Below are 51,471 nucleotides of genomic sequence, written 5' to 3'. Positions count from 1 at the left end.
CCTTATCGGCACGGCCCGCCGCCGGCGGGTGTGGCGCCCGGTGTGGTCCCCGCCCGGGGCGGCGCCGCCCCCCCCCCCCCCCCGGCCCGGGGGGGGGGGGCCCCCCCCCCCCCCCGCGGCACTGCGGCCCGGATGCCGGCGATCCGGCTTCGGGGGCCGCCACAGCTCCAGCACCGCGTTGGTCACCGGGGCAAAGATGTCGAAGGACCAGGTGGCCGAGTTGTCCAGCCCCGAAGCGTCGCGGAAACGATTCCGCGCGCCCCGCGCGGTCCTCCCGCGCCCGGACGTGCTGTCACCCCTTTGGCCCCGTTGACACGGTAGTGTCCGCTGGCGCACGGCAACCGGCCGACCCGTCGGCCGCCTGCCCGCCCCACCGCCCCGATCTGGAGGAACCCGTGCCGGCTCCCGTCCGCGCCGCCCTGGCCATAGCCGCGGCCGTCCTGCTCGCCGCAGCCGCAGGCTGCTCGTCCGGCGGCGGCCACACCGCCCGGCAGACCGGGCACGGCTCCGCCGCACCCACCCCCGGAGCCGCACCCACCCAGGGAACCGCACCCACCCCCGGAGCCGCGCCCACCCCGGCGACGATCGTCACCGGCCCCGGCCCGAAGAGCTCGTACGACGTCCAGCCGCAGCCCGCGCCCGGCAGCTGCACGTACCGCTACACCGCGGACAAGCAGCCACTGCCCGACCCGAACTGCACCCCCGGCGCGATCAGCCCGGCGGTCGACCAGGGCACCATCAACGACACCATCTGCAAGCCGGGCGGCTACACCTCGACGATCCGTCCGCCGGCGAACATCACCGGCAAGGAGAAGGCCGAGAACGCCAAGTCCTACGGCTACACCGGACCGATGGGCGACGCCGAGTACGACCACCTGATCAGCCTGCAGCTCGGCGGCGACCCCAACGACCCGCGCAACCTCTGGGTCGAGCCGCCCTCCCCCGGCCACGTCCCGGGCAAGGGCCCCAACAACCCCAAGGACTCGGTGGAGACGCACCTGCACACCGCGATCTGCAAGGGCCAGGTCACCCTCGCCGCCGCCCAGCAGGCCATCGCCACCGACTGGACCACCGCCGAGGCCAGGCTCGGCATCAAGTCCGGCGGCGCACCCACCGCGGCGGCCGACGCCGACGGGGACTGACCGCTCGCGCCCCGACCAGGGCCCTCGGCATGGCGTCAGCGCCCCAGCACCGCACCGCCGTTGAGGCCGATGACCTGTCCGGTCAGGTAGCCGGCGGCGGGTGAGGCGAGGTAGGCGACCGCCTCCGCCACGTCGGCGGGGGTGCCGGCGCGGCCGACCAGGGTGTCCGCGACCTTCCCGGCGTGGAACTCCGCGCTCCAGCCGGCACCGAAGATCTCGGTGTCCTCGATGTACCCGGGCGCGAGCACGTTCACCGTGACCCCGTCCGGACCGAGCTGCCGGGCCAGGCCGAAGGCCCAGCCGTGCAGGGCGGCCTTCGCGGCGGCGTACGAGCCGGCCGAGTGCGAGCCCGCGCCGCCGCGCTGGGCGGCCGCCGAGCTGATCACCACGAGCCGCCCGCCGGGCCGGCGCAGCCGCCCCTGCAGCGCGGTGGTGAGCAGGACGGCGGTGAGCAGGTTGGCGTCCAGGTCCCGCCGCCAGACCCGGGCCAGGGCGGCCAGGCCGTCGCCGTCGGGCGGGGTCACGATGGCGCCCGCGTTGTTCACCAGCACGTCCACCGGCCCGAGGGCGGCGATCCGCCCGGCGGCCGCCTCGACCGCCTCCGGGTCGGTCAGGTCGGCCGCCAGCGGCACGATCCGGCCCGGACCGGCGGTCCGTTCGATCGCCTCCCGGGCCTGCTCCAGCACCTCCGGCCGACGGCCCAGGATCACCACCCGGTGCCCGTCGGCGGCCAGCCGGGCGGCGATCGCGCGCCCGATCCCGGTGCCGCCGCCCGACACCACCGCGAGCCGGTCCTGCGTCATCCCGTCCATGCCGCCCCCTTCGACCTCGATGTCGAACTCTGTTCCCCGTACCGTAACCACCCGCCCGCCCAGGCCGTCACCGGGGGCTGCCGACAGGTGCTATGCCGCCCGGGCTCGCGCAAGACGACCGCAGCGGAGAATCCCTCGCACGGCAAGGGCGTCATGGCCGGGTTCGTCACCCACGCCCCCGAGAACGGCACCGCCGGCACCGCCACCGTGTCCACGGCGCCCCCGGCGTCGCCAGCGGCCGCCGACCCGCGCCAAGCCTGATGGTGCGTCAACTTTTCGTGGCACCAAGCCTGGCCGTCGGTCGCTACGCGGGCGTGACGGGCGGGCGGCGCTTGTGCTCGGTGCGGCGGTAGTGCGCGAGGACGGTGCGGAAGACCTCCTCGCTCACCGGCCGCTCCTCCAGGAAGTCGTCCAGGGCCTCATAGGGCACGCCGAGGGCGTCCTCGTCGGGGCGGCCCGGGGCGAGGGTTTCGAGGTCGGCGGTGGGGGTCTTCCGGACGAGGTCCGCCGGCGCTCCCAACACCTCGGCGATGGATCGGACCTGACGCTTCGTCAGACCGTCGAGAGGCATCAGGTCGGCGGCGCCGTCGCCGTACTTGGTGAAGAAGCCGACGGCCGCCTCGGCGGCGTGGTCGGTGCCGACGACCAGGCCACCGGTGGCCCCCGCGACCGCGTACTGGACCACCATCCGCTGGCGGGCCTTGACGTTGCCGCGGACGAAGTCCTCGTGCGAGCGGTCGGCGAAGGCGAGGCCGGCGGCCGTCAGGGCGTCGAAGGCGGCGTCGGTCGCGGGCTTGATGTCGACGGTCAGGGTCCGGTCCGGCTGGATGAAGTCGAGCGCACGGCGGGCGTCCGCCTCGTCCGCCTGGGTGCCGTAGGGCAGCCGCATCGCGCAGAAGTCGGCCGCGTGCCCGGCGGCGCGCAGCCGGTCGACGGCGAGCCGGCAGAGCCGCCCGGCGGTGGTGGAGTCGATGCCGCCGCTGATGCCGAGCACCAGGGTGCGCGCGCCGGCGGCGCGGAGCCGGTCGGCGAGGAAGGCGGCCCGGCGCTCGGCCTCCCGCTCCGGGTCGGCCACGGGCGCCACCCGCAGACTGCGGGCGATCTCCCGCTGGAGGTCGGCGGGCAGGGGTTCGGGCATGACGACTCCTTGGTGGCCGGACGAGGCTCGCTTCACCGGACAGTGTCCACCCGAAAGCGACCTGGGACGCCTGTGATTCCAGCAACACAACGAGGGCCGAAACGCCTGGCGGCCCCCTGGCGAGCGCTAGGAGACCGGGGCCGGGTGGCTCAGGATGTCGAGGACGACGGCGCCGTCGACGGTCTCCTGGGCGACCAGCAGGGCGGCCAGCTCGTCGAGGTGGTGGCGGTGTTCGCGGAGCAGGCCGACGGCGCGGCTCTCGGCGTGGCGCAGCAGGCGGGCGACGGCCTCGTCGACGGTGCGCTGGGTCTGTTCGGAGTAGGGGCGGCGGAGCAGATCCTCGGGGTTGTCGCCGAGGTAGTGCGCGGAGCCGGTGGAGTAGCCGACCGGGCCGAGTTCCGGGGAGAGCCCGAATTCCCGGACCATCCGGGTGGCCACGCCGGTGGCGTTGGCGAGGTCGTTGGCGGCGCCGGTGGAGCCTTCGCCGAAGACCACCAACTCGGCAGCTCGCCCGCCGAGTTGGACGGTGAGCAGGTCGGTCAGGTAGCCCTCGCTGTACAGGTGCCGCTCCGCTTCGGGGAGTTGTTCGGTCGCACCGAGGGAGACGCCCGCCGGGAGGATGGTCACCTTGGCGACGGGGTCGGCGTGTTCGCAGAGCGCGGCCGCCAGGGCGTGCCCGGACTCGTGGACGGCGACGGCCTGGCGCTCCTCGGGCAGCAGCGCGTTGGAGGACTCCCGGCGGCCGAGCAGGACGCGGTCGCGGGCGGCGTCCAGGTCGTCGGCCGTGAGGGTGGCGCGTTCGGCGCGGACGGCGTTGATGGCGGCCTCGTTGACCAGGTTGGCGAGGTCGGCGCCGGAGAAGCCAGGGGTGCCGCGGGCGATGCGGTTCAGGTCGGCGTCGGGGGCGAGGGTCTTGCCGTGGACGTGGACGGCGAGGATGGCGGCCCGTTCCGCCTGGTTGGGCAGCGGGACGGTGACCTGGCGGTCGAATCGGCCGGGGCGCAGCAGGGCCGGGTCGAGGGCGTCCGGACGGTTGGTGGCGGCGATGACGACGATGCCGGTGGTCGGGTCGAAGCCGTCCATCTCGGAGAGCAGCTGGTTGAGGGTCTGCTCGCGCTCGTCGTTGCCGCCGAGCCGGGTGCCGCCGGCACGGCGGCCGCCGACGGCGTCGATCTCGTCGATGAAGATGATGGACGGTGCGCGTTTGCGGGCCTCGTCGAAGAGGTCGCGGACGCGGGAGGCGCCGACGCCGACGAACATCTCGACGAACCCGGAGCCGGTCACGGAGAGGAAGGGCACCTCGGCCTCCCCGGCGACGGCCCGGGCGATCAGGGTCTTCCCGGTACCGGGCGGGCCGACCATGATCACTCCACGTGGGCCCTTGGCGCCGGCGGCGGCGTAGCGGTCGGGGCTGCGCAGGAAGTCGACCACCTCGCTGACCTCCTGCTTGACCCCCTCGTACCCGGCGACGTCGGCGAAGCGGGTGGCGGGCCGCTCGGCCTCGATGATCTTGGCGCGGGAGCGGCCGATGGCGCTCAGGCCGCCGCCGAGCGAGCGGGCGGCCATCCGGCCGGACCAGAGGAACAGTCCACCGAAGACCAGCAGCGGCAGGAACAGCAGCAGGGTGGACCAGATCGAGCTGCCGCCGCTGCGGCTGCCGGTGACGTCCACGTGCTGGTTCGCGAGCTCTCCGCTGAGCTGGGAGGTGTCCAGGGCGGTCGGGATCTGGCTGGTGAAGTGCGTGCCGTCCTTGAGCGTGCCGGTGACGCCGCCGGTGTCGGTGATGTCCACGGTCTGCACCTGGCCGGCGCCGACCCGGTTGAGGAAGTCGGTGTAGCCGTAGCGGGTGCCGGTCGTGCCGGTGTTCGAGAACAGCACGAGCAGGAGCAGGGTCACCAGGGCGGCGACGGGCAGCAGCCAGCGCCGCATCGCGGGGGCGGGCGGCCGGGGCGGCGGCGGGCGGCCGGGGGTGCCCGGCCGCTCCGGGGGCGAGGGCGGCGGCGGGGGCGGGGTCGCCGGGTGGCGGGCGGCCCCCAGCCGACTTCGTACGATCATCCACGCTCACCACCTCTCCGGCGCCGCCGGGCCTTCCTCTCCATGGTCGGGCCTGAGGCGCCGGAACGGGAGGTTCTGGCGCCAGGGCCTGTCCGGCCGGACAGGCCCTGGGCGAATCCGCCCCTCAGGAGAAGTCGCCCCTCAGGAGAAGTCGAGCGAGCCCGTCCGGGTCCGCTTGAGCTCGAAGAACTTCGGGTACCCGGCCAGCAGCCGCACCCCCTCGAAGACCCGGACGGCGTCCTCGCCGCGCGGGATGGCGCTCAGCACCGGCCCGAAGAAGGCGACGCCGTCGACGTGGATGGTCGGCGTGCCGACCTCCTCGCCGACCGGGTCCATGCCCTCGTGGTGGCTCTTGCGCAGCGCGACGTCGTACGCCGTGCTGTCGGCCGCGTCGGCGAGTTCCTCCGGCAGTCCGGCCGCGACCAGGGCCTCCCGGAGGACGGTCTCGTCGGCGGGCCGGTCCTGGTCGTGCAGGCGGGTGCCGAGTTCGGTGTACAGGTCGCGCAGCACGTGCTCGCCGTGCTGCTCGGCGGCGGCGATGCAGACCCGGACGGGCCCCCAGCCGGTGGTCATCAGGCGCTGGTAGCGCTCGGGCAGGTCGGTGCGGCCCTCGTTGAGGACGGACAGGCTCATCACCCGGAAGGAGAGGTCGAGCTCGCGGTGGCGCTCGACCTCCAGGATCCACCGGGAGGTGATCCAGGCGAACGGGCAGATCGGATCGAAGTAGAAGTCGACTTTGGTGGTCACATCGACGAGCCTACGGGGCGAGTGGACCATGCCCCAGAGCCAATCGGCCGGCACCGGAGTGGTCCACTTCTCAGCTGCAGGTGGTCCCGTCGGCGGGCACCTTGCCGTTCAGCAGGTAGGCGTCCACGGTCTGCTTCAGGCACGGGTTGCCGGTGTTGTAGCCGCCGTGGCCCTCGCCCTGGAGCGTGACGGTGACACCGACGCCCGGGCCGAGCTGCTGCGCCATCGCGTGGGCGCCCTCGACCGGGGTGGCCGGGTCGCCGGTGGTGCCGACCACCAGGATCGGGGCCGCGCCGGCGGCGGCGACCTCCGGGTGGTCGGTCTTGCCCGGCACCGGCCAGCCGGTGCAGCCGGTCAGCCCCCAGGCGGAGAAGGGCCCGAACACCGGGGAGGCGGTCCGGAACTGCGGCAGCTGCTGCTGGACGTCCTGGTCGGAGTAGCGCTGCCGGGCGTCCACGCAGCTGATCGCCCGGTTGGCGGCGTTCAGGTTGGTGTACTGCCCCTGCTGGTTGCGCCCGAGGAGCCCGTCGGAGAGCTGGAGCAGCGTGTTGCCGGTGCCCTGCTGCATCGCCTCGGTGAGCCCGTCGGCCAGGACGGGCCAGGTGTCCTGGCTGTACAGGGCGCCGGCGATGCCGTTGAGGGCCAGACTCTCGGTGAGCTGCCGGCCGTCGCTGGTGGGCAGCGGCGACTGCTCCAGCTTCTGCAGCAGCGCGGTGATCGTCGCGGTGCCCTGGGCTCCGCCGCTGCCGGTCGGGCAGCCGGCGTCCTTGGTCGCGCAGGCCTTCATGAAGTCCTCCAGGGCGAGCTGGAAGCCCTGGGCCTGGCCGAGCGCGGACTGCTGCGGGTCCTTCGTCGGGTCGACGACGGAGTCCAGCACGACCCGGCCGACGTGCTGCGGGAAGAGGTGCGCGTAGACGCCGCCCAGCTGGGTGCCGTAGCTGATGCCGAAGTAGAAGAGCTTCTGGTCGCCGAGCGCCTGCCGCATCAGGTCCATGTCCCTGGCGGCGCTCTCGGTGTCCACGTAGGGCAGCACCGGGCCGGAGCGGTGCTCGCAGGCGGCGGTGAACTGCGCGTTGTTCTCGTCCAGCGTCTTCACCCCGGCAGGGGTCTGGGGGGTGCCGTCGGCGGCGGCGTTGGCGTCCATCGCCTTGTCGTCCAGGCAGTTCACCCCGTCACTGGCGCCGACTCCGCGCGGGTCGAAACTCACCAGGTCGTAGCGGGTGTTGAGGGAGGCGTAGGTGGCGGCGAGCGCGGGCAGCGTGGCGACGCCGGAGGCGCCGGGGCCGCCGAAGTTGAACAGCAGCGAGCCGATCCGGTGCTGCTCGTCCGTGGCCCGGCTCCGGATCAGGGCCAGGTCGATGGTCTTGCCGTCCGGCTGGGCGTGGTCGAGCGGTGCCTTCAGGGTGGCGCACTGCCAGTTCGCGGCGGGCGCGGTGGCGCCACCGCCCTGGGCGGGGCTGGGGGCCGGGCAGGCGTGCCAGTCGAGCTGCTGGGCGGCCGGTCCGCTCGCCGAGCCGGCCGCGGCCGGGGAGGTCGGCGCGGCCTCGGCGGTGGCCTGGCCGTCGCCCTGGCAGCTGGTGGCGGAGGCGAGCAGCAGCGCGGTCACGCCGAGCGCGCCGACGCCGCGAACGACGGTGTGCATGGTGCGGTCCACCTCTCGGGTTGCCGGCTCTCGGGTTGCCGGGCGCGCCCCGGCGGACGGCGGGGCCGCGTACGCCCCGGCGCTCGGCACGGTCAGCGCACCACCGACCCTAGGTGCGGCGGCGCGGGCACGCCCGCCGGAAGCCCCGGCCGGGGGGCGTGCGCCGCTCGGGCTGCCACCCGCCGTCCGGGTGATGGATCAACCGGCCGACGGCCGCGCGGCGCGGCGGCGAGGCCCGCGACGAGGCCGCGCGACGAGGCGCCGTCACGCGAGACGGCCGTCGGCCGGGGTGTGGGCGCCGCGCCCGGGGACTCGGCGCCGCCCACTACCTGGTGTCGCATGCTATCTTGCATTGCATGGTACCTGGCATGACACACCAAGACGGCGACGCCGGTGCGGCCGACGGGCCGGTGGCGACGCAGCTGCGCAAGGGTGTGCTGGAGTACTGCGTCCTGGCACTGCTGCGGGACGGCCCCCGCTACGGGGTGGAGCTGCTGCAGGAACTCGGCCGGTTTCCGATGCTGGCGACCAGCCAGGGCACCATCTACCCGCTGCTGTCCCGGCTGCGCCGGGCCGGCCTCGCCGACACCTTCCTGCGCGACTCGGCCAGCGGCCCGTCCCGCCGCTACTACACCCTCACCGACTCCGGCCGCAGCGCGCTGGAGGAGTTCACCGCGCTGTGGCCCGCCTTCCGCGAAACCGTCGACCACGTCCTGGCCCCGGGAGAGAACCCGTGAACGAGCCCATCGACCACCCCCTGGTCCGCGCCCACCTGGACGCGGTCGCCCGCTACACCGCCCCGCTGCCCGAGGAGCGCCGCCGCGAACTGCTGGCGGACCTGCGCGAGCACATCGAGGTCTCGCTGGCCTCGCGCGACCCCGCCGACGAGGCCACCGTCCGGCAGGTCCTGGAGCAGCTGGGCAGCCCCCGCCGGATCGCCGACGCCGCGCTCGACGAGGAGGGCGTCCAGGCCCGGCCCGAGCCGGAGAGCGGCGGCCGCACCACCCTCACCCTGGTCTTCGCGGTGCTCGCGATGCCACTCCTGCTCGCCCCCGCCGTCGGGCCCGCGCTCGCGCTGGCTGCCGCCGCCGTCGCCGCGACCAGGGTCGCGAGGTCCGCGCAGTGGACCCGTCGGGAGAAGAAGCGGGCGACCCTGCTCCTCCTCTCCCCCGTCCTGGTCACGCCGCTGGCCTGCCTCGTCCTCGCCATGTCCCCGACCGGCCTGACCTCGCTCGCCATCCTCGTCGCCTGCGCGGTCGGCTTCTGCCCCACCCTGCTCGCGGCGTTCCTGCTGGCCCGCTCCGCCGCCCGACTGCGCTCCGCCGCACTCACCGCTTGAATCAGAAGTCGTACGGCAATTGAGGTTCAATCACATATGGTCGGCGGCCGCGCCCCGAACACCGGGGAGCGGTCGCCGACCGTCAAAGCCCGGAGACCCGAGGCCCCACGCCCCACGGAAGCGTGTCGACGCCGATCCACAAGGTAGTACACGGATCATCCTGAGCCCGTGAGGCTGTCGCTTGCGCGCCTCCCCGGACGGCCGCTAAAGTCTTACCTGTTTCTCACCGTCAAATTCTTTTTCGGCCACGGCGGTTCATACGGTGAACGAGAACCTCCATACAGTGTGCGGACATTGAACGCCCCCACCGGCGACCCCCGCCACATGGGGGCTTTTCCATTACGCGGGATTCCGCGTGAATCCCTTTACCGTCGGGCCCGTTGACCCTCTTCTCCGGCGACTGCTTTGCTTTCGGCGGCCGAGGCGGGCCTGTTTCCCCCCGGTGATCCGTTGTGCGGCGGATCACCCAGGCGTCCCCACCGCCTCCGGCCTCTCCCTGTCCTTCACGACCGCCCGGCGCCCACCGGCTCCCGGGTGGTCGGCATGAGAGAGGCAACCCTCACATGGGCCGAACCCCCACGTTCCGTCATGCCAGACGAGCGGCGTTCACCGGCATCGCCGCGTTCGCCCTCGCGGCGGCCGGCTTCACCGCGGCACCCGCCCAGGCGCAGCCCGACGGCTCCGCGACCCCCGCGGCGTCGGCGAACCACCCGTACCGGCACGGCGCCGTCCCGCTGCGCGGCCACCAGGCCACGCCGGACCTCGCCGCCACCAACAACCTCAACTACGGTGGCGGGGCAGGCAGTCCGAGCATCGGCGTGACCACCGGACCGGAGCACGTCTACCTGGTGTTCTGGGGCTCCCAATGGGGCACCAGCGGCACCGACGCCAACGGCAACACCACGCTCAGCGGCGACGCCAAGGGCATGGCCCCGCGCCTGCAGCAGCTGTTCAAGGGCATCGGCGCGGGCAACGAGCTCTGGTCCGGTGTCATGACGCAGTACTGCGAGGGCATCGCGACGGGTTCGCAGACCTGCCCGGCCAACTCCGCGCACGTCGCCTACCCGACCGGCGGCGCGCTCGCCGGCGTCTGGGTGGACACCTCCGCCGCGGCGCCCGCCTCCGCGACCGGCAACCAGATCGGCGCCGAGGCGGTCAAGGCGTCCGGCCACTTCGGCAACACCACCGCGGCGGCCAACCGGAACAACCAGTACGTCGTCGTCTCGCCCACCGGCACCACCCCCGACGGCTTCAACACCGCGTCCGGCAACTTCTGCGCCTGGCACGACTACACCGGCGACACCACGCTCACCGGCGGCGCCGTCTCCTCGCCGTACGGCGAACTGCCGTTCACCAACCTGCCGTACGTGACCGACGCGGGCTCCGGCTGCGGCCAGAGCTTCGTCAACGCCGGCTCGGCCGGCACCCTCGACGGCGTCACCATCGTCGAGGGCCACGAGTACGCCGAGACCATCACCGACCAGAACCCGGCCGGTGGCTGGACGGACAGCAGCGGCGCCGAGAACGGCGACAAGTGCGCCTGGCTCAGCAGCGGCCAGGGCGCCTCGGCGAACGTCGGCTTCACCACCGGCAACTTCGCCATGCAGTCGACCTGGTCCAACGACTTCAACAGCGGCGCGGGCGGCTGCCAGATGTCGCACCCGATCGTCGGCGGCGGCACGACCGGCAACACCGTCACCGTCACCAACCCGGGCGCCCAGACCAGCACCACCGGTACGGCCGTCAGCCTGCAGGTCGCGGCGACCGACAGCGCCTCCGGCCAGACCCTCAGCTACACGGCGAGCGGCCTGCCGACCGGCCTGTCCATCTCCGCCTCCGGCCTGATCAGCGGCACCCCGACCACCGCCGGCACCTCCAGCGTCACCGTGACCGCCAAGGACACCACCGGCGCCACCGGCTCCGCCTCCTTCGGCTGGACCGTCAACGGCACGGGCGGCGGCGGCATCACCAACGGCGGCTTCGAGACCGGCACCCTGAGCGGCTGGACCGGCGCCGGCAGCACCGCCGCCACCAGCGCCGCCAAGCACACCGGCGGCTACGGCGCGATGGTCGGCTCCACCAACCCCACCACCACGTCCTCGGTCAGCCAGACCTTCACCGCACCGACCGGCAGCAGCAAGGTCTCCTTCTGGTACGACGTCACCTGCCCGGACACCGTCACCTACGACTGGGCGACCGCCACGCTCAAGGACAACACCGCCAACACCACGACCACGGTGCTCGCCAAGACCTGCACCAACGGCCTCGGCTGGAAGTCCGCCTCCGGCACCGTCACCCCGGGCCACAGCTACACGCTCACCCTCACCAACGTGGACGACAACTACCCGGGCGACCCGACCTACACCTACTACGACGACGTGACCGTCTCCTGACGGCCGTCCGTCCACGCCCCTGACGCCGCCGGGGCGGGCCACCACGGCCCGCCCCGGCGGCACCGCGCCCCGAGGACCTATCCGGGGAAGGAGAGCCGTGTCCACCCGAACCCGCGCGGCGGTCGCCCTGCTCGCCCTGCTCGCCCCGGCGGCGGGCTGCTCGTCCCCGCCACCGACCGCTCCTCCGGCCACCCCGTCGAGCGCCCCTCCGAGCTCCTCGCCGGTCCCGGCGGTGCTGCGGCTCGACGAGCACGCCGACGGCACGACCGTACGGGTGGCGCCCGGCACCGTCGTGCGGATCGAGCTGCCCGGCACCTACTGGTCCGCTCCCGCCGCCGACGCGCCGCAGACCCTGCGCCCCACCGGCGGCACCACCTCCCCCGACCCCTCCTGCCGCCCGGGGGCCGGCTGCGGCGAGGTCACCGCCGGGTTCCTGGCCGGGCCGCCCGGCACCGCCCACGTCTCCGCGCACCGCACCACCTGCGGCGAGGCGCTGGTCTGCCCGCCCGGGCAGCGGACCTTCACGGTGACGGTGACGGTCACCGCCGGAGCCTGACGGTCCGGGCTGGACGCCGGCGGACAGCGAGAGGTCCGCGAAGCAGGCGCGCTTCGGCCGGACAGGCCCCGGGTGCCCGCCGGGCTCCAGCCGGTGTCGTGGCCGCCGTAGAAGGTGGAGAAGAGCCACACATCGTGGCACCCCCCGAGGCCACCCCCGTGCCCCGGGTGGACCCGACGGGCGATGCTGCCGCTGCGAGAAGAGCGTGCGAACGTTCCGGCGGAGGATGTCAAGAAGACGGCGGCGGCTCCGACCAACCGGTCGAAGGGCCCAGCCGGGCTCGCGAACCACGAGGAGCACACGATGAAGTTCCTGATCAGTCTGCACATCAACCCGGCCGTGATCGACGCGCTGACCGACGAGGAGAAGGCGGCGATCGGCGCCGGCCACGGCACGTTCATCGAGGCGCTGACGGCGTCCGGCGAGCTGATCGGCACGCAGGCCCTGGTCGACCCGTCGCAGGCCGCCGTGGTGACCGTCCGCAACGGCCAGCCGGTGGTGACCGACGGCCCGTTCCTGGAGTCCAAGGAGTTCCTGGGCGGCTACTACCTGATCGACTGCGAGAACAAGGAGCGGGCGATCGAACTGGCGGCGCGGATCCCGGACGCCGCGATCGAGGGCCTGGGTGTCGAGGTGCGGCAGGTCATGTTCTCCGACGGACAATTGGAGGCATGACAGCACCGGACTTCGAGGACCTGCTGCGTGAGCTCACGCCGCAGGTCCTCGGCACGTTGGTAGCCCGGTACGGCCGCTTCGAGGGGTGCGAGGACGCCGTGCAGGAGGCCGTCCTCGCCGCCACCGTGCAGTGGCCCGCCGAGGGGGTGCCGGGCAACCCGCGCGGGTGGCTGGTGACCGTCGCGTCCCGGCGGCTCATCGACCAGCTGCGCAGCGACCACGCGCGCCGGGAGCGGGAGTCGGCGACGACGGCCGTCGAGGTGGTGCCCGAGGACGTGCCGGACACCGACGACACGCTCGTCCTGCTGTTCCTGTGCTGCCATCCGGCGCTCACCGCAGCCTCCCAGACGGCCCTGACCCTGCGGGCGGTCGGCGGCCTGACCACCGCCGAGATCGCCCGCGCGTTCCTGGTCCCGGAGGCCACCATGGCGGCCCGGATCAGCCGGGCCAAGCAGCGCATCAAGGCGGCCGGCAGCTCGTTCGCGCTGCCCGAGGGAGCGGAGCGCGAGGAGCGGCTGCGGGTCGTCCTGCACGTGCTCTACCTGATCTTCAACGAGGGCTACACCGCTTCCTCGGGCACCGAGCTGCACCGCGCCGACCTCGCCCACGAGGCGATCCGGCTGGCCCGGATGGCGCACGCGCAGCTGCCCGAGGACGGCGAGGCGACCGGGCTGCTCGCGCTGATGCTGCTGACCCACGCCCGCCGGGAGACCCGGACGACGGCAGCCGGCGACCTGGTGCCGCTGGACGAGCAGGACCGCAAGCAGTGGGACCGCGCACTGATCGACGAGGGCGTCGGGCTGGTCAAGGAGTCGCTGGCCGGCCGAACGCTGGGGCCCTACCAGTTGCAGGCCGCCATCGCCGCCACGCACGCCGACGCGGCCACCGCCGAGGAGACCGACTGGCGGCAGGTGCACGCCCTCTACCTGATCCTGGAACGGATCGCGCCCAACCCGATGGTCACCCTCAACCGGGCGATCGCACTCGCCGAGACCGAGGGCCCGGCGGCCGGGCTGGCCCTGCTGGCCACCCTGGACGGTGACGAGCGGATGGCCCGGCATCACCGGCTGCTGTCCGTCCGGGCGCACCTGCTGGAACGGACCGGCGACACGGCCGGGGCGTACGAGCACTACCGCCGCGCCGCGAAGGCCACCGCCAGCCTCGCCGAGCAGCGCTACCTGGAGGCCCGGGCGAGCCGAACGAGACAGGCCCCGGGGTCCTGACCTTCCGCCGCGCCCAAAACCCGTGGCGTCGGACCGGCCGGCGCGGGACCCTGATGACCATGCTCATCACCGAGTGCCGCTCCGCCGACGTCACCCTGCTGGACACCCACCTGCCGTCGCCCTTCCGGACGTCGTTCCACGCGCAGCGCTTCGCCCGCCAGACGGCCGGCCGCAGCACCTACCTGATCGCCTGGCGTGACGGCATCCCGGTCGGAAGCAGCGAGGTCCGCTGGAACGGGTGCGCCGCCGCCGAGGTCCGACTCGCCGTGCCGCACTGCCCGGAGATCAACGGCCTGTCCGTCGCCGAGCCGCTGCGGGGCACCGGCTTCGGCACCGCGCTCATCGGTCACGCCGAGCGGCTGGCCCACGCCGGAGGCGCCGGGCGGATCGGTCTTGGTGTCGACGAGCACGACAATCCCCGGGCCGCGGCGCTGTACGCCCGGCTCGGGTACCGTCCGGTGGTCCGCTACGTCGACCGCTGGTCCTACACGGACTGGCAGGGGGTGGACCACGACGTCGAGGATCCCTGCGTCTTCCTCGTCAAGCCGCTCGACCGGGCCGCCTGACCCGCCGCAGCTCGACGGCCCGGCAGTTCCGCCGCCGGCCTCAGCGGCCCCGTGGTTCCAGCGCCGGGGCTCAGCGGCCCTGCGGTTCCATCCCCGGCGTGCCGCGCACCGCGTAGGCGGGCAGCCGCAGCTCGCCGAGGACGGCCCGGGGCAGGCTCAGCCCGAACCGGCGCTCGACGGCGCCGAGGGTGCGCCGGCGGACGGCCGCGGGCGGCTCGCCCGCGGGGCGGCGGGTGATCCCGTCGGGCTCCAGGACGCCCGCGGCGACCAGCTCGGGCACCAGCAGGTCGGGCTCCCTGCCCCAGCGCCAGCGCTCCTCGGCGAGGCCGAACCCGCACAGCACGGCGCCGTCGCGGGCATAGTCGAGCAGCGCCGGCGGGTGGTCCGGCATCGGGCGGAAGTGGACCACCTCGACCCCGTCGCTGGCTATCTCGGTGAGCAGTTCACCGCCGGTGGAGTCGCCGTACTCGACCGCGAAGGACCAGCCGCCGGACTCGCCGACCCGGATCACGCCGTCGCCGTCGTCGCTCGGGCGGAACACCTCGATGTCGAGGTCCCACACCTCGGTGCCGCTGATCGGCCCGGCCGCCGCGGCCGGGTCGGCGCCCATCCGGCGGGCGAGCTCCTGCGGCGGGATCCCGCGGGCGAACAGCACGCCGCCGACGGACCGCCCGGCGTCCGCGAGCCACCGGATGCCGTCGCCGTCCCCCACCCCATCGGTACCGCCCGTCATGACGCCCCCTCACCTCGCGCCGGCCTGCCGTGGCCGGGCCGCCGGTCCGCACCCTAACCGACGGCACCGACGGTCGGCGGCCGCCCGGCGCACCGGCTCGACCCGGCAGGGCGTCCTCAGCTCCCTTCGGCGGCACGGCACTTCACCCGCCGCGCGCCCCGGCCGGCGCCTCCCGCTCAGGCCCTGCGGCGGGCCGCCGTCCCGCGCATCAGCACCGCGTACACCGCCGCCGCGACGACCAGGCCGACGGCCTGCAGGACTGCGGGCGATGACCGTCAACGCCGCACTCGCGGCCGGCGAGGAGCAGTCGGCGGGCCGGATCGCCGTCGGGCACCGCGCCGACCTCACCGTCCTCGCCGCCGACCCGATCACCACCCCCGCGGCCGAACTGCCGGACGTCCCTGTCCTGTTGACCCTCCTCGGCGGCCGCCCCACCCACCGCGCCGACGCTCTCTGAAGCGCCGGAGCAGCGGCCGCACCACATCCGGTGCGGCCGCTGCCGCCCTGCCCGCCGGGGGTGCCGCACCGGCACGAAGCGGGGGGCTATCCCCCCGACGAACCCGGCGGCCGGCCCCAGTGCGCCGCAGCCCCGCCTCGACCGAGGATCTCCTTACCGACCTTTCGAGATACCCATGGTGAGGAGTGTTCATGACGATGGCGAACAGCAAGGGGATCGGCCGACGCGGGCTGATCGCGGCGACGGCGGCGGCCGTCGCCACCGCCCTGCTGGCCCCGGCGGCCTCCGCCGCACCGGCGGCGGACAACCAGCAGAGCACGGTGGTCCGCGCGTTGGAGCGGGCCGCGCACCCGCTGCGGTCGACCGAGCCCGGCGGCCGTACCGACGACCTGCGGGCGCTCGGCGCGATGATCGGGGACGCCAAGGTGGTCGGCCTCGGCGAGGCCACGCACGGCTCGCACGAGTTCTTCGCCATGAAGGAACGGGTCTTCCGCTATCTCGTCCAGGAGAAGGGCTTCACCACCTTCGCCCTGGAGATGAGCTGGTCGGCGGGCCTGCGGATCGACGCGTACCTCCAGGGCGGCGCGGGCGACCCCCGGCGGATCGTCGAGGAGGCGCTGGCCCACTCGCCGTGGGAGCGCCAGGAGTTCGTGAGCCTGATCGGCTGGATGCGCGAGTACAACCGCCACCACCCCGAGCGCCCGGTGCACTTCATGGGCGACGACGTCGGCGCGCCCGGGCTCGGCGACGAGGTCTTCGCCCGGGTCGTCTCCCACGTGCGGAAGGCCGACCCGCAGGCCCTGCCGCGCCTCGACGCGCTGTACGAGGGCCTGCGCCCGCTCGACGACACCATCGCGTACCTGGGGAAGCCGGTCGCCGAGCGGCGGCAGAACGCCACCAGGGCGCAGCAGGCGCTGGACCTGGTCACCGCCGCCAGGGGCGACGGCGGCGAGGAGTACGAGTGGGCCGTGCAGCATGCCCGCGTCATCGCCCAGACCTTCGCCTTCGCCACCTTCGACCTCGGCGACGCGGCCTCGGTGAACGCCGCGGAACTCCTCCGCGACCAGGCCATGGCCGACAACACCGCGTGGTGGCAGCGTCGCACCGGCCACCGGATCCTGCTCTCCGCGCACAACGGCCACGTCGGCTACCTGGCCAGCGATCCCGAGATGTACGCCAGGACGCAGGGCGCCGTCCTGCGCGACGCGCTCGGCCCGGACTACCTCTCCATCGGGTTCACCTTCGACCGGGGGTCCTTCCTCACCATGGCCGCCTCCCTCGGCGACGCCTGGGACAAGGTCACCGTGCCCCCGGCCACGCCCGACATGAGCGAGTACACCCTCGACCGGGTCCGCTACCAGGACTACTACGCCGACCTGCGCACCGCCCCGCCCGCGGCCCGCGCCTGGCTGGACGGCGCCCGCCCGCTCTACGAGGCCGGCTCGGTGTTCACGAAGGACCCGCTGCCCACCCTCGCCCTCGGCAAGGCCTACGACGTGCTCGTCCACCTCCACCAGGTCCGCGAGGCCGGGAAGCTCTGAGCCCCGCCGGCCGTCGGCGGGCGTCAGGCCGGCGGGACGGCCGTGTCGGGGAAGGCCCGGTCCAGCAGCGCGCGCAGGGCCGTCCGGTCCTGGTCGGAGAGCTGCTCCAGGGCGGTCAGGCCGGACATCAGGTCGGCGCGGATCGATCGGACGGTCCGCTCGCCCTCGTCGGTCAGGGCGATGTTCTTGATCCGGCGGTCGGCGGGGTCGGGCTCGCGGCGGACCAGGTCACGGCCCTCCAGCCGGTCGACGATGCCGGTGACGTTGGAGGCGTCGCAGGAGAGCAGCCCGGCGAGGGCGCGCATGGAGCGGGGCCGGGTGAGCAGGCTGAGCGTCTTGCCCTGCATCAGGGTCAGTCCGCGCCCCGCCGCGGCGGCGGCGAAGTGGCGGTAGTAGGCCGCGGCCACCCGGGCGAGCTGATCCATCAGCTCGATCGGCGTGGCCGGCGGGTCCGGCGGCGGGTTCTGGTGCACGGTATCGAGCATAGGCGCATTGCTTGACATCCTCAACCATTGAGGTCTACCGTCCAAGAATGCTTGAGGTCATAAACCGTCGACGACCTCAAGCCACCCGGAAGGACCCCCGAGACCCTCATGACCCACACCCCCGCCACCCCGGACGCCGCCCCCGCCGCGGAAGCCGCCCAGGAACCCGCCGCCACCACCGTCGCCCGGCTGCGCGCCGCCTTCGACACCGGCCGGACCAGGCCGCTCGCCTGGCGCCGGGCCCAGCTGGCAGCCCTGCGCTCGCTGCTCACCGAGCAGTCGGACGCGTTCCTGGCGGCCCTGCACGCGGACCTCGGCAAGGGCACCGCCGAGGCCTACCGGACCGAGATCGGCTTCACCCTCAACGAACTCGACCACACCGTCGCCCACCTGGAGCAGTGGCTCCAGCCGAGGCCGGCCACCGTGCCCGAGGTCTTCCGGCCGGCCGAGGCCCGCGTGGTGCGCGACCCGCTCGGCGTGGTGCTGATCATCGCGCCGTGGAACTACCCGCTCCAGCTCGCCCTGGCCCCGCTGGTGGGCGCGCTGGCCGCCGGGAACACGGCCGTGCTCAAGCCCAGCGAACTCGCCCCCGCGACCTCCGCCGCGATCGCCCGGCTGCTCCCGCGCTACCTCGACCCGGAGGCCGTCGCGGTCGTCCAGGGCGCCGTCCCGGAGACCACCGCGCTGCTGGAGCAGCGCTTCGACCACATCTTCTACACCGGCAACGGCGCGGTCGGCCGGATCGTCATGGCGGCCGCCGCCCGGCACCTCACCCCGGTCACCCTGGAGCTCGGCGGCAAGAGCCCGGTCGTGGTCGAACCCGGCGTCGACCTGGCGGTCACCGCCCGGCGGATCGCCCAGGGCAAGTTCCTCAACGCCGGCCAGACCTGTGTCGCCCCCGACTACGTCCTCGCCATCGGTGCGAGCGCCAAGGCGCTGGAGGCCCAGCTGGCCGACGCCGTCCGGGAGTTGTACGGCGAGGACCCGGCGGCCGCCCCCGAGTACGGACGGATCGTCAACGAGCGCCACTTCGACCGGCTCACCGCACTGCTCGACGACGGCCGGACCGTCACCGGCGGCACCCACGACCGCGCGAGCCGCTACCTCGCCCCGACCGTCCTCGCCGACGTCTCCCCCGAGGCCCCCGTGATGCAGGCGGAGATCTTCGGCCCGGTCCTGCCCGTCGTCGCCGTGCCCGACCTCGACGCGGCGATCGCCTTCATCAACGAGCGCGACAAGCCGCTCGCCCTCTACGCCTTCACCGAGTCCCCGCAGACCAAGCGGCGGCTGACCGAGGAGACCTCCTCCGGCGCGCTCTCCTTCGGCCTGCCGGTCTCCCATCTGGCCATGCCCGAGCTGCCGTTCGGCGGCGTCGGCGAGAGCGGCATGGGCCGCTACCACGGCGAGTACTCCATCGAGACCTTCAGCCACACCAAGGCCGTCGTCGACAAGCCCCTCGCCTGATCCCGCCCGTCGCCTGCCCCCGCCCCCCTGCCGAACCTCCTACACCCGAGCGAGCACACCCATGACCACCATCGACCACGGCGCCGCCGTCGCCGCGGAGACCGCCCGCCTCGTCACCACGCTGCGGGACGCCGATCCGACCACTCCGGTGCCCAGCTGTCCCGGCTGGACCCTGGAGGACCTGGCCCGCCACACCGGCAGCGTCCAGCGCTGGTTCACCGTCCTGCTCCGGCAGCGGGTCCAGCAGCCGCCCCGCAGCCGCGAGGTCGACCTGCGGCTGCCCGCCCGGCCGGAGGGCTACCCCGCCTGGCTGGCGGAGGCCTCGGCCGAGGCCGGCGCCACGTTCGCGGAGACCGACCTCGACGCCCCGATGTGGGCCTGGGGCGCCGACCAGCACGCCCGCTTCTGGGTCCGGCGGATGCTGTTCGAGACCCTGGTGCACCGCGCCGACGCGGAGCTCGCGCTCGGGCGCACCCCGCGGTTCGACCCGGAACTCGCCGCCGACGGGGTCGACGAGTTCCTCACCAACCTGCCCTTCGCCGCGATCTTCGCCCCGAAGACCGCCGAGCTGCGCGGCCCGGACCGCACCATCCGCTTCACCCGCACCGACGCGAACGCCTCCGACGGCGGCAGCGGGGGCGGCGACTGGCTGATCCGCCTGCGGCCCGACGGCTTCGGGCTCGACCCGGACGCCGCCGCGGACCCGATCGCGGACGCCACCGTCCGCGGGAGCGCCGCCGATCTGCTGCTGCTCCTCTACGGCCGGCTCGACCGCACCTGCACCCGTCTCGACGTGCGCGGGGACGACGAACTGCTCGCGCACTGGTTCGCCAACTCGGCGTTCTGACCGCCCGGGCGGGGGGTGGCACACGGCCGCCGCCCCTCGTCCGCCACCCGGTCTCCTGGTGAGCGCCGACGCCTCCCGGTGAGCCCCGACGACCGGGTCGACCGATCGGATGACCCGGCCGGATCCGACCGGCGGCGACCACCGCACCGGCCCCGACGCCGCCGCGTCAGCCGAGCCGCAGGGCGGTGTCGATCAGCGGGACGTGGCTGAAGGCCTGCGGGAAGTTGCCGACCTGACGCTTGAGCCGCGGGTCCCACTCCTCCGCCAGCAGCCCGAGGTCGTTGCGGATGGACAGCAGCCTGTCGAACAGCTCGCGCGCCTCGTCGCCCCGGCCGATCATCGCCAGGGCGTCCGCCAGCCAGAACGAGCAGGCCAGGAACGCGCCCTCGTCACCCGGCAGGCCGTCCACCCCGCCGCTGGTGGGGTAGCGCAGCACGAAGCCGTCCTCGGTGGACAGTTCGCGCTGGATCGCCTCGACGGTGCCGATCACCCGCTTGTCGTCCGGCGGGAGGAAGCCGACCTGGGGGATGAGCAGCAGCGAGGCGTCCAGCTCGGATGAGCCGTAGGACTGGGTGAAGGTGTTGCGGTCCGGGTCGTAGCCGTGGGTGCAGACGCCCTCGTGGATCTCGTCGCGCAGGGCTCGCCAGCGCTCCAGCGAGCCCTCGCAGGCCGTCTGCTCCAGCAGCTTGATCGTCCGGTCGACGGCGACCCAGGCCATCACCTTGGAGTGGACGAAGTGCCGGCGCGGGCCGCGGACCTCCCAGATGCCCTCGTCCGGCTCGCGCCAGTGCTCCTCCAGCCAGGAGATGAGCCGCAGTTGGAGCAGGTGGGCGTGGTCGTTGCGGGCCAGGCCGGTGGTCTGGGCCAGGTGCAGGGCCTCGACGACCTCGCCGTAGACGTCCAGCTGGAGCTGCCCGGCCGCGCCGTTGCCGACCCGGACGGGCCGAGAGCCCTCGTAGCCGGGCAGCCAGTCCAGCTCGGTCTCCACCAACTCCCGCTCGCCGGCGATGCCGTACATGATCTGCAGGTTCTCCGGGTCGCCGGCGACGGCCCGCAGCAGCCACTCGCGCCAGGCGCGGGCCTCGTCACGGTAGCCGGTGCGCAGGAGGGAGGAGAGGGTGATGGTGGCGTCGCGCAGCCAGGTGTAGCGGTAGTCCCAGTTCCGGACGCCGCCGATGTCCTCGGGCAGCGAGGTGGTGGGGGCGGCGACGATGCCGCCGGTGGGCGCGTAGGTGAGGCCCTTGAGGGTGATCAGCGAGCGGACCACGGCCTCGCGGTAGGGGCCCCGGTAGGTGCACCGGGCGACCCAGTCCCGCCAGAACCCCTCGGTGGCGGCCAGCGCCTCCTCGGCGTCCGGCTGCTCGGGTGCGCCCAGGTGGGAGGCCTGCCAGGTCAGCGCGAACGCGATCCGCTCGCCGGCGGTGACGGTGAAGTCCGCGTAGGTGGTGAGGTCCTGCCCGTAGGTCTCGGCCTCACCGTCCAGCCAGACCGAGTCGGGCCCGGCCACGGCGACGGTACGGGTCCGCCCACCGTCCGCGACCTTGTGCACCCAGGGCACGATGCGGCCGTAGGAGAAGCGCATCCGCAACGCCGAGCGCATCCGGACGGTGCCCGTCACGCCCTCGACGACGCGGATCAGCTGCGGGGCCGCCGTACCGCGCGGCGGCATGAAGTCGACGACCCGCGCGGTGCCCTCGGCGGTGTCCCACTCCTGTTCCAGGATCAGCGAGTCGCCCCGGTAGCGCCGCCGGTGGGCGGGCGCGGCGTCAGCGGGGGCGATCCGCCAGAAGCCGTGCTCGTCCGTCCCCAGCAGGCCGGCGAACACGGCCGGCGAGTCGAAGCGGGGCAGGCACAGCCAGTCCACCGCCCCGTCCCTGCCGACCAGGGCGGCGGTCTGCATGTCGCCGATCAGCGCGTAGTCCTCGATACGGGCGGGCACGTGGTTCTCCAAGAAGGTCAGCAGGGGGGGTTGGGCGTGCGGACCGGGCTCACTCCTTGAGCGAGCCCGAGTTGGCGCCGCGGACGAAGTGGCGCTGGAAGCAGAAGAACAGGATCGCCACGGGGACGGTGGACAGCAGCGCCGCCGTCAGCTTGAGCGGGTACTGCGTCCCGGAGCCGAGTCCACCGGAGACGAAGTGCGCCAGACCGGTGGTCAGGGTGTCGTGCTCGCTGGACTGGGTGGACACCAGGAAGTGCGTGAACTCGTTCCAGGAGCCCTGGAAGGAGAGCACGGTGAGCGTGATCAGCGACGGGCGCGACATCGGCAGGACCACGGACCAGAAGATCCGCAGGACGCCGGCCCCGTCGATCCGGGCGGCCTCCTCGATCTCGCGCGGCACCGACTCGAAGAACTGCTTCATGATGAAGATCCCGGCGGCGTCGACGAGCAGCGGCAGGATCATCCCGCTGTAGGTGTCGAACATGCCGAAGCTCTTCAGCACCAGGAACTTCGGGATCAGCAGCACCACGCCGGGCACGGCCAGCACCGCCAGCACGAAGCCGAACAGCAGGCCCCGGCCGGGGAAGCGGAGCCGGGCGAGGGCGTAGCCGGCCATCGAGTCCAGCAGCACCCGGCCCGCGGTGACCAGGACGGTCACCACCACGCTGTTGCCCAGCCAGCGCAGGAACGGGACGTTCTCGACGCCCTCGGCGAAGCCGAAGAGCCGCCGGTACGAGGCGAGCGTGCCGCCGTCCGGGAGCAGCGCCATCGGGTGGGCGGCCGCGTCGGGGTCGGTCTTGAAGCTGGTCGCCAACTGCAGGACGAACGGCAGCAGGTAGAGCAGCGCGAACCCGGCCAGGGCCGTGTAGCCGAGGATCCGCACGGGTGCGGGGAAGCGGGCCAGGACCGGCTTCTCCTGGGTGGACCGGTCAGCCTTCCGCACGGCGGGCTCCCTTCGGGCTCCGGCCGGGCTTCGGGCCCCGGCCGGGTGTGCGGCTCCGCCCCGGCTTGCCGTCCCGCTCGCGCAGGACCCACCGTTGCACGGCTGTGAGCAGCAGGATCAGGCCGAGCAGGACGAACGCGATGGCGGCGCCCTGCCCGTAGTCGGAGTTGTCGAAGCCGGCCGAGTAGGACAGGTAGGCGGGCGTGAGCGTGGTGTTGCCGGGGGCGCCCTTGCCCATCACGTAGACCTGGTCGAAGACCTGCCAGGTGGAGATCAGTCCCAGCGTGAGGACGAGGAACAGGATCGGCCGGATCGCCGGCAGCGTGACGTTGCGCAGCAGTTGGCGGCGGTTGACGCCGTCCAGCGCGGCGGCCTCCTCCAGTTCGCGGGGGATGTCCTGCAGGGCGGATAGGAAGATCAGCATGAAGGTGCCGGAGGTCGTCCAGACGGCCATCAGGATGAGGGTGCACATCGCCACCGAGGGGCCGGCGAACCACTCCGACCAGGGCAGCCCCAGGAGACCGTGACCCGCCGCCGCGCCGGTCCGCGCGGGCTGGTCGATCCCGAACCAGCCCAGCACGATCCAGACGATGCCGCGCGGATCGGCGAACCAGTTCGGCCCCTTCACCCCGAACCAGCCCAGCAGCCGGTTGACGGCGCCGCTGCCCTGGAACAGGAAGAGGAAGATCGTCGAGATCGCGACCGAGCTGGTGACGGACGGGAAGTAGAAGACCGTGCGCAGGGCTCCCCGGCCGCGCAGCAACCGCTGGTTGACCATGATGGCGAGCAGGAGCGCCAGCCCCGTCTGCAGCGGTACGACCAGCACGACGTAGTACAGGGTGTTGCGCATCGAGGTGGCGAACAGCGTGCGGTCCAGCCCGTCCTCGGTGAACAGCTTGCGGTAGTTGTCCAGGCCGACGAAGTCCGCGCTGCCGCTGAACGGGTTGGACTGGCCGTCCCAGTGCAACAGGCTCACCCACAGCGCCATCAGGATCGGCAGCGCGAGGAACAGGCCGAGGACGAGGACCATGGGGCTGACGAACAGCCAGCCCCATGCCCCCTCACGAAGGCCCCGTCGGCGCGGTGCGCTGCCGGTGCTCTTACCGGGCATTCTTTATGGCCTGCTCACCGTTGCGCTGGAGGGTGCCCAGGATGGTCGCCGGGTCGCCGGTCTTCAGCGACTGCAGGTCGGTGTTGAACTGCGTGAGCACCTTGTTGAAGCCCGCGATGGTGACCGGCGCCTGGGCGTGGGCGACGCCGTCGACCCACCCCTTGGACTCCGGGTACTTCTCGGCGTACGAGGCCAGCGCGCTGGTGCGCGAGGGCATCACGCCGAAGGCCTTGGCAAAGGCCAGCTGCTGGTCGGCCGACGTCAGGTGCTTGACCAGGTCGACGCCGGCGGCCTGGTGCTGGCTCTTGGCGGCGACGCCCCAGCAGTTGCTGAACGCGAGGGTGCCCTGGCCGGCCGGGCCGGCGGGCAGCGGGAGCACCTTGTAGGAGACGCTCGGGTAGTCGGCGGCCATCGCGCCCTTGAGCCAGTTGCCCTCGATGGTCATCGCGGCCTTGCCCTTGCCGAGCGCCTCGCCGCCCCAGCCGGTGTCCACCTCGGAGACGTACTTGGCCGAGCCGGCCTTCATCATCGACTGCACGTACTCCAGGGCCTGCTTGTTGGCCGGGCTGTCGGCGGTCATCGCGGTCTGCTCGGGGTTGGTGATCCAGCCGCCGGACTCCTTCATCAGGGCGCCGAGCCGCTGGTAGTCGGGGGCGGTGACCAGGCCGGTCACGCCGTCCTTGGTGAGCTTGGCGGCGGCGTCGGAGAGCTGCTGCCAGGTGGTCGGGTAGTCGGCCTCGGTGAGCCCGGCCTGCTGCCAGAGCGCGGTGTTGATCGCCAGGCCGAGGGTGGAACTGTCCTTGGGCAGGCAGGTGAGCTTGCCGTCGTAGGTGAAGGCCTTGCGCAGCTGCTCGGAGAAGTCCGAGGCGTCGGGGATCTGGTCGCCGTACGCGTACAGCGAGCCGCCCTTGGCGTAGTTCGCGAACTGGTCGGAGTTGACGTAGAAGAGGTCCGGCGGGTTGCCGCCGGCCAGGGCCTGGCCGAGCTGCTGGTTGATGTCGCTGGCGATCTGCACGGTGACGGTGTTGCCGGTCTGCTTGGCCCAGTCGGCGGTGGCGGCCTTGACCGCGGCCGTCTCGGCGTCGCCGGAGGTGGCGATCAGCACCGTCAGACTCTGGTTTCCGCCGGAGGACTGCTTGGCCGATGAGTCGCCGAAACCGCCGGAGGAGGAGCAGCCGGTGACGGCGCCGAGGACGGCGGCCGCGCAGGCTGCCGCGGCGAGGGTACGAGTGGTGGCCATGCGGGATCTCCTTGCGAGGGTGGGTGGGGGTGCTTTCAGGAGAGGTGACGGGGGGCCGGCGGGGCGGGGCTGGTCACGCGCCTCGGCGCGGGACCGGCTCGGGGGGGGCGGCGGGTCACACGTCTTCGCGCGGGACCAGCTCCGCGGCCGGCGGGTCACACGCTTTCGCGTAGGACCAGCTCGGGGGCGAGCAGCACGTGCTCGGTGCGGCGCCGGGTGTCGCTCAGCCGGTTGAGGAGCAGGCGCATGCACTCGCGGCCGACCGCGTCGAGCGGCTGGGCGAGGCTGGACAGCGAGGGGAACAGCAGGGGGGCGATCGGCGAGTCGTCGAAGCCGATGACGGCCGCGTCCGCGCCGGGGGTGCGCCCGCCGTGCCGCAGCGCCTGGTACCAGCCGAGCGCCAGGGTGTCGCTCGCCGCGACGACGGCGGTCACGCCGCCCGCGAGCAGCCGCTCGGCGGCCTCGGCGGCGCTGGCCGGATCGTCCGGGCTCTCCACCCGGCGGCCCCGGGTGGGCAGGCCCAGCTCGCGCATGGTGCTCTGCCAGCCGCGGGCGCGGTCGTCACCGACGCCGGAGCCCTTGGGCCAGCCGAGGAAGCCGATCTTCCGGTGCCCCAGGGCGGCGAGGTGGCGTACGGCGGCGGAGGTCCCGGCGGCGCCGTCGACGTCGACCCAGTCGCCGACGTCCCGGCCGGACCAGGTCCGGCCGAAGGCGACGAACGGGACGCCGCGCTCGTGCAGCCAGCCCTGGCGGCGGTCGCCGCGGTCGGTACCGCTGAGGACGAAGCCGTCCGCGCCGTGCTCGTCCAGCAGCTGCTGGTAGCCGGTGAGCTCGTCGTCGCCCGGGGTCACGGCGAACAGCACCACCCGGTAGCCGGCCTGGTCGGCGGCCTCGGACAGCGAGTGCAGGAACTGGTCGAGCACCGGGGTCGGGACGCCCGCCTGGCTTGAGCGGATGCCGTACCCGATGAGCTTGCTGGCCCTGGTGCGCAGCGCCTGCGCGGCGCGGTGCGGCCGGTAGCCGAGCTCGTCGATCGCGCGCTGGACCCGCTCCAGCGTCTGCGGGCGGAGCAGCTCGGGGGAGTTGATCGCGTTGGAGACCGTCTGGCGGGCCACGCCGGCGCGGGCGGCGACCATTTCGAGGGTCGCCGAGGCGCCCGCCTTCGGCGTGGTCGATGGAGTTGCAGGCATGGCGGCGGTCCCAGGGTCGGTCTCGATCGGTGGTTCGCGTGGAGCGTTCCTCGCGGAGCGCTTCCGTGGAGCGTTCGTCGTGGAGCGCTTCCCGTGGAGTGCTCCAAAACTTGGAGCGTTCCAAATGGGTGTTCCATTGGCCCCACCAGGGGGGTTAATGTTTTTGGAACGCTCCAATGGCAGAAAGGTTGCGCCCGAGTGGAAGCAACTGTCAAGCCCCAAAACGAGGATGTCGAGCCCATGTCAGCGATCGACCTGCAGCCGTTCCTGCACGACGCCCAGCTCTCCGTGGCCGCCCCGAGCTTCTGCGCCTCGCGCCCGGACGGGCGGATCGGCGGCGGTGCGGACGGCTTCTACCACGGCGACCGCCGAATCCTCTCCCGCCTGGAGGCCTGCGTCGCCGGGCTCCCCAACGCCCCCGTCGCCGGCACGCACGGCGAGGACGGGCAGACCTCCTTCGTGACCGTGCTGCGCGGCCTGGCCGAGCTCACCGCCGACCCCGCCGTCACCCTGGAGCGCCGCCGCGAACTGCGGCCCGGGCGCCTCGTCGAGCGCTACACCGTCCGCAACGCCGGGGGCCTCACCGCCCGCCTGCGCCTGGAGCTGCGCGCGGAGAGCGACTTCGCCGCCATGGACACCGTCAAGGCCGGCCGTGCCGGTGAGCCCGTCCCGCCCATCGCCGACGGGAACGGCCTGCGCTGGCACGACGGCCCGCTCGCCGCCGCCCTCACCGTCCGGCCGGCGCCCGACCACCTGACCGCCGACAGCGGCACCGGCACCCTGGGCTTCGACCTCGAACTCGCCCCCGGCGAAAGCTGGCAGGCCGTCCTGGAGTGCACCGCCGAGCACCGCGACGGCGACCTCTTCCCCGCGCCGTCCGCCGACGCCGCCCCCTGGCGCACCCCCGAGGTCACCGGCCGCGACCACCACCTCGCGCACTGGATCACCCGCTCCCACCACGACCTGCGCGGGCTCCTGCTCACCGACCCGCTGCGGCCCGCCGACCACTTCCTCGGCGCCGGGGCCCCCTGGTTCCTCACCCTGTTCGGCCGCGACTCCCTCTGGGCGGCCCGGATGATGCTCCCGCTCGGCACCGAACTCGCCGCCGGGACGCTGCGCACCCTGGCCCGCCGCCAGGGCCGCGCCGTCGACCCGGCCACCGAGGAGCAGCCCGGCAAGATCCTCCACGAGGTCCGCCGCGACGCACAGCACCTCGACGCCGGCTCCCAACTGCCGCCCTGCTACTACGGGACGGCCGACGCCACCCCGCTCTGGCTCACCCTGCTGCACGACGCCTGGCGCTGGGGCATGCCCGAGGACCAGGTCGAGGAGCTGCTGCCGCACGCCGAGGCCGCCCTCGCCTGGCTCGCGGACCACGCCGACGCGGACGGCGACGGCTTCCTGGAGTACGTGGACAGCTCCGGCAAGGGGCTCTCCAACCAGGGCTGGAAGGACTCCTCCGACAGCATCCGCTTCCGCGACGGCCGGATCGCCGACGCCCCCATCGCGCTCAGCGAGGTCCAGGCCTACGCCTACGAGGCGGCCGTCGCGGCGGCCGCGCTGCTGGACGCCTTCGGCCGGCCCGGCGCCGACCGCTGGCGGCAGTGGGCGGAGGACCTGCGGCAGCGCTTCCGCGACCGGTTCTGGACCGAGGACGCGCACGGCCCGTACCCGGTGGTCGCCCTCGACGGGGACAAGCGCAAGGTCGACTCGATAGCCTCCAACATGGGCCACCTCCTCGGCACCGGCCTGCTCGACCCGGCGGAGAGCGCCCTGGTCGCCCGGCGACTCACCGCCCCCGGCATGGACAGCGGCTTCGGCCTGCGCACCCTGGACGCCGACGCCACCGGCTTCAACCCGCTCGGCTACCACACCGGTTCGGTCTGGCCGCACGACAGCGCCATCGCCGTCCACGGCCTCGCCCGCGCCGGCCTGCACGACGCCGCCGCGCCGCTGGCGGCCGGCCTGGTCCGGGCGTCGGCGGCGTTCGACCACCGCCTCCCCGAACTGTTCGCCGGCTACCCCCGCAGCCAGTACGCCCGCCCCGTCCCCTACCCGGCCTCCTGCCGCCCGCAGGCCTGGGCCGCCGCCGCCTCCGTCCAGGTCCTGCAGGCCCTGCTCGGCCTGGAGGCCGACGCACCCAACCGCCGCCTGCTCGTCCGCGCCCAGGCCCCGGCCGGGTACGAGTCCCTGCAGATCACCGGCCTGACGGTGGCGGGCCTGCCGATCGAGGTCACCATCGACCACACCGGCGCCATCACCCTCCACGCCCCCGAGGGCTTCACCGTCACCACGAACCCCTGACACCCGGCGGCCCCGCGGCAGGCCGCCACTTCCCAGTGGCGGCCTGCCGCATCCGTCAGTGCCCGCACAGCTGTCGGAAGCCCGGGTGGGTGTGGAGGAGTTCGGCGTCAGGGCGGCTTCGTTGGCGGGGTCGAGGTGGGAAGCCGCGCTGACTTCGGCCCCGCGCGACAGCCCGCCGGCTCGGCCGGCGGGCTGTTCCGCTTGCCCGGGCCCTACGGCGTCGGGTTCCGGCCGGACATCAGTATGGCGGTCTCGACGTCGCCCAGTTGCAGTTCCAGTGCTCCGAGGACGGATTCGGTGGAGAGCGCCCGGGAGAGGGCGGCCACTGCGAGGTGGGCGGCCGCCGTGTCGGGGCGGATCAGCGGCGCGACGGCTCCGAGGATGGGGTCGCAGAAGGCGCGGGCGCGGTAGTCGTGGGCGGCGGGACCGATCGCCAGCAGGTGGCCGTAGCCGCCGAGGAGCGGGGTGTGCCGGTAGCCGAGGGAGAACTCGCGGGCGAGCAGCCGGAGTTCCTCGTTGGTCTCGCTGGTGGCCGGGGCCAGGTTGAGCCACCAGGCGCCGAACTCCATGGTGTCGAGTGCGCCGGTGCGGGGGTGGGCCAGCACCTCGCGGAGGTAGTCCGGCTCCTCGATGCAGGTCAGCAGCCCATGGGCCCCGGTGGCGGCCGCACGGGGCGTCGGGTGGGCGAGGCGGCGGTGGCCGGCGGTGCCGCTGTCTCCGGCACCCCAGGTGCGGACCGCGTAGCCGACTGCGGCGAGTCTGCCCGCGGCGCGGACGGCGTTGGCATTCGACCCGAGGACGGCAAGGGCGATCACGTGTGTCTTCTTCCATGGTGCGAGGCGGTGGTCCGGCGCGAGGCCGCCCGAAGCGGCGACGCGGTCGCGGTACCGGCAGTAGACCCGCGGGCAGTAGACAACCGATCAACGCCGCCAGGGGGAAGGGCTGGGGCGGACCCGGCAAGATCCGCCGGACAGGCCCTGGCAGCGCGCCCCGGCCGGCCGGCCAGGCGGTGCGGGTCGGCACCCGCCGTGTCCCCGCCTGTGCGTCCGGAACGCGGCGAAGACCACGGACGGGTTGCCGCCCTGGGCCCTACAACGATGATCGATCCTGCCGAACACCCAAGTCAATCCACCGGTTTGCTGGGGAACCTCCAAGCGATACCTTGGGTCATCGTGACTCTCGACGACCTCCGCGTCTTCGCCGCGGTCTGCCGGGCCGGCTCACTGAGCGCCGTGGCCCGCGACCTGTCGTGCACGCAGTCCGCGGTCAGCCAGCACGTGAAGCGACTCGAACGGGAGCTGGGCCTCACCCTGATCGAGCGCCATCCCCGGGGGGTCGTGCCCACCAAGGCCGGCCGTCTCCTCCAGTCGGCCGTCGCCACCGGTCTGGGCGGCATCGACCACGCGCTGCGCAGCATCGGTGAACTCGCCCGCGGCGAGGGCGGATCCGTACGGATCACCACCGGCGCCACCAGCATCCGGCACTTCATGTCGGCCGCCGTCGTCGACTACCGCCGGCGCTTCCCGCAGGTCAGCCTGGAGTTCCAGACCGAGGTCTCCAGCCGCAGCTGCTTCGAGGCCCTCACCGCCGGCCGGGTGGACCTGGCCTGGATCACGCTCGGCGCCCCGGTGCGCGGGATCGAGCAGCGCCCGGTCGTCGAGCTGCCCTGGGTGCTCGCCGTCGCCACCGGCGACCCCCTGGCTGCCAGGGAACGCATCGAGCCCGCCGACCTCCAGAACACCCGTCTCATCGGGCTGCCGCAGAACTCGGTGTCCCGCTCCCAACTCGACTCCTGGCTGGGGAGGTCGGGCATCCGGCCGGTCTTCGACACCAGCGTCGCGGACTGGGACACCGCGATCCTCCTGGCCGAACTCGGCCTCGGCCACGCCGTCGTCCCCGCCCTGCCGCAGTGGCAGGGCCCCGGCCACCCCGGCCTGCGGCTGCTGCCCCTGCCCGCACTGCCGGTCCTGACGGCCGGCTGGGCCGTCCGCCGCTGGGACACCCTCTCCCCGCTGGCCCGCGCCTTCGCCGACACCGTCGCCGAACACTCCGCGGGGCGACCCCGGGCGGACTGAGCCTCACCCGGGGGCTGCCGTCAGACTCCGGGGCCCTCGCCCGGCCGGTCGAGGAAGCGCCGGAGCCCCGCCCGTACCCCGTCCGTGGGCACGGTGGCCGCGAAGCAGGCCGCCTCGACGGCGAGGCCCCGCGCCCCCCTCCGCGCGCGAAGCCGACCCGCGCGCGAAACCGTCCCACCCGCAGAACCAGCCCGCGCAAGCAGCCGACCGGCACACGGAACCGACCCGCCCGCACAACCGTCCCGCACGAGAAGTCGACCCGTCCGACTTCCTACTCCGCCACCCCGCCCCGCGCCGCCCGCCCGAACCGCTCGCCCCACTCCTCGACGAGGGCGAGCAGTTCGGGCGGGCCGAGCACGCGGAATTCCGCGCCGAGCGAGCCGAGCGCCATGGCGGGCCACTCCAGGGAGTCGGCGGTCATCTCCAACCGGCAGCGCCCGGCGTCGACCTCCTCGACGGTGCCCCACCGGCCGACCCGTTCACGCACGGTCGCGGCCGGGGCGTCCACCAGCGCCGTCACCCGGTGGGGGCGGCGCACACCGTTGAGCCCGGCCCGGACGAACTCGGCGGCGTCGGCGGCGGGCAGCTCTCGGGGCCCGAACCGGGCGCCGCTGCCCTGCGGTGCGCTGAGCCGGTCGAGCCGGAAGGTGCGCCAGTCCTGCCGGTCGAGGTCGTAGGCGACCAGGTACCAGCGGCGGTACAGGCAGACCAGCCGGTGCGGTTCGACGTGCCGCTCGGCGCGGCGGCCGTCGGCGGCGGTGTAGGAGAAGCGCAGCCGCTCGGTGTCCCGGCAGGCCAGCGCGACCACGGTGAGCCGGTCCGGATCGACGGGTGGGGCGGCGACGGCGCCCTCGCCGACGGGTACGGTCACCGCGCGCAGCGCCTCGACCCGGCGCCGCAGCCGGGCCGGCATCACCTGCGCCACCTTGGCCAGCACCCGCACCGAGGCCTCGGCGACGCCCTCCACCGGACTCTCCGCGGCGGCCTGCAGGCCCACGGCGAGCGCCACCGCCTCCTCGTCGTCGATCACCAGCGGGGGCAGCGCCGCGCCCGCCGCGAGCTGGTAGCCGCCGTCGACGCCGCGCTGCGCCTCGACGGGGTAGCCGAGTTCGCGCAGCCGGTCGATGTCGCGGCGCAGGGTGCGGATCGAGACCCCGAGCCGGTCGGCCAGTTCCTCGCCCGGCCAGTAGCGGTGGGTCTGGAGCAGGGAGAGCAGTCGCAGCGTCCGGGTGCTGGTGTTCGCCATGGCTCCGATTCTCGCGGAATTCAGGCCGGAAAGTGACCGCAATGGCTCGTAGCGTGGACCTTGTCCGAAGGAGCAAGAACCGAACGAAGGGCCGGCACCATGACCACCACCACGACCCCGAACAGCCACACCGCCACCGGCGAGCGCGCCGACCTGCTGACGGCCCTGGCCAAGCAGCGGCACTTCCTGCGCTTCACCACCCGCGACCTCACCGACGAGCAGGCCGGCCTGCGGACCACCGCCAGCGCACTGTGCCTGGGCGGCCTGGTCAAGCACGTGACCTCGGTCGAGCGGCTCTGGGCGAACTTCATCGTGGACGGCCCGTCGGCGATGCCCGACTTCACCGCCTGGACCGAGGCCGACTTCGCCCGCCGCGCCGACGAGTTCCGCATGCTGCCCGGCGAGACGCTGGTCGGCGTCCTGGCCGAGTACGCCGAGGTGGCCCGCCGCACCGACGACCTGGTCGCCGCCCTCCCCGACCTGGGCGCCACCCAGCCGCTGCCGAAGGCCCCGTGGTTCGAGGCCGACGCCGAGTGGTCGGCCCGCCGCGTGCTGATGCACGTCGTCGCCGAGACCGCCCAGCACGCGGGCCACGCCGACATCATCCGGGAGTCCCTGGACGGTGCGAAGAGCATGGGCTGACCCCTGCCCCGCCCGCCCGGTGCGCAGACCGGGCGGGCGGGGCGGGCCGGGCGGACAAGCCGGGCCGGCCGGGCCTGGCGGCCGGTTCCGGCGCGGGTCAGCGCCGGTCGACGAGGGTGAAGCCCGCCCCGTCGACCGCGCCGCGGACCAGGGCCTCGTCGAGCGGCTGCGCCGAGGCCACCGTGACCCGGCCGGTCGGCGCGTCGGCGGTGACCCCGGTGACGCCGGGGAGGGCGGCCAACCCGGCGCTGACCGTCTTCTCGCAGTGGCCGCAGCTCATTCCGTCGACGGCGAGAACGGTGGTGATGGACATGGCGGTGCCTCCGATGACGTGAGGTGAGCTGACACGAAGTGGAACGAGGTAGGACGACCCGGGCAAGCCCGGCCGGTGATCACCGTGCACCACCACAGCGGAACCGACCCCCGGGGCCCACGGACACACCGCACGGATGGCACCATCGAGTGGTTCCGGGAACCGACCGGGCCGCGCGCCCGACTGGGGCGCCGCCGACCGGCTCACCGGGGCGCGGGCCTGATCACCCGCACCGGCCGCGGCGGTACGGCGGTCGGCCGCCTGAACTGGCGGTCCGCTTTCGCTCGTTCCTCCCTATGGCGCCTTTCGTCCACTCGACCCCGCCCCACCCCGTCCAGGAGCTGTTCACCGCCATGTCCCCGCTGACGCCCCACTCCTCCATACGCGGCGAGTCCGCCCGACCCGGCCGGGCCACCGAGACGAGGGTCCGCCTCGCGACGGGGGGCGGCCGATGAAGAGCCTCCTCGGATCCCGGCGCTGGCGGCTCTGGCACGGCGCCCTCGCCCTGGTGGTGGTCGCCGCCGTGACCGCCGGCCTGGTGTGGTGGCACCCGTGGGCCCCGGGCGACCGGCAGAAGCCGATGGAGTTCACCACGGCCGCCGGCGGCTCGCCCCGCTTCGGCACCGGCGAGCACCTGTACCGCTACAAGGTGCGGGCGGAGAACGGGCTCGCCGAGAGCCCCGGGCAGTTCGCCGCCGAGGTCGACACGATCCTCGGGAACGTCCAGCACGGCTGGGCCGCCGGCAACACCGCGTCCTTCCAGCGGATGCCCGCCGACCCGGTGGACTTCACCGTCTACCTGGCCACCCCGGCGACCACCGACCGGATCTGCGGCCAGTACGGTCTGGACACCGGCGGCTGGGTGAACTGCGGCGTGGGCCATCAGGTCGTCATCAACCTCAAGCGCTGGACGGAGCTGTCGGAGTTCTACGCCGGAAAGCCGGAGCTGTACCACGCGCTCGCCGTCAACCACGAGGTCGGCCACATCCTCGGGTACGGCCACGTCGACTGCCCCGGCGCGGGCGCACCGGCACCGGTGATGATGCAGCAGATCAAGGGCCTGCACGGCTGCGTGCCGAACGGCTGGCCGTACTCCGACGACGGCACCCTGCTCACCGGCCCACCGGTCCAGGCCCCGAGCTCGGCCCCCTGACGCACGGTCACCGCCGCCCCACCGCAGCCGACGTCACGACCAGGCCGCCCGCACCCGCAAGCCGGTGGTCAGCGGGGCCACGTGCGCCTGCGGCTCGCCCGGGTGGGCCGGCGATCGGCAACCCCGCTACCCGTCGCTCCTGCGCGCGTCGACCTCGATCTCGATCCGCATCCGAGGGTCGGCCAGGCCGCACACCAGCATCGTCGCGGCCGGCCTGACCTCGCCGAAGCAGCGCCGCAGGACCGGCCAGCACGGCTCGAAGTCGGCCCGCTCCGGCAGCAGGTAGCGCACCCGCACCACGTCCGCGAAGGTGCAGCCCGCCTCCGCCAGCGCGGCCCCGATGTTCCGCAGGCACTGCTCGGCCTGCTCCACCACGTCCTCGGAGATCGTCATCGTGGTGTAGTCGAACCCGGTCGTCCCGGACACGTGCACCCGGTCGCCGTCGACCACGGCGCGGGCGTAGCCGATCTGCTCCTCGAAGGTCGAACCGCTGAGAATCGAACGTCGCTCTGTCATGCGCCGAACGCTAGGCAAGCGCCGGCCATACGTCCAATACACCCCACGGCATGACCTGATATCCCTGGGCCTATGGACCGACCGGAACTCCCCCTGCCGCAGCTGCACGCCTTCCTCGTGCTCGCCGAGGAACTCCACTTCGGCAACGCGGCCGCCCGCCTGGGCATCGCCCAGCCGCCGCTGAGCCAGCAGATCCGCCGGCTGGAGGACAAGGTCGGCCACCCGCTGTTCCACCGCACCCCGGCGGGCGTCACCCTCACCCCGGTCGGCCGCGAACTGCTGCCCGCCGCCCGGCGGGCCCTCGCCGACCTCACCGCCGGACTCGCCGCCGCCCGGGCCGTCGGCAGCGGACGGGCCGGCCGCCTGCGGATCGGCTTCGCCGCCTCCCTCGCCCTGACCGTCCTGCCCGGCCTGCTGCAGACCTTCCGGCACCGGCACCCCGACGTGCACCTGGACATCCACGAGATGACCAGCGCCCCGCAACTGGCCGCCCTGCACGAGCAGGCCATCGACATCGGACTGCTCCGGGAGCCTCCCGCCGACGAGCCAGCCCTCGGCTTCCGGACGGTCCTCACCGAACCCTTCGTGGCGGTGCTCCCGACCGCCCACCCCCTGGCCCCCCGACAAACCGTCCACCTCGCGGACTTGGCCGGCTCCCCCTTCGTCCTCCTCCCCCGCGAGGTCGGCCCGCAGCTCCACGACCAGATCATCGGTCTGTGCACCGCCGCCGGCTTCGCCCCCCGCATCACCCAGCACGCCGTCGAATGGCAGACCATGTGCGCCCTCGTCAAAGCCGGTCTGGGCGTCACCCTCGCCCCGGCGAGCATCCGGCACATCCGGCTCAACGGCATCGTCTTCCGCCGTCTCACCCCCGGCGACACCCGCACCCGGGTCGCCGCCGCCTGGCGCAGGAACGACCGGAACCCCCTGGTCGCCAACCTGCTGACGGCCTTCGACCCCGACCCGTCATGACACGTCCCCGGTCACGCCGCGCGCCGACCCGTCCCCACCCGCATCCGGGCGCGACCGGCGCCGGCGGCGCGAGCACGGATAATCCTCATCGGACCAGGTCACGGTCGGCGCCGTGGCCGCGGCCGTGATCGTGATCGTGATGAAGCTCGTGCTCATGGAGGAACAGCGTTGAACGGTATGCCCGCCGGAGAGACCCTCGACTACCGGCTGCTGCTGGACGCCGCCACGGCGGCCGCGCGGGCGACCAGCGGCCAGGGGCACGTCGCCGACTACATCCCGGCCCTCGCCACGGTGGAACCGGACGCGTTCGGCATGGCGGTGGCCACCGTCGACGGCGAGCTGTACGGAATCGGGGACTGGGAGCGGCCGTTCTCCGTCCAGAGCGTGTCGAAGCTCTTCACCCTGGCGCTGGCCATGGCCCACGGCGGGGACACCGTCTGGCGCGGGGTGGGGCGGGAGCCGTCCGGCAACCCCTTCAACTCGCTGGTGCAGCTGGAGAGCGAGCACGGCATCCCGCGCAACCCGTTCATCAACGCCGGCGCCCTCGTGGTCACCGACCGCCTGCAGACCATGACGGGCGACGCCGCCGGGGCCGTCCGCGAGTTCCTCCGCCGGGAGTCCGGCAACCCGCTGATCGACACCGATCCGGTCGTGGCCGCGTCCGAGGCCGACCACGGCCACCGCAACGCCGCCCTGGCCCACTTCATCGCCAGCCACGGCAACCTGGAGAACCCGGTCGAGACCGTCCTCGACCACTACTACGCGCACTGCGCGGTGTCCGCCAGCTGCCGGGACCTGGTCCTCGCCGGCTCCTTCCTGGCCCGGTACGGGGTGCGCGCCGACGGCACCCGGCTGATGTCGCGCAGCGAGGCCAAGCGCGTCAACGCCGTGCTGCTCACCTGCGGCACCTACGACGCGGCGGGCGAGTTCGCCTTCCGGGTCGGGCTGCCGGGCAAGAGCGGCGTGGGCGGCGGCGTCCTCGCCATACTGCCCGGACGGGCCGCGGTCTGCGCCTGGGGCCCCCGCCTGGACCAGGCCGGCAACTCGGTCGCGGCCGTCACCGCTCTGGACACCCTCACCACCCTCTCCGGCTGCTCGATCTTCTGACCCGACGGCCCAGCGCCCGCCAGCCCCGCGCCCGCCGGACGCCGGACGCCGGACGCCGGACGCCGAGGACCGTACGCCGTCCAACTCGTGGCGCCGATCCGACCGTTGGGCACCGATCGGCGGGCCTGACATGGCATGCTCCAGGCGGGGGCGCCGATCAGGATGATGATCGGCCGACAGGAGAAACACGACCAAGAGGAAACTGGGGGTCCCGTCCCATGCGAACCGTCCTAGCAAGCTTGTTGGCCCTGGCCGGCGCGGCCGGGCTGGTGCTCAGCTCGTTTCAGCCCTGGTACGCGAAGAGCGATCCGAGGTCTGTGCCGGTCGCCGACCTGTTCCGGGGCATGTCGCCCACCCGCACCACCTCGACCGGCATGTCGATGTTCCTGCTCCTGGCCATCGCCGCGGCGATCGCGGTCCTGGCGCTGCTGGTGCGGTCCCGCCCGGGCCTGCTCCTGGCCGGCGTGGTCGCGGTGGTCACCGGTGTGCTCTGGGTCTACCAGAAGGGACGAGAGCTGTCGCCGCTCTCGCTCGACATCGGCGACCTGGAGAACGGTTTCTGGAACGCCTGCGGCGGCGTCCTGGTGATCCTCCTCGCCCTGGCCGTGCTGCCGCCCAAGCGGTCCTGAGCGCGCGTCCGGCCCCGCGCTGTCGACAGCGCGGGGCCGGACCGGGCCAGGACGCCCCCCGAGCCGCCCGATCAGCTCCGGCCGGCGGACCGCGCCGGGCGCGGGTGACGGGCGCCGGAGGCGGCGGCGGGCCGGCGGCGGCCGCCGGCACCGGAGTTGGGGCGGCGGCGGGGGCGCTCGATGACGGGGTCGGGGATCGAGACCGGGATGCCGGTGGGAACGCGGGCGCCCGTGAGCCGGGCGAGTTCGTCGTCGCCGGAGTGGATCCGGGTGGCGGTCGGGGCGAGGCCCGCGGTGGCCGCCAGGCGGGCCATCTGGCGGCGCTGGCTGGGCAGCACGAGGGTGACGACGGTCCCGGACTCACCGGCCCGGGCGGTGCGGCCGCCGCGGTGCAGGTAGTCCTTGTGGTCGACCGGCGGATCCAGGTTGACGACCAGGTCGAGGCCGTCGATGTGGATGCCGCGGGCGGCGACGTTGGTCGCGATGAGCGCGGTGACCTCGCCGGTGCGGAACTGCTCCAGGGTGCGGGTGCGCTGGGGCTGGGACTTGCCGCCGTGCAGGGCGGCCGCCTTCACCCCGTTCGCGAGCAGGGCCTCGACCAGTCCGTCCGCCCGGTCCCGGGTGTCGGTGAACATGATCACCCCGCCGTCGCGGGCGGCGATCCGGGCGATCACCTCGTTCTTGTCGTAGTTCTGCACATGCAGCACGTGGTGCTCCATGGTGGTGACCGCGACGGCCGACGGATCCACCGAGTGGGTGACCGGGTCCTTGAGGAAGCGGTGCACCAGCCGGTCGACGTTGCGGTCCAGGGTCGCGGAGAAGAGCAGCGTCTGGCAGTCGGCGGAGACCTGGTCGAGCAGTTCGGTGACCTGCGGCAGGAAGCCCAGGTCCGCCATCTGGTCGGCCTCGTCCAGGACCGCGACACTGACGTCGTCCAGCCGGCAGTGGCCGCGCTGGATCAGATCCTTCAACCGACCGGGGGTGGCCACCACGACCTCGGCGCCCCGGTGCAGCACCTGGCCCTGGCGGCCGATCGACACGCCGCCCACCACGGTCGCCATCCGCAGCCGTACGGCGTGCGCGTAGGGGGTGAGCGCCTCGGTGACCTGCTGCGCGAGCTCCCGGGTGGGCACCAGCACCAGGGCCAGCGGGCTGCCCGGGGCGGCCCTGCCACCCGCGGTACGGGCGGCGGTGCGGGCCAGGACGGCCAGACCGAAGGCGATGGTCTTGCCGGAGCCGGTCCGGCCCCGGCCGAGCACGTCACGGCCGGCGAGCGAGTTCGGCAGCGTGGTGGCCTGGATGGGGAACGGCGAGGTGACGCCCTGGCGGGCCAGCACCTTCAACAGGGCCGCGGGCATGTCCAGTTCGTCGAACGACTCGACGGCGGGCAGGGCCGGGGTGGAGCTGACCGGGAGTTCGAACTCCCGCTGGGCGGAGCGCCCCTGACCCCTGCCGGAAGCGGCGGATCGGCGGGGGGAGGTGCGGTGCGAGGGACGATTGGGGCGGTTCATACGGAACCTTCCTCGAGACGGCACGTCGCGAGGGAGGCTCCACTGCGCGGACGCGCGGAGATCGCAAGAAACGGGCCGGAGAATGTGCCGGGCGGGGCTCGGGCGGTGCGACCGGGCGGGGCCTGGACGGCGCAGCCGCCCGATGGGCGGGCACCGGTCCGCAGGCGGCGCAGTGCGGCTCACACGGAAACGGCGGCCGGCGGCGGACCGCAGGGCCGGAGCCACCGGAGCGGCCTGGGGCCGCCGGAGGCGGGGGTGGGGTGGTACGGCCGAAGGGCCCGCACCGGGCGTGTGCGCGGTGCGGGCCCCTCGCTGCCATGGCGAGTGCCGTGGCATAGACCTACTACAGCGGGCGAATGTTCTCCGCCTGCGGGCCCTTCTGGCCCTGCGTGACGTCGAACTCGACCTTCTGGCCCTCGAGCAGCTCGCGGAAACCGCTGGCGTTGATGTTCGAGTAGTGGGCGAAGACGTCAGCGCCGCCGTCCTCCTGCTCGATGAAGCCGAAGCCCTTTTCCGCGTTGAACCACTTCACGGTACCAGTAGCCATAAAAAAATCTCCTTCGAGAGACTGTACGAGGTCCGCACCATGCGGACTTCGAGTCGCCGCGATGAGCACCCGCCGGGGAAAAGCCGGAAAACAAAAAATGCGCCTGCAATACATCAGCAGGCGCACACAAAGTTCATGGGAACCACTACTGCAACTAAATCGACTGTAGCAGGCCCGGGCTCCCCGCGGTGGATATTCGGCATCAGGTTTTCCGGACCCCACCCCCACGGGTGGCTCTGCCCCGCCGGAGCGGGCGGCAACGGGCGGCGGCCCCAGGGCAGTTGGCGCGACCGCGGCAGGCGCGGGCCGGGCGGAGAATTTTTCCGCCCGGGTGGACCACCCGGGCGCGGGCCGGTTGGCGGTGCGCCGCCACCCCTGCGGGCTTCCGGCCCTCCGGAAGGGTCCGCTCCGCGGTTTTTCAGAGCATACTGATCGGGATGACGAAATCACCGGCAGTCCGGCGCCACCTGCCCACCAGCCCCTTCAAAGCCCCGGTCGAAGTGCCGCGCAAACGGTTCGCCGTGGGCGACCGGGTCACCCACGACAAGCACGGCCTCGGCCGGGTCGTCGACGTCGAGGACGGCAGCGACATCGCGGTCCTCGTCGACTTCGGCTCCCGGCAGGAGCGGCTCATCCCGCCCTACGCCGAGATGTGGAAGCTCTGACCCGGGGTTCCCCCCGGGACACCAGAGCCCGGGCCCCGGCACCAGGCGCCGGCCGTGCGCGCGACCATGCGCACGGTCTGCGCCGGACGTCCGACGCGACGTCGGGCAGACGCCCGGCGGACCGTACCGTACGCGCGACCCCCGAAGCCGCCGGTGGCGCAATAGTCTGGGGGCATGTCGAACTCTGATGAGCTCCTCGTTGACATCGCCGCCATGGTGGAGTCCGAGCACAGCAACCAGATGTCCTTGACCGTGGTGGTCCCCGGAGCGGTCATCACCGGCAGGCTCGCGCCGATGGCCCTCTGGTTCGAGCGGGTGTCGGAAGTCCTGCACACCTCGCAGCACTTGAAGCCCTTCGCCGCCCTCTTCGCCCCGTCCTCCGCCGTGGCGCCCACCCGGCCCACGCACCTGCACCTCCACCGGGCGAGGATCCTGCAGGGCGACTTCGGACTTCCCCACACCGGCGGCATGTACCGCATCGCCATCGGCGACGTGAGCAGTTGGACGGTGGGCGACCTCAGCTACTCCGACGCGTGACGAAACGCCTGCCGTGCCCGCCCGGGGCCGAGTTCCCGGGCGGGCACGGCAGGCCCGCGTCGTGCCGTCAGCGACCGGTGAGGGAGCGGGCCTCGGCGGCGTAGAGCTCGGCGGGATCGAGCCCCATGCCGGTGAAGTGGCCCGCGAGTTCGAGCGAGAGCACGCCGTGCAGGCGGGTCCAGAAGGCGAGGGCCAGGCGGAGTGCCGACGGCGGGGCCGGGTGCGGTCCGGCCCAGGCCCGGTGTTCGGCGAGGTGGGCGTCGAGCGGGGACGGCGGCGCGCCGGGTGACTCGCCGGCCGGCTCCTCGGCCGTGCAGGCGTCGAGGATGACGGCCATGATCTCGCCGGAGATCCGGGTGGTCTCCTCGGGCGCGTGGTAGCCGGGCACCGGGGTCCCGTAGACGAGGAAGTAGCGCTGGGGGTCGTCCAGGGCCCACTGGCGCAGGGTGTCCACCAGTCCGGCCAGGTCGGTGCCGGCCGCGGCGCGGGCCCGGAAGGTGTCGGCGAGGCTGCGGTAGGCGTCCGTGACGAGCTCGGTGATCAGCTCGTCGCGACTGGCGAAGTACCGGTAGAGGGCCGGGCCGCTCAGGCCCATCCGTTTGGCGATGGCGTTGAGGGACAGGGCCGAGGCCCCCGCCGTGGCGATCTGCTCCCAGGCGTGCTCCTTGGCCTCTTCCCGCACCTGGGCGCGGTAGCGCTCCCGGGGAGTCCTCGCGTTTGACGCGGCCACGCCCGCCTCCAGCCCTCACGACTACACCGTCAACGTCTCGTTAGAGGCTATCACTCTCCCTCTTGACCCTCACTCGCCCTGACGGTTATAACTTCTAACGGAAGCGACGCCATCTACGGAAAAGGAGCGCGTCATGGACAGCGCACGCCTGGTCGAGGTCGTACTGCCCGGCATCGTGGCCCCGGAGGGCCTGGAGATCCGCCACGGAGCCGTGCCGAAGGCCGGTCGGGGGCAGCTCGTGATCGCCATGGAGGCGAGCGGCGTCTCGTTCGCCGAGCAGCAGATGCGCCGCGGGCGGTACTACGACCAGCCGCCGTTCCCGTTCGTTCCCGGCTACGACCTGGTGGGCCGGGTGCTGGCCACCGGCGAGGGCGTCGACCCGGGCCTGGTCGGTCAGCGGGTGGCAGCGCTGGTGAAGGTCGGCGGGTGGGCCAGCCACGTCCTGGTCGACGCCGAGGACGCCGTGCCCGTCCCGGACGGCCTCACCGCCGAAGCGGCGGAGACCGTGGTGGTCAACGGCATCACGGCCTGGCAGATGCTGCACGGCCGGGCCCGGGTCCGCGCCGGGCAGCGCATCCTGGTGCACGGCGCGAGCGGCGGGGTGGGCTCCGTCCTGGTCCAGCTGGCGCGGGCGGCCGGCGTGCAGGTGATCGGCACGGCGTCCGCCCGGCACCACGAGGCCCTGCGGGAGCTCGGCGTGATCCCGGTCGACTACCGCACCGCGGACGTGGCGGCCCGGGTCCGGGATCTGGCGCCCGGCGGGGTGGACGCCGTCTTCGACCACGTCGGCGGGCGCAGCGTGATCGACTCCTGGCACCTGCTCGCCCCCGGCGGCACGCTCGTCGCCTACGGCAGCGCGTCCACCCGCGACGACGACGGCTCCAAGCAGTGGCCCGTGCTGAAGATCCTCGCCCGCACCTGGCTCTGGAACACCCTGCCCAACGGCCGCCGCGCCTGCTTCTACAACATCTGGGCCGGCCGCGCCCTCGGCCGGGACCGGTTCCGCGCCCGCCTGCGCTCCGACCTCACCCAGGTGTTCGCCGCCGTCGACCGCGGCGACGTCACCGCCCGCATCGCCGCCCGGATCCCGCTCGCCCGGGCCGCCGAGGCCCTGCGGCTGGCGGAGTCCGGCACCGTCAGCGGCAAGATCGTCCTGACACCCTGACGCCGGGGCGCGCGCTCGGAGCGGGACGCGGGCGCCGCGGCCCCGATTGTGGCGCCGGCCACACGATCGGGGTACCCGGAGGCCCTCGGGTGAGAAGGGTCACGCCCGGCGGGCGGCCGGGCACCCGGGCGGCGACAGGGCCCGGCAGGACTGGGCGGGCGGGGTGGCGACACGGTCCGAGGGCCTGTCCGCTTCGGGACCTTGGTCATGAATCCGACCGACCTTCGGCCCAGTGGCGGCCAGTGCGTACCGGGGCAACCGTGGACGGTCGCCCGGTGTGAACGGGTGATGGCGTCGTCCCACGGACGACGCCTACCCTGCCGTCTACCCGGCGCACGGTGAGCGGGTCCTCCCGCCGCCGTACGCTCCGGAGGACCCCAGCACATGTCCCAGACCATCGACAACGCCCCGTATACCGCCTTCCACCGCAGACTGGCCCTGGCCTGTTCCGGTGGGCCGCTGCTCGACGGCTACATCCTGAGCATCGTCGGCGTCGCCCTGATCGGGATGCGCCCGGACCTCGGCCTGTCCACCGCGGAGGTCAGCCTGATCGGCGCCGCCGCCCTGGTGGGCATGTTCGTCGGCGGCGCGCTCTTCGGCGTGCTGACCGACCGGATCGGCCGGGAGGTGATGTACACCGCCGACCTGCTCGTGATGGCCGCCTGCTCGGTGCTCTCCTTCTGGGTCGACACGGTGTGGGCGATCGCCGTGCTGCGCTTCGTGCTCGGCATGGCCGTGGCCGCCGACTACCCGATCGCCACCTCCCTGCTCGCCGAGTGGCTGCCCGCCAAGCAGCGCGGGCGGCTGCTCGGCCAGCAGATCGTCGCCTGGTACGCCGGCTCCGTGCTCGCCTACGTGGTGGGCTACGCGTTCCTGGAGCTGGCCGGGCCCGGCAGCTGGCGGTGGATGCTCGCGAGTTCCACGGTGCTGTGCGCGGTCTTCCTGGTGATCCGCCGCGGCTCGCCGGAGTCCCCGCGCTGGCTGGCCGCCAACGGACGGGTCGGCGACGCGGTGCGCGTGGTCGAGAAGCACCTCGGCGTGCGGGTGGACGGCCGCGAGCTGATGCCCGACCCGGCCGAGCGCGGCCGCCCCGGCGGGCTGCGCCTGCTGATGACCCAGCCCTACCGGCGCCGCACCCTGTTCTGCGGCCTGTTCTTCCTCTGCCAGGTCGGCCCGCTGTTCGCGATGCTGACCTTCGGCCCGCAGATCCTCTCCTCCTTCGGCATGCCGGGCGGCACCGTGATGGAGACCCTGGGCACCGGGCTGATCAGCCTCGTCTTCCTGCTCGGCTGCTACCCGGCCCTGCGCCTGATCGACACCCGCGGCCGACGCCCCGTCATCATCTGGTCCTTCGCCCTGATGGCCGTCCCGCTGGTGCTGCTGGGCGTGTGGCCCACCGCCCCGGCCGCCGTCGCCCTGACCGCGCTGTGCGCGTACGCCTTCCTGTGCGGCGGGCCCAACGTCCTCGACTGGACCTACCCCAACGAGCTCTTCCCCACCGAGATCCGGGCGACCGCGGTGGGGGTGGCGACCTCGGTGAGCCGGATCGGCGCGGCCGTCGGCACCTATCTGCTGCCGCTCTCCCTGACCGGGCTCGGCACCGGCCCCACCATGCTGATCGCCGCCGGCACCACCCTGGTCGGCCTGCTGGTGTGCGTGCTGTGGGCCGAGGAGACCCGGGGCACCGCCCTGGGCGCCGCCCCGGCCGCCGCCCGCACGACCGGGCGCACCGTCCCGGCCCAGCGCGTCCCGCAGGCGGCGCGCTGACGGCCACCACGTGACGCAGGCGGCGGCGCCCCGCCCCCCCCGGGGGGGCCCCCCCGGGGGTGGGGGGGGGGGGGCCACCCGCCCAAACCCCCCGCGACCGCAGGGGCCCGGTTGGGGGGGGGTGGGCGGCGCCCGGGGGGGGCCGGGGGGCCGCGGCGCGCCGGGGGGGGGGGGGGGGGGGGGCCCCCCCCCCCGGGGGGGGGGGGCGCCCCCCCCCCCCCCCCCGGCCCCCCCCCCGCCGCGGCTTTGCGGCGGGGGCCTACTCCGGCCTACTCCACCGTCACGCTCTTCGCCAGGTTGCGCGGCTTGTCGACGTCGCGCTTGAGGGCCAGGGCGGCGTGGTAGGCGAGGAGTTGGAGCGGGATGTTGAGGAGCAGCGGGTCGAGCTCGGGCTCGCTCTTGGGGACGAGGATGCAGTGGTCGGCGAGCTTGTCCTCGGGGCGGCGGTGGCCGATGGCGATGACCCGGCCGGAGCGGGCCTTGATCTCGCCGAGCGTGGTGAGGTTCTTGTCGAGCAGTTCGTCGTCCGGCACCAGGGCGACGGTGGGCAGTTCGGGGCTGATCAGCGCCAGCGGCCCGTGCTTCAGCTCGCTCGCCGGGTAGGCCTCGGCGTGCACGTAGGAGATCTCCTTGAGCTTCTGCGCGCCCTCCCGGGCGACCGGGTAGCCGCGGACCCGGCCGATGAACATCATGCCCGCCGACTCGGCGTACTGGGCGGCGAGTTCGGCGATGGCGTCGCTCTGCGCGAGGACCTCGCGGATCTGCTCCGGCAGGGCCTTCAGGGCCGCGACGATCCGGCGGCCGTCGGCGGGCGAGAGGTCGTGGATGCGGCCGAAGTGCAGGGCCAGCAGCGCGAAGGCGACCACGGTGGAGGTGAAGGCCTTGGTGGAGGCGACGGAGATCTCCGGCCCGGCGTGCAGGTAGATGCCACCGTCGCACTCGCGGGCGATGGCGCTGCCCACGGTGTTGACGACGCCGAGCACCCGGCCGCCCTTGCGCTTGATCTCCTGGACGGCGGCCAGCGTGTCGTAGGTCTCGCCGGACTGGCTGACCGCGATGTACAGGGTGTCCGCCTCGATCACCGGGTTGCGGTAGCGGAACTCGGAGGCGGGCTCGCTGTGCGCGGGGATGCGGGAGAGCTCCTCGATCAGCTGGGCGCCCATCTCACCGGCGTAGTAGGCGGATCCGCAGCCGAGGATCTTCACCCGCCGGATCTCGCGCAGTTCGCGGGCGTCCAGGTTGAGGCCGCCGAGGTGGGCGGTGGCGAAGCGCTCGTCGAGCCGGCCGCTGAGCGTGCGCTCGACCGAGCCGGGCTGCTCGTGGATCTCCTTGAGCAGGAAGTGCTCGTAGCCGCCGGTGTCGTAGGAGTCGATCTCCCAGTCCACGGTGGACGGCTGGCGGTGCGTGGTGCGGGCGTCGGCGGTGAAGGTGCGGAAGCCGTCGGCGCGGACGGTGGCCAGCTCGCCGTCCTCCAGGTGGACGACCTGGCGGGTGTAGCGGACGAGGGCGGACACGTCGGAGGCGACGAACATCTCCTTCTCGCCGAGGCCGAGCACGATCGGGCTGCCGTTGCGGGCGACCACGATCCGGTCCGGCTGTTCGGCGTCGAGCACGGCGATGCCGTAGGTACCGACCACCTTGCCGAGCGCGGCGCGCACGGCGTCCTCCAGCTCCACGCCGTCGACGGCGTGCGCGGCGATCAGGTGGGAGAGCACCTCGGTGTCGGTCTCGGAGCGGAAGACGGCGCCGTCGGCGGTGAGCTTGGCGCGCAGTTCGTCGGCGTTCTCGATGATGCCGTTGTGGACGACGGCGATCCGCTCGGCGCCGTCCAGGTGCGGGTGGGCGTTGGCGTCACTGGGGACGCCGTGGGTGGCCCAGCGGGTGTGCCCGATGCCGATCCCGCCCTTGAACCGGGCCGGGACGGCGGCGGCCAGGTCGGCGACCCGGCCCTTGACCTTGCGGACCTTGAGCCCGCCGGTACGCCCGGTGACGGCGACGCCGGCCGAGTCGTAGCCGCGGTACTCCAGCCGGGCCAGTCCCTCCAGCAGGAAGGGGGTCGCGTCCTTGGGGCCGATGTAGGCCACGATTCCGCACATGCGTGGGCTCCTCTTGGTGAATGCTCGACGGCTGCTCGTGCGTCCTGGCAACTGCTGGGCGGACCCGCCGACGGCGCTCAGCCGTAGACGATCCGGCGCAGCTGGCGGGCCGAGAGCCCGGGCGCCGCGACGCGGCGGGCGGGAAGTTCCTCGGCGAGCCGGGCGAAGATCCGTTCGTTCGTCAGTCCGCGTGCCTGGAGCTCGCCGTGGCGGCGGCGGACGTACTCCTCGGTGGTCTCGGAGAAGTACGCCAGCACCTCCGCCACGACCCGCTCCGCCTCCCGGGGCCCGAGCGGGCTGGTCCGGGTGAGGTGGGCGAGGAGGTCGTCGTGAGGGTGGGGTGAGCTCGGCACGAGAAAGGAGCCTAGGCCGCATCGGCCACCGGATTCAAAGATCCTGCCCGAATTCGGGCAGACTTTACGACTTTCGGTTCACCCGATCAGCCACTCGCGCCTCCCCGACCTCCCTCGCCCCCTTCCCGCCGCACCCTTGTAGCCGCGCCCCTCCACACGTAGCGTGACTTTCCGCATACGTAGCGGAAGACCGGAGGCTTGCTGATGTGCGGGATCACCGGATGGGTCGCCTACGACCGCGACCTCACCGCCGAACGCGCCGTCCTCGACGCGATGACGGCCACCCAGATCTGCCGCGGCCCGGACGCCGGCGGCGTCCACCTGGAGCAACACGCCGCCCTCGGCCACCGCCGCCTCGCGGTGATCGACGTCGAGGGCGGCGTCCAGCCGATGACCGTCGAACACGACGGCCGGCTGCTGGCCGCGCTCACCTACAGCGGCGAGGTCTACAACCACCGCGAGCTGCGCGCGGAACTGGAGGCGGCCGGCCACCGCTTCCGCACCCGCAGTGACACCGAGGTCGTCCTGCACGCCTACCTGGAGTGGGGCGAGCAGCTGGCCGAGCGGCTGAACGGCATGTTCGCCTTCGCGATCTGGGACGCCCGCAGCGAGGAGCTGCTGCTGGTCCGCGACCGGATGGGCGTCAAGCCCCTGCACTACCACCCCACCCCGGACGGCGTGGTCTTCGGCTCCGAGGTGAAGGCGATCCTCGCCCACCCCGCGGTGCGCCCGGTGGTCGACCTGGACGGGCTGCGCGAACTGCTCTCCTACAGCCGCACCCCGGGGGTCACCCCCTACCGGGGCATCGCCGAGGTCCGGCCCGGGCACGTCGTCCGGGTCCGCCGCGAGGGCCTGTCGATGCGCCGCTACTGGGCGCTGGAGGCCCGTGAGCACACCGACACCCTGGAGGCCACCGTCGCCACCGTCCGGGCCCTGCTGGAGGACATCGTCCACCGCCAGCTCGACTCGGACGTCCCGCTCTGCTCCCTGCTCTCCGGCGGCCTGGACTCCAGCGCCGTCACCGCCCTCGCCGCCCGGGTGCTGCGCGACGCGGGCGCCGGTCCGGTGCGCTCCTTCGCCGTCGACTTCACCGGCCAGAGCGAGAACTTCCACGCCGACGCGGTCCGGCCGACCCAGGACGGCCCGTACGCCCGGCTGCTCGCCGAGCACGTCGGCGCCGACCACACCGTGATCGAACTGGACGCCGCCGAGCTCGGCGACCTCGCCCAGCGCGCCACCGTCCTGCGTGCCCGGGACCTGCCCGGCGGGATCGGCGACATGGACATCTCGCTGCTGCTGCTCTTCCGGGGCGTGCGCCGCCGGTCCACCGTCGCCCTGTCGGGCGAGTCCGCGGACGAGCTGTTCGGCGGCTACCGCTGGTTCCACGACCCGCAGGCGATCGCCGCCGACGACTTCCCCTGGGCGGTCTCGCTGACCGGCATCGGCGGCGAGGGCGCCGGCCCACGGGAACAGATCCTCGACGCCGGCCTGCTCGGCAGGCTCGACCTGGCGGGCTACCGGCGGGCCCGCTACCGCGAAGCGCTCACCGAAGTCCCGCACCTGCCGGACGCCGACCCGCTGGAACGGCGGATGCGCGAGATCTCGTACCTCCACCTGACCCGCTTCGTCTGCATCCTGCTCGACCGCAAGGACCGGATGAGCATGGCCAACGGCCTGGAGGTGCGGGTGCCGTTCTGCGACCACCGGCTGGTCCAGTACGTCTTCAACACCCCGTGGGCGATGAAGCACTTCGACGGCCGGGAGAAGAGCCTGCTGCGCGCCGCCGTCCGGGACATGCTGCCGGACGCCGTCGCCGACCGGGTGAAGAGCCCGTACCCGGTCACCGCGGACCCGCACTACCCGGCGCTGCTGCGGGCCGAACTCGCCCAGCTCACCGCCCAGCGGAAGTCCCCGGCGCTCGACCTGCTCGACCGGCGGCGCCTGGCCGACGCGCTCTCCCCGGACACCGACCCGCAGTCCGTCCGGCTGGCCGTCGACCTCGCGCTCGACCTGGACACCTGGCTGACGGAGTACCAGGTGACGCTGGATCTCTGACGGTCACCCCGGTGCTTCGCGGCACTCCCCGGACTCCCCGGACGGCGCGGCGACCCGGCGCCGCTACGCCGTTCGGGTGATCTTCCGGAACCAACCCGCCGCGCCCGGGCGTCGGACCGTGCGATAGCGTCGCCGACACCTCCCGAATGGCTGGCGAAAACGCGGATTCCCGCCACCGTGCCGTCAGGATGGGAGCGAACCGTCCACCTCGATCCGCCGGGGGATCACCTCATGCAGCCGCGAGTATTCGCGATTCTCACCGCCCTGCTCCTGGGCGTCCTGGGCCTCGGGTCGGTCGCCGTCACCGACTGGTCGCCCGCGGCCACCGCGGCGACCACCCCGGCCGTCGCCGGGGCCACCGGCGGCGCCGCCCCCGCCGTCGCGCCGGCGGCCGCGGGCGCCACCCCGACCGGCGACCCGGCGGTGTGGACCCGGTCGACGCTGCGCAACAAGCTGATGGCCGAGATGGACGCCACCGACCCCGGCGTCGCGCTCGCCGACCTCGACCGGATCACCAAGGAGAAGCCGTACACCGTGCGCTTCTGCCACCCGATCGCGCACGAGCTCGGCCACGCGGCGGTCAAGCGCTTCAACGAGGACTTCCAGAAGGTCATCTCCTTCCCCCACGAGACCTGCGCGGCCGGCTACCTGCACGGCGCGGTCGAGGAGATGCTCAACGCCTCCACCCAGCCCGAGGTGGACCTGCTCAAGCTCTGCGCGCCCAAGAACGCCGGCCCGTGCATCCACGGCGTCGGCCACGGCACCATGTTCGTCGCCAAGCAGGACGTCGCCAAGGCACGCGAGCTGTGCAACAAGTTCCCCAGCGACCAGAACAGGATCCGCTGCTCCGAGGGGCTGTTCATGCAGCTCTTCGGCCCGGACGAGGAGGACGAGCAGGCCAAGGCGAACCTGCCCGCCGACAAGCTCGCCCAGGACCCGCTGTACCCGTGCAAGGACCAGCCGTCCCTGTTCCAGTCCGCGTGCTACTTCTACGCCCCGACCTTCTACCTCTCCTCGCACGACTACCCGAACCACCCCGAGGTCTACGCCGACGCCCTCACGTGGTGCCTCAACGGCAAGGCCAGCGGTGGGGCGGTCGACTGCAGCCGCGGCGTCGGCTCCCGGACGATGAAGTACAACCTCGACCGCGAGGACTGGGCCGCCCAGCAGTGCGCCACCGCCGCCGACGGCTGGCAGCGCAAGGCCTGCGCCGAGGGCCTGGTCAGCTACTACACGGTCAACTACACCGACGGCGGCGCGGCCGGGCGGCTCTGCGCCAAGATCGGCGACAAGGAGATGCAGGGCTACTGCCGCTCCGCCGGTGGCCTGTCCAGCTCGCTGGACTGACCCGGCCGTCCGCCCCGGCCTGCTCGCCGTCCGACCCGGACCGAGACGCCGTCTCACCTGGAGGGCCCGCGCCGCACGGCGCGGGCCCTCTCCGTAGGATCGGGCGGATCAGGGTGCGCCGAGGACGCCGCGCCTCCCCCGCCCCCTGGAGAACCGCCGTCATGACCACCGAGGACTTCCGCGCCGCCGCGCACTCCGCCGCCGACCTCGTCTCCGACTACCTCGCCGAACTGCCCGGGCGCCCGGTCTGGCAGCCGATGGACGACGCCGCCCGCAACGCCCTGCTCGACGCGCCGCTGCCCGCCGACGGCCGCCCGCTCGCCGACCTCCTCACCGCCATCGGGCGGGAGGTCCTGCCCCACCCGATGGGCAACGGCCACCCCCGCTTCTTCGGCTGGGTCAACTCCGCCCCCGCCCCCGCCGGAGTCCTCGCCACCCTCGCCGCCGCCGCGATGAACCCCAGCTCGGCCGGCGGCGACCACGCCGACGTCCACCTGGAGCGCGCCGTGGTCCGCTGGATCGCCGAACTGGTGGGCTTCCCGCACCCGGCCGGCGGCGGGCTGCTCACCTCCGGCACCTCGATGGCCACCATCGTCTGCCTGGCCGCCGCCCGGAACCGGGCCGCCCGCCGGGCCGGGTGGGACGTCCGCGAGGACGGCCTGGCCGGCCTGCCGCCGCTGGTCGGCTACGTCACCGGTGAGACCCACTCCTGCGTCCGCAAGGCCGTCGAGCTCCTCGGCCTCGGCAGCCGGCACCTGCGCACCGTCGCCACCGACCCCGACGGACGCCTCGACCCCGCCGGGCTGCGGGCCGCCGTCGAGCGCGACCGGGCCGCCGGGCTGCTGCCCTTCCTGGTCGTCGCCTCGGCCGGCACCGTCGGCACCGGCGCGGTCGACGACTTCGGCCCGATCGCCGACCTCTGCGCCGAGCAGCGCCTGTGGCTGCACGTCGACGGCGCGTACGGGGCCTTCGGCGTCCTCGACCCGGCCATCGCCCACCGCTACGCGGGTCTGGAGCGCGCCGACTCCCTCGCCCTCGACCCGCACAAGTGGCTGGGCGTCCCGGTCGACTGCGGCTGCGCGCTGGTGCGCGACACCGAGGAGCTGCGCGGCACCTTCAGCCTCGTCCCGTCCTACCTGCGCGACGAGGCGGCCGGCGCGCTCGGCTGGTTCTCCGAGTACGGCACCGAGCAGACCCGCCCGTTCCGCGCGCTCAAGGTCTGGGCCACCATCGCCCACAAGGGCCGCGACGGCATCGCCCGCGACATCGCCCGCTGCACCGCGCTGGCCCGCCGCCTCGGCGAACTGATCGAGGCCGACGCCGAGTTGGAGCTGCTGGCCGAGGTGCAGACCTCCATCGTCGCGTTCCGCCACCGCACCCCCGGACACGACGAGGCCGCCCTCGACGCCCTCAACCGCGAGCTCCCGGTCGCCGTCCAGCGGCGCGGCCGGGTCTTCGTCACCGGGGCTCGCCTCGGCGAGCGCGAGATGCTCCGGGCCTGCC

The 51,471-nt window shown here is 73.6% G+C and carries 47 protein-coding genes (1 of these 47 cut by a window edge); 26 read left to right on the top strand and 21 right to left on the bottom strand.

What is annotated here, in order from left to right:
* Positions 1 to 395: 395 nt before the first annotated feature.
* On the top strand, positions 396 to 1,142 hold the full coding sequence (locus tag ACIO5E_RS09840; RefSeq protein ID WP_400665542.1) for a hypothetical protein: 747 nt from the start codon (positions 396 to 398) through the stop codon (positions 1,140 to 1,142).
* 35 nt (positions 1,143 to 1,177) lie between these two features.
* Here the strand turns inward: ACIO5E_RS09840 and ACIO5E_RS09835 are convergent, their stop codons facing one another.
* The 5 genes from ACIO5E_RS09835 to ACIO5E_RS09815 form a co-directional block, all read right to left on the bottom strand.
* Positions 1,178 to 1,954 (bottom strand): SDR family NAD(P)-dependent oxidoreductase, encoded by a 777-nt coding sequence (locus ACIO5E_RS09835; protein WP_400665540.1) that lies wholly within the window; start codon positions 1,952 to 1,954, stop codon positions 1,178 to 1,180.
* 304 nt (positions 1,955 to 2,258) lie between these two features.
* A complete protein-coding gene (nadE, locus tag ACIO5E_RS09830; protein ID WP_400665538.1) occupies positions 2,259 to 3,092 on the bottom strand; it encodes an ammonia-dependent NAD(+) synthetase in 834 nt (277 codons plus the stop codon).
* Between the two features lie 126 nt (positions 3,093 to 3,218).
* Positions 3,219 to 5,147: an ATP-dependent zinc metalloprotease FtsH gene (gene ftsH / locus ACIO5E_RS09825; protein WP_400665536.1), complete on the bottom strand. Its 1,929-nt coding sequence runs from the start codon at positions 5,145 to 5,147 to the stop codon at positions 3,219 to 3,221.
* A gap of 141 nt (positions 5,148 to 5,288) precedes the next feature.
* Positions 5,289 to 5,924, bottom strand: coding sequence for a disulfide bond formation protein DsbA (locus ACIO5E_RS09820; RefSeq protein ID WP_400665534.1), 636 nt, complete (start codon positions 5,922 to 5,924; stop codon positions 5,289 to 5,291).
* 40 nt (positions 5,925 to 5,964) lie between these two features.
* Positions 5,965 to 7,536: an alpha/beta hydrolase gene (locus tag ACIO5E_RS09815; RefSeq protein WP_400665532.1), complete on the bottom strand. Its 1,572-nt coding sequence runs from the start codon at positions 7,534 to 7,536 to the stop codon at positions 5,965 to 5,967.
* 368 nt (positions 7,537 to 7,904) lie between these two features.
* Between ACIO5E_RS09815 and ACIO5E_RS09810 the strand changes: the two genes are divergently transcribed.
* The 7 genes from ACIO5E_RS09810 to ACIO5E_RS09780 all read left to right on the top strand — a co-directional run bounded on the left by ACIO5E_RS09810 (position 7,905) and on the right by ACIO5E_RS09780 (position 14,288).
* Entirely contained in the window at positions 7,905 to 8,273 is a 369-nt protein-coding gene (locus ACIO5E_RS09810) for a PadR family transcriptional regulator (protein ID WP_400665530.1), read from the top strand.
* Positions 8,270 to 8,875: an HAAS signaling domain-containing protein gene (locus ACIO5E_RS09805; RefSeq protein WP_400665528.1), complete on the top strand. Its 606-nt coding sequence runs from the start codon at positions 8,270 to 8,272 to the stop codon at positions 8,873 to 8,875. The genes ACIO5E_RS09810 and ACIO5E_RS09805 overlap by 4 nt, the downstream gene beginning before the upstream one ends.
* A 563-nt stretch (positions 8,876 to 9,438) precedes the next feature.
* A complete protein-coding gene (locus ACIO5E_RS09800; RefSeq protein WP_400665526.1) occupies positions 9,439 to 11,268 on the top strand; it encodes a putative Ig domain-containing protein in 1,830 nt (609 codons plus the stop codon).
* Between the two features lie 97 nt (positions 11,269 to 11,365).
* On the top strand, positions 11,366 to 11,824 hold the full coding sequence (locus tag ACIO5E_RS09795; protein ID WP_400665524.1) for a hypothetical protein: 459 nt from the start codon (positions 11,366 to 11,368) through the stop codon (positions 11,822 to 11,824).
* A 303-nt stretch (positions 11,825 to 12,127) separates the two neighbouring features.
* Complete coding sequence (locus ACIO5E_RS09790) at positions 12,128 to 12,499, top strand: YciI family protein (protein WP_400665522.1); 372 nt, start codon at positions 12,128 to 12,130, stop codon at positions 12,497 to 12,499.
* Positions 12,496 to 13,722 (top strand): RNA polymerase sigma factor, encoded by a 1,227-nt coding sequence (locus tag ACIO5E_RS09785; RefSeq protein WP_400665520.1) that lies wholly within the window; start codon positions 12,496 to 12,498, stop codon positions 13,720 to 13,722. Before ACIO5E_RS09790 ends, ACIO5E_RS09785 begins: the two co-directional genes overlap by 4 nt.
* Positions 13,723 to 13,781: 59 nt before the next feature.
* Complete coding sequence (locus tag ACIO5E_RS09780; RefSeq protein ID WP_400665518.1) at positions 13,782 to 14,288, top strand: GNAT family N-acetyltransferase; 507 nt, start codon at positions 13,782 to 13,784, stop codon at positions 14,286 to 14,288.
* Between the two features lie 70 nt (positions 14,289 to 14,358).
* On the opposite strand, the gene ACIO5E_RS09775 is transcribed toward ACIO5E_RS09780, so the two are convergent.
* Positions 14,359 to 15,021, bottom strand: coding sequence for a DUF6461 domain-containing protein (locus ACIO5E_RS09775; protein WP_400665516.1), 663 nt, complete (start codon positions 15,019 to 15,021; stop codon positions 14,359 to 14,361).
* Here ACIO5E_RS09775 and ACIO5E_RS09770 point away from each other — a divergent pair.
* Both ACIO5E_RS09770 and ACIO5E_RS09765 read left to right on the top strand, forming a co-directional pair.
* On the top strand, positions 14,981 to 15,478 hold the full coding sequence (locus ACIO5E_RS09770) for an amidohydrolase family protein (protein ID WP_400665514.1): 498 nt from the start codon (positions 14,981 to 14,983) through the stop codon (positions 15,476 to 15,478). The genes ACIO5E_RS09775 and ACIO5E_RS09770 overlap by 41 nt on opposite strands.
* Positions 15,479 to 15,669: 191 nt before the next feature.
* The gene (locus tag ACIO5E_RS09765; protein ID WP_400665513.1) at positions 15,670 to 17,019 is read left to right on the top strand and encodes an erythromycin esterase family protein; all 1,350 of its coding nucleotides are present in this window, start codon (positions 15,670 to 15,672) and stop codon (positions 17,017 to 17,019) included.
* Positions 17,020 to 17,042: 23 nt separating this feature from the next.
* Here the strand turns inward: ACIO5E_RS09765 and ACIO5E_RS09760 are convergent, their stop codons facing one another.
* Positions 17,043 to 17,492 carry a MarR family winged helix-turn-helix transcriptional regulator gene (locus ACIO5E_RS09760; RefSeq protein ID WP_400665511.1) on the bottom strand — a complete coding sequence of 150 codons (450 nt, stop codon included), beginning with the start codon at positions 17,490 to 17,492 and terminating at the stop codon, positions 17,043 to 17,045.
* A 120-nt stretch (positions 17,493 to 17,612) separates the two neighbouring features.
* Between ACIO5E_RS09760 and ACIO5E_RS09755 the strand changes: the two genes are divergently transcribed.
* A complete protein-coding gene (locus ACIO5E_RS09755; protein WP_400665510.1) occupies positions 17,613 to 18,968 on the top strand; it encodes an aldehyde dehydrogenase family protein in 1,356 nt (451 codons plus the stop codon).
* 61 nt (positions 18,969 to 19,029) lie between these two features.
* A complete protein-coding gene (locus ACIO5E_RS09750; RefSeq protein ID WP_400665508.1) occupies positions 19,030 to 19,815 on the top strand; it encodes a maleylpyruvate isomerase family mycothiol-dependent enzyme in 786 nt (261 codons plus the stop codon).
* A 166-nt stretch (positions 19,816 to 19,981) separates the two neighbouring features.
* Here the strand turns inward: ACIO5E_RS09750 and ACIO5E_RS09745 are convergent, their stop codons facing one another.
* The 5 genes from ACIO5E_RS09745 to ACIO5E_RS09725 form a co-directional block, all read right to left on the bottom strand.
* The gene (locus ACIO5E_RS09745; protein ID WP_400665506.1) at positions 19,982 to 21,754 is read right to left on the bottom strand and encodes a glycoside hydrolase family 15 protein; all 1,773 of its coding nucleotides are present in this window, start codon (positions 21,752 to 21,754) and stop codon (positions 19,982 to 19,984) included.
* A 49-nt stretch (positions 21,755 to 21,803) separates the two neighbouring features.
* A complete protein-coding gene (locus tag ACIO5E_RS09740) occupies positions 21,804 to 22,697 on the bottom strand; it encodes a carbohydrate ABC transporter permease (protein ID WP_400665504.1) in 894 nt (297 codons plus the stop codon).
* Positions 22,684 to 23,727: a carbohydrate ABC transporter permease gene (locus ACIO5E_RS09735; protein WP_400665502.1), complete on the bottom strand. Its 1,044-nt coding sequence runs from the start codon at positions 23,725 to 23,727 to the stop codon at positions 22,684 to 22,686. The genes ACIO5E_RS09740 and ACIO5E_RS09735 overlap by 14 nt, the downstream gene beginning before the upstream one ends.
* A 70-nt stretch (positions 23,728 to 23,797) precedes the next feature.
* Positions 23,798 to 25,048 carry an extracellular solute-binding protein gene (locus ACIO5E_RS09730; RefSeq protein WP_400665500.1) on the bottom strand — a complete coding sequence of 417 codons (1,251 nt, stop codon included), beginning with the start codon at positions 25,046 to 25,048 and terminating at the stop codon, positions 23,798 to 23,800.
* A 155-nt stretch (positions 25,049 to 25,203) separates the two neighbouring features.
* Positions 25,204 to 26,238: a LacI family DNA-binding transcriptional regulator gene (locus ACIO5E_RS09725; protein ID WP_400665498.1), complete on the bottom strand. Its 1,035-nt coding sequence runs from the start codon at positions 26,236 to 26,238 to the stop codon at positions 25,204 to 25,206.
* A gap of 240 nt (positions 26,239 to 26,478) precedes the next feature.
* Between ACIO5E_RS09725 and ACIO5E_RS09720 the strand changes: the two genes are divergently transcribed.
* Positions 26,479 to 28,542 carry a glycogen debranching N-terminal domain-containing protein gene (locus ACIO5E_RS09720; RefSeq protein ID WP_400665496.1) on the top strand — a complete coding sequence of 688 codons (2,064 nt, stop codon included), beginning with the start codon at positions 26,479 to 26,481 and terminating at the stop codon, positions 28,540 to 28,542.
* A 212-nt stretch (positions 28,543 to 28,754) separates the two neighbouring features.
* Here ACIO5E_RS09720 and ACIO5E_RS09715 read toward each other — a convergent pair whose 3' ends face one another.
* On the bottom strand, positions 28,755 to 29,357 hold the full coding sequence (locus ACIO5E_RS09715) for a hypothetical protein (protein ID WP_400665494.1): 603 nt from the start codon (positions 29,355 to 29,357) through the stop codon (positions 28,755 to 28,757).
* 357 nt (positions 29,358 to 29,714) lie between these two features.
* Here ACIO5E_RS09715 and ACIO5E_RS09710 point away from each other — a divergent pair, with 357 nt between their 5' ends.
* Positions 29,715 to 30,617, top strand: coding sequence for a LysR family transcriptional regulator (locus ACIO5E_RS09710; RefSeq protein WP_400665492.1), 903 nt, complete (start codon positions 29,715 to 29,717; stop codon positions 30,615 to 30,617).
* A 271-nt stretch (positions 30,618 to 30,888) separates the two neighbouring features.
* On the opposite strand, the gene ACIO5E_RS09705 is transcribed toward ACIO5E_RS09710, so the two are convergent.
* The gene (locus tag ACIO5E_RS09705; RefSeq protein ID WP_400665490.1) at positions 30,889 to 31,863 is read right to left on the bottom strand and encodes a helix-turn-helix transcriptional regulator; all 975 of its coding nucleotides are present in this window, start codon (positions 31,861 to 31,863) and stop codon (positions 30,889 to 30,891) included.
* Positions 31,864 to 31,962: 99 nt separating this feature from the next.
* Here ACIO5E_RS09705 and ACIO5E_RS09700 point away from each other — a divergent pair, with 99 nt between their 5' ends.
* Positions 31,963 to 32,505 (top strand): DinB family protein, encoded by a 543-nt coding sequence (locus ACIO5E_RS09700; protein ID WP_400665488.1) that lies wholly within the window; start codon positions 31,963 to 31,965, stop codon positions 32,503 to 32,505.
* Between the two features lie 97 nt (positions 32,506 to 32,602).
* Here the strand turns inward: ACIO5E_RS09700 and ACIO5E_RS09695 are convergent, their stop codons facing one another.
* Positions 32,603 to 32,818, bottom strand: a complete 216-nt coding sequence (locus ACIO5E_RS09695; RefSeq protein ID WP_400665486.1) for a heavy-metal-associated domain-containing protein — start codon at positions 32,816 to 32,818, stop codon at positions 32,603 to 32,605.
* 451 nt (positions 32,819 to 33,269) lie between these two features.
* On the opposite strand from ACIO5E_RS09695, the gene ACIO5E_RS09690 reads away from it, so the two are divergent.
* The gene (locus tag ACIO5E_RS09690; RefSeq protein WP_400665484.1) at positions 33,270 to 33,971 is read left to right on the top strand and encodes a DUF3152 domain-containing protein; all 702 of its coding nucleotides are present in this window, start codon (positions 33,270 to 33,272) and stop codon (positions 33,969 to 33,971) included.
* 126 nt (positions 33,972 to 34,097) lie between these two features.
* Here ACIO5E_RS09690 and ACIO5E_RS09685 read toward each other — a convergent pair whose 3' ends face one another.
* Positions 34,098 to 34,487, bottom strand: coding sequence for a RidA family protein (locus ACIO5E_RS09685; RefSeq protein ID WP_280682640.1), 390 nt, complete (start codon positions 34,485 to 34,487; stop codon positions 34,098 to 34,100).
* A gap of 72 nt (positions 34,488 to 34,559) precedes the next feature.
* On the opposite strand from ACIO5E_RS09685, the gene ACIO5E_RS09680 reads away from it, so the two are divergent.
* The 3 genes from ACIO5E_RS09680 to ACIO5E_RS09670 all read left to right on the top strand — a co-directional run bounded on the left by ACIO5E_RS09680 (position 34,560) and on the right by ACIO5E_RS09670 (position 37,195).
* On the top strand, positions 34,560 to 35,459 hold the full coding sequence (locus ACIO5E_RS09680) for a LysR family transcriptional regulator (protein ID WP_400665482.1): 900 nt from the start codon (positions 34,560 to 34,562) through the stop codon (positions 35,457 to 35,459).
* A gap of 177 nt (positions 35,460 to 35,636) precedes the next feature.
* On the top strand, positions 35,637 to 36,566 hold the full coding sequence (locus tag ACIO5E_RS09675; RefSeq protein WP_400665481.1) for a glutaminase: 930 nt from the start codon (positions 35,637 to 35,639) through the stop codon (positions 36,564 to 36,566).
* A 239-nt stretch (positions 36,567 to 36,805) separates the two neighbouring features.
* The gene (locus tag ACIO5E_RS09670; RefSeq protein WP_400665479.1) at positions 36,806 to 37,195 is read left to right on the top strand and encodes a hypothetical protein; all 390 of its coding nucleotides are present in this window, start codon (positions 36,806 to 36,808) and stop codon (positions 37,193 to 37,195) included.
* Positions 37,196 to 37,266: 71 nt separating this feature from the next.
* Here ACIO5E_RS09670 and ACIO5E_RS09665 read toward each other — a convergent pair whose 3' ends face one another.
* Complete coding sequence (locus ACIO5E_RS09665; RefSeq protein WP_400665477.1) at positions 37,267 to 38,706, bottom strand: DEAD/DEAH box helicase; 1,440 nt, start codon at positions 38,704 to 38,706, stop codon at positions 37,267 to 37,269.
* A 343-nt stretch (positions 38,707 to 39,049) separates the two neighbouring features.
* Positions 39,050 to 39,253 (bottom strand): cold-shock protein, encoded by a 204-nt coding sequence (locus ACIO5E_RS09660; RefSeq protein WP_280682648.1) that lies wholly within the window; start codon positions 39,251 to 39,253, stop codon positions 39,050 to 39,052.
* Positions 39,254 to 39,690: 437 nt separating this feature from the next.
* Here ACIO5E_RS09660 and ACIO5E_RS09655 point away from each other — a divergent pair, with 437 nt between their 5' ends.
* Together ACIO5E_RS09655 and ACIO5E_RS09650 are read left to right on the top strand one after the other, a co-directional pair.
* Positions 39,691 to 39,918 carry a hypothetical protein gene (locus tag ACIO5E_RS09655; RefSeq protein WP_400665475.1) on the top strand — a complete coding sequence of 76 codons (228 nt, stop codon included), beginning with the start codon at positions 39,691 to 39,693 and terminating at the stop codon, positions 39,916 to 39,918.
* A 174-nt stretch (positions 39,919 to 40,092) separates the two neighbouring features.
* Positions 40,093 to 40,455, top strand: a complete 363-nt coding sequence (locus tag ACIO5E_RS09650; protein WP_280682652.1) for a hypothetical protein — start codon at positions 40,093 to 40,095, stop codon at positions 40,453 to 40,455.
* A gap of 67 nt (positions 40,456 to 40,522) precedes the next feature.
* Here the strand turns inward: ACIO5E_RS09650 and ACIO5E_RS09645 are convergent, their stop codons facing one another.
* Positions 40,523 to 41,185, bottom strand: a complete 663-nt coding sequence (locus ACIO5E_RS09645) for a TetR/AcrR family transcriptional regulator (protein ID WP_400665473.1) — start codon at positions 41,183 to 41,185, stop codon at positions 40,523 to 40,525.
* Positions 41,186 to 41,318: 133 nt separating this feature from the next.
* Here ACIO5E_RS09645 and ACIO5E_RS09640 point away from each other — a divergent pair, with 133 nt between their 5' ends.
* Complete coding sequence (locus ACIO5E_RS09640) at positions 41,319 to 42,350, top strand: medium chain dehydrogenase/reductase family protein (protein WP_400665471.1); 1,032 nt, start codon at positions 41,319 to 41,321, stop codon at positions 42,348 to 42,350.
* 384 nt (positions 42,351 to 42,734) lie between these two features.
* Positions 42,735 to 44,117 carry an MFS transporter gene (locus ACIO5E_RS09635; protein WP_400665469.1) on the top strand — a complete coding sequence of 461 codons (1,383 nt, stop codon included), beginning with the start codon at positions 42,735 to 42,737 and terminating at the stop codon, positions 44,115 to 44,117.
* Positions 44,118 to 44,386: 269 nt separating this feature from the next.
* On the opposite strand, the gene glmS is transcribed toward ACIO5E_RS09635, so the two are convergent.
* Both glmS and ACIO5E_RS09625 read right to left on the bottom strand, forming a co-directional pair.
* Positions 44,387 to 46,213 (bottom strand): glutamine--fructose-6-phosphate transaminase (isomerizing), encoded by a 1,827-nt coding sequence (gene glmS, locus ACIO5E_RS09630; RefSeq protein WP_400665468.1) that lies wholly within the window; start codon positions 46,211 to 46,213, stop codon positions 44,387 to 44,389.
* A 77-nt stretch (positions 46,214 to 46,290) separates the two neighbouring features.
* Positions 46,291 to 46,566 carry a hypothetical protein gene (locus ACIO5E_RS09625; protein ID WP_400665466.1) on the bottom strand — a complete coding sequence of 92 codons (276 nt, stop codon included), beginning with the start codon at positions 46,564 to 46,566 and terminating at the stop codon, positions 46,291 to 46,293.
* Positions 46,567 to 46,770: 204 nt separating this feature from the next.
* Here ACIO5E_RS09625 and asnB point away from each other — a divergent pair, with 204 nt between their 5' ends.
* The 3 genes from asnB to ACIO5E_RS09610 all read left to right on the top strand — a co-directional run.
* Positions 46,771 to 48,621 (top strand): asparagine synthase (glutamine-hydrolyzing), encoded by a 1,851-nt coding sequence (asnB, locus tag ACIO5E_RS09620; RefSeq protein WP_400665464.1) that lies wholly within the window; start codon positions 46,771 to 46,773, stop codon positions 48,619 to 48,621.
* A gap of 231 nt (positions 48,622 to 48,852) precedes the next feature.
* Positions 48,853 to 49,968, top strand: a complete 1,116-nt coding sequence (locus tag ACIO5E_RS09615; RefSeq protein ID WP_400665462.1) for a hypothetical protein — start codon at positions 48,853 to 48,855, stop codon at positions 49,966 to 49,968.
* A 161-nt stretch (positions 49,969 to 50,129) separates the two neighbouring features.
* Positions 50,130 to 51,471, top strand: the 5' portion of a protein-coding gene (locus ACIO5E_RS09610; RefSeq protein WP_400665460.1) for a pyridoxal phosphate-dependent decarboxylase family protein. Its footprint extends 83 nt past the window's final position; only the first 1,342 of its 1,425 coding nucleotides appear in the window; its start codon is at positions 50,130 to 50,132; its stop codon lies off the right edge, out of view.

The sequence above is a fragment of the Kitasatospora sp. NPDC087314 genome, from assembly GCF_044744365.1.
In the GTDB taxonomy this organism is placed as follows: domain Bacteria; phylum Actinomycetota; class Actinomycetes; order Streptomycetales; family Streptomycetaceae; genus Kitasatospora.
The sequence above is the reverse complement of the archived record's forward strand: the minus strand, read 5'-3'. Positions and strand labels throughout refer to the sequence as shown.

What these genes read in the sequence shown, in the direction of transcription:
- ACIO5E_RS09675 (WP_400665481.1), top strand. Translation starts at nt 35,637, where the DNA reads ATGCCCGCCGGAGAGACCCTCGACTACCGGCTGCTGCTGGACGCCGCC.
- asnB (WP_400665464.1), top strand. Translation starts at nt 46,771, where the DNA reads ATGTGCGGGATCACCGGATGGGTCGCCTACGACCGCGACCTCACCGCC.
- ACIO5E_RS09780 (WP_400665518.1), top strand. Translation starts at nt 13,782, where the DNA reads ATGCTCATCACCGAGTGCCGCTCCGCCGACGTCACCCTGCTGGACACC.
- ACIO5E_RS09700 (WP_400665488.1), top strand. Translation starts at nt 31,963, where the DNA reads ATGACCACCACCACGACCCCGAACAGCCACACCGCCACCGGCGAGCGC.
- ACIO5E_RS09730 (WP_400665500.1), bottom strand. Translation starts at nt 25,048, where the DNA reads ATGGCCACCACTCGTACCCTCGCCGCGGCAGCCTGCGCGGCCGCCGTC.
- ACIO5E_RS09790 (WP_400665522.1), top strand. Translation starts at nt 12,128, where the DNA reads ATGAAGTTCCTGATCAGTCTGCACATCAACCCGGCCGTGATCGACGCG.
- ACIO5E_RS09770 (WP_400665514.1), top strand. Translation starts at nt 14,981, where the DNA reads ATGCCGTCGCCGTCCCCCACCCCATCGGTACCGCCCGTCATGACGCCC.
- ACIO5E_RS09615 (WP_400665462.1), top strand. Translation starts at nt 48,853, where the DNA reads ATGCAGCCGCGAGTATTCGCGATTCTCACCGCCCTGCTCCTGGGCGTC.
- ftsH (WP_400665536.1), bottom strand. Translation starts at nt 5,147, where the DNA reads ATGATCGTACGAAGTCGGCTGGGGGCCGCCCGCCACCCGGCGACCCCG.
- ACIO5E_RS09815 (WP_400665532.1), bottom strand. Translation starts at nt 7,536, where the DNA reads ATGCACACCGTCGTTCGCGGCGTCGGCGCGCTCGGCGTGACCGCGCTG.
- glmS (WP_400665468.1), bottom strand. Translation starts at nt 46,213, where the DNA reads ATGTGCGGAATCGTGGCCTACATCGGCCCCAAGGACGCGACCCCCTTC.
- ACIO5E_RS09750 (WP_400665508.1), top strand. Translation starts at nt 19,030, where the DNA reads ATGACCACCATCGACCACGGCGCCGCCGTCGCCGCGGAGACCGCCCGC.
- ACIO5E_RS09635 (WP_400665469.1), top strand. Translation starts at nt 42,735, where the DNA reads ATGTCCCAGACCATCGACAACGCCCCGTATACCGCCTTCCACCGCAGA.
- ACIO5E_RS09690 (WP_400665484.1), top strand. Translation starts at nt 33,270, where the DNA reads ATGAAGAGCCTCCTCGGATCCCGGCGCTGGCGGCTCTGGCACGGCGCC.
- ACIO5E_RS09695 (WP_400665486.1), bottom strand. Translation starts at nt 32,818, where the DNA reads ATGTCCATCACCACCGTTCTCGCCGTCGACGGAATGAGCTGCGGCCAC.
- ACIO5E_RS09725 (WP_400665498.1), bottom strand. Translation starts at nt 26,238, where the DNA reads ATGCCTGCAACTCCATCGACCACGCCGAAGGCGGGCGCCTCGGCGACC.
- ACIO5E_RS09765 (WP_400665513.1), top strand. Translation starts at nt 15,670, where the DNA reads ATGACGATGGCGAACAGCAAGGGGATCGGCCGACGCGGGCTGATCGCG.
- ACIO5E_RS09800 (WP_400665526.1), top strand. Translation starts at nt 9,439, where the DNA reads ATGGGCCGAACCCCCACGTTCCGTCATGCCAGACGAGCGGCGTTCACC.
- ACIO5E_RS09680 (WP_400665482.1), top strand. Translation starts at nt 34,560, where the DNA reads ATGGACCGACCGGAACTCCCCCTGCCGCAGCTGCACGCCTTCCTCGTG.
- ACIO5E_RS09650 (WP_280682652.1), top strand. Translation starts at nt 40,093, where the DNA reads ATGTCGAACTCTGATGAGCTCCTCGTTGACATCGCCGCCATGGTGGAG.
- ACIO5E_RS09775 (WP_400665516.1), bottom strand. Translation starts at nt 15,021, where the DNA reads ATGACGGGCGGTACCGATGGGGTGGGGGACGGCGACGGCATCCGGTGG.
- ACIO5E_RS09735 (WP_400665502.1), bottom strand. Translation starts at nt 23,727, where the DNA reads ATGGTCCTCGTCCTCGGCCTGTTCCTCGCGCTGCCGATCCTGATGGCG.
- ACIO5E_RS09665 (WP_400665477.1), bottom strand. Translation starts at nt 38,706, where the DNA reads ATGAACCGCCCCAATCGTCCCTCGCACCGCACCTCCCCCCGCCGATCC.
- ACIO5E_RS09785 (WP_400665520.1), top strand. Translation starts at nt 12,496, where the DNA reads ATGACAGCACCGGACTTCGAGGACCTGCTGCGTGAGCTCACGCCGCAG.
- ACIO5E_RS09820 (WP_400665534.1), bottom strand. Translation starts at nt 5,924, where the DNA reads ATGGTCCACTCGCCCCGTAGGCTCGTCGATGTGACCACCAAAGTCGAC.
- ACIO5E_RS09660 (WP_280682648.1), bottom strand. Translation starts at nt 39,253, where the DNA reads ATGGCTACTGGTACCGTGAAGTGGTTCAACGCGGAAAAGGGCTTCGGC.
- ACIO5E_RS09640 (WP_400665471.1), top strand. Translation starts at nt 41,319, where the DNA reads ATGGACAGCGCACGCCTGGTCGAGGTCGTACTGCCCGGCATCGTGGCC.
- ACIO5E_RS09685 (WP_280682640.1), bottom strand. Translation starts at nt 34,487, where the DNA reads ATGACAGAGCGACGTTCGATTCTCAGCGGTTCGACCTTCGAGGAGCAG.
- ACIO5E_RS09755 (WP_400665510.1), top strand. Translation starts at nt 17,613, where the DNA reads ATGACCCACACCCCCGCCACCCCGGACGCCGCCCCCGCCGCGGAAGCC.
- nadE (WP_400665538.1), bottom strand. Translation starts at nt 3,092, where the DNA reads ATGCCCGAACCCCTGCCCGCCGACCTCCAGCGGGAGATCGCCCGCAGT.
- ACIO5E_RS09705 (WP_400665490.1), bottom strand. Translation starts at nt 31,863, where the DNA reads ATGGCGAACACCAGCACCCGGACGCTGCGACTGCTCTCCCTGCTCCAG.
- ACIO5E_RS09835 (WP_400665540.1), bottom strand. Translation starts at nt 1,954, where the DNA reads ATGGACGGGATGACGCAGGACCGGCTCGCGGTGGTGTCGGGCGGCGGC.
- ACIO5E_RS09655 (WP_400665475.1), top strand. Translation starts at nt 39,691, where the DNA reads ATGACGAAATCACCGGCAGTCCGGCGCCACCTGCCCACCAGCCCCTTC.
- ACIO5E_RS09720 (WP_400665496.1), top strand. Translation starts at nt 26,479, where the DNA reads ATGTCAGCGATCGACCTGCAGCCGTTCCTGCACGACGCCCAGCTCTCC.
- ACIO5E_RS09810 (WP_400665530.1), top strand. Translation starts at nt 7,905, where the DNA reads ATGACACACCAAGACGGCGACGCCGGTGCGGCCGACGGGCCGGTGGCG.